50 protein-coding genes and 2 pseudogenes (2 of these 52 cut by a window edge) are annotated in these 56,888 nt (G+C 71.1%); 27 read left to right on the top strand and 25 right to left on the bottom strand.

The genetic code is table 11. From position 1 onward, the window contains the following. Positions 1–425, bottom strand: partial view of a hypothetical protein gene (locus ACWDUZ_RS16630; protein ID WP_451632526.1) — the start only. It extends 670 nt beyond the left edge of the window; the window shows 425 of its 1,095 coding nt (coding positions 1–425); it begins with the start codon at positions 423–425; its stop codon lies off the left edge, out of view. A 158-nt stretch (positions 426–583) separates the two neighbouring features. Between ACWDUZ_RS16630 and ACWDUZ_RS16625 the strand changes: the two genes are divergently transcribed. The 6 genes from ACWDUZ_RS16625 to ACWDUZ_RS16600 all read left to right on the top strand — a co-directional run bounded on the left by ACWDUZ_RS16625 (position 584) and on the right by ACWDUZ_RS16600 (position 7,174). Continuing rightward, positions 584–1,036, top strand: coding sequence for a hypothetical protein (locus ACWDUZ_RS16625; RefSeq protein WP_451632525.1), 453 nt, complete (start codon positions 584–586; stop codon positions 1,034–1,036). 166 nt (positions 1,037–1,202) lie between these two features. Beyond that, positions 1,203–2,177, top strand: a complete 975-nt coding sequence (locus ACWDUZ_RS16620) for a hypothetical protein (protein ID WP_451632524.1) — start codon at positions 1,203–1,205, stop codon at positions 2,175–2,177. Between the two features lie 42 nt (positions 2,178–2,219). After that, complete coding sequence (locus ACWDUZ_RS16615) at positions 2,220–3,236, top strand: endonuclease/exonuclease/phosphatase family protein (protein ID WP_451632523.1); 1,017 nt, start codon at positions 2,220–2,222, stop codon at positions 3,234–3,236. A gap of 116 nt (positions 3,237–3,352) precedes the next feature. Beyond that, a complete protein-coding gene (locus ACWDUZ_RS16610; RefSeq protein ID WP_451632522.1) occupies positions 3,353–4,759 on the top strand; it encodes a VWA domain-containing protein in 1,407 nt (468 codons plus the stop codon). A gap of 166 nt (positions 4,760–4,925) precedes the next feature. After that, positions 4,926–6,641 carry a methionine--tRNA ligase gene (gene metG / locus ACWDUZ_RS16605; protein WP_451632521.1) on the top strand — a complete coding sequence of 572 codons (1,716 nt, stop codon included), beginning with the start codon at positions 4,926–4,928 and terminating at the stop codon, positions 6,639–6,641. A 167-nt stretch (positions 6,642–6,808) separates the two neighbouring features. Next, on the top strand, positions 6,809–7,174 hold the full coding sequence (locus tag ACWDUZ_RS16600) for a PH domain-containing protein (protein ID WP_451632520.1): 366 nt from the start codon (positions 6,809–6,811) through the stop codon (positions 7,172–7,174). Between the two features lie 35 nt (positions 7,175–7,209). Here the strand turns inward: ACWDUZ_RS16600 and ACWDUZ_RS16595 are convergent, their stop codons facing one another. Further along, on the bottom strand, positions 7,210–7,422 hold the full coding sequence (locus tag ACWDUZ_RS16595; RefSeq protein WP_451632519.1) for a DUF397 domain-containing protein: 213 nt from the start codon (positions 7,420–7,422) through the stop codon (positions 7,210–7,212). Beyond that, a complete protein-coding gene (locus ACWDUZ_RS16590) occupies positions 7,419–8,294 on the bottom strand; it encodes a helix-turn-helix domain-containing protein (RefSeq protein WP_451632518.1) in 876 nt (291 codons plus the stop codon). Before ACWDUZ_RS16590 ends, ACWDUZ_RS16595 begins: the two co-directional genes overlap by 4 nt. Positions 8,295–8,450: 156 nt before the next feature. Between ACWDUZ_RS16590 and ACWDUZ_RS16585 the strand changes: the two genes are divergently transcribed. The 4 genes from ACWDUZ_RS16585 (at position 8,451) to ACWDUZ_RS16570 (ending at position 11,637) form a co-directional block, all read left to right on the top strand. Beyond that, entirely contained in the window at positions 8,451–8,996 is a 546-nt protein-coding gene (locus ACWDUZ_RS16585) for an ATP-binding protein (protein WP_451632517.1), read from the top strand. Positions 8,997–9,146: 150 nt separating this feature from the next. Beyond that, the gene (locus ACWDUZ_RS16580; protein WP_451632562.1) at positions 9,147–10,052 is read left to right on the top strand and encodes a helix-turn-helix domain-containing protein; all 906 of its coding nucleotides are present in this window, start codon (positions 9,147–9,149) and stop codon (positions 10,050–10,052) included. A gap of 71 nt (positions 10,053–10,123) precedes the next feature. Then, positions 10,124–10,708, top strand: coding sequence for a DUF6932 family protein (locus ACWDUZ_RS16575; RefSeq protein WP_451632516.1), 585 nt, complete (start codon positions 10,124–10,126; stop codon positions 10,706–10,708). Next, positions 10,705–11,637, top strand: a complete 933-nt coding sequence (locus ACWDUZ_RS16570; protein WP_451632515.1) for a hypothetical protein — start codon at positions 10,705–10,707, stop codon at positions 11,635–11,637. Before ACWDUZ_RS16575 ends, ACWDUZ_RS16570 begins: the two co-directional genes overlap by 4 nt. Positions 11,638–11,959: 322 nt before the next feature. On the opposite strand, the gene aspS is transcribed toward ACWDUZ_RS16570, so the two are convergent. Next, complete coding sequence (gene aspS / locus ACWDUZ_RS16565) at positions 11,960–13,723, bottom strand: aspartate--tRNA ligase (protein ID WP_451632514.1); 1,764 nt, start codon at positions 13,721–13,723, stop codon at positions 11,960–11,962. Between the two features lie 214 nt (positions 13,724–13,937). Here aspS and ACWDUZ_RS16560 point away from each other — a divergent pair, with 214 nt between their 5' ends. After that, the gene (locus ACWDUZ_RS16560) at positions 13,938–16,100 is read left to right on the top strand and encodes a SpoIIE family protein phosphatase (protein WP_451632513.1); all 2,163 of its coding nucleotides are present in this window, start codon (positions 13,938–13,940) and stop codon (positions 16,098–16,100) included. Between the two features lie 30 nt (positions 16,101–16,130). On the opposite strand, the gene ACWDUZ_RS16555 is transcribed toward ACWDUZ_RS16560, so the two are convergent. From ACWDUZ_RS16555 to ACWDUZ_RS16545, 3 genes are all read right to left on the bottom strand, one after another. Continuing rightward, the gene (locus ACWDUZ_RS16555) at positions 16,131–17,159 is read right to left on the bottom strand and encodes an AI-2E family transporter (RefSeq protein ID WP_451632512.1); all 1,029 of its coding nucleotides are present in this window, start codon (positions 17,157–17,159) and stop codon (positions 16,131–16,133) included. Positions 17,160–17,304: 145 nt separating this feature from the next. Further along, complete coding sequence (locus ACWDUZ_RS16550; protein WP_451632511.1) at positions 17,305–18,282, bottom strand: pirin family protein; 978 nt, start codon at positions 18,280–18,282, stop codon at positions 17,305–17,307. Positions 18,283–18,604: 322 nt separating this feature from the next. After that, positions 18,605–19,087 carry an SseB family protein gene (locus tag ACWDUZ_RS16545; RefSeq protein ID WP_451632510.1) on the bottom strand — a complete coding sequence of 161 codons (483 nt, stop codon included), beginning with the start codon at positions 19,085–19,087 and terminating at the stop codon, positions 18,605–18,607. Between the two features lie 219 nt (positions 19,088–19,306). Here ACWDUZ_RS16545 and ACWDUZ_RS16540 point away from each other — a divergent pair, with 219 nt between their 5' ends. From ACWDUZ_RS16540 to ACWDUZ_RS16495, 10 genes and pseudogenes are all read left to right on the top strand, one after another. Further along, positions 19,307–21,133: an acyl-CoA dehydrogenase gene (locus tag ACWDUZ_RS16540; RefSeq protein ID WP_451632509.1), complete on the top strand. Its 1,827-nt coding sequence runs from the start codon at positions 19,307–19,309 to the stop codon at positions 21,131–21,133. Positions 21,134–21,212: 79 nt separating this feature from the next. Next, positions 21,213–22,517 carry a M18 family aminopeptidase gene (locus ACWDUZ_RS16535; RefSeq protein ID WP_451632508.1) on the top strand — a complete coding sequence of 435 codons (1,305 nt, stop codon included), beginning with the start codon at positions 21,213–21,215 and terminating at the stop codon, positions 22,515–22,517. Positions 22,518–22,596: 79 nt separating this feature from the next. Then, positions 22,597–22,848 (top strand): DUF6458 family protein, encoded by a 252-nt coding sequence (locus tag ACWDUZ_RS16530; RefSeq protein WP_451632507.1) that lies wholly within the window; start codon positions 22,597–22,599, stop codon positions 22,846–22,848. Between the two features lie 368 nt (positions 22,849–23,216). Further along, positions 23,217–23,810 carry a SigE family RNA polymerase sigma factor gene (locus ACWDUZ_RS16525; protein ID WP_451632561.1) on the top strand — a complete coding sequence of 198 codons (594 nt, stop codon included), beginning with the start codon at positions 23,217–23,219 and terminating at the stop codon, positions 23,808–23,810. A gap of 2 nt (positions 23,811–23,812) precedes the next feature. Then, positions 23,813–24,583 (top strand): hypothetical protein, encoded by a 771-nt coding sequence (locus ACWDUZ_RS16520; protein ID WP_451632506.1) that lies wholly within the window; start codon positions 23,813–23,815, stop codon positions 24,581–24,583. Positions 24,584–24,688: 105 nt separating this feature from the next. After that, positions 24,689–25,639: a hypothetical protein gene (locus ACWDUZ_RS16515; RefSeq protein ID WP_451632505.1), complete on the top strand. Its 951-nt coding sequence runs from the start codon at positions 24,689–24,691 to the stop codon at positions 25,637–25,639. Then, positions 25,636–27,189, top strand: a complete 1,554-nt coding sequence (locus ACWDUZ_RS16510) for a peptidoglycan-binding protein (protein ID WP_451632504.1) — start codon at positions 25,636–25,638, stop codon at positions 27,187–27,189. The genes ACWDUZ_RS16515 and ACWDUZ_RS16510 overlap by 4 nt, the downstream gene beginning before the upstream one ends. A 101-nt stretch (positions 27,190–27,290) precedes the next feature. Continuing rightward, complete coding sequence (locus ACWDUZ_RS16505) at positions 27,291–28,004, top strand: ABC transporter ATP-binding protein (protein WP_451632560.1); 714 nt, start codon at positions 27,291–27,293, stop codon at positions 28,002–28,004. A 92-nt stretch (positions 28,005–28,096) separates the two neighbouring features. Next, positions 28,097–29,302 carry an ABC transporter permease gene (locus ACWDUZ_RS16500; RefSeq protein ID WP_451632503.1) on the top strand — a complete coding sequence of 402 codons (1,206 nt, stop codon included), beginning with the start codon at positions 28,097–28,099 and terminating at the stop codon, positions 29,300–29,302. Between the two features lie 140 nt (positions 29,303–29,442). Beyond that, positions 29,443–29,713: pseudogene (locus ACWDUZ_RS16495) on the top strand (LURP-one-related family protein); the annotation flags it as partial. Positions 29,714–30,030: 317 nt separating this feature from the next. On the opposite strand, the gene ACWDUZ_RS16490 reads toward ACWDUZ_RS16495, so the two are convergent. Next, positions 30,031–31,860, bottom strand: a complete 1,830-nt coding sequence (locus ACWDUZ_RS16490) for a thioredoxin-like domain-containing protein (RefSeq protein ID WP_451632502.1) — start codon at positions 31,858–31,860, stop codon at positions 30,031–30,033. Between the two features lie 107 nt (positions 31,861–31,967). Here ACWDUZ_RS16490 and ACWDUZ_RS16485 point away from each other — a divergent pair. Continuing rightward, a pseudogene (locus ACWDUZ_RS16485) lies at positions 31,968–32,481 on the top strand (LURP-one-related/scramblase family protein). A gap of 22 nt (positions 32,482–32,503) precedes the next feature. Here ACWDUZ_RS16485 and ACWDUZ_RS16480 read toward each other — a convergent pair. After that, positions 32,504–33,301: a carbon-nitrogen family hydrolase gene (locus ACWDUZ_RS16480; RefSeq protein WP_451632501.1), complete on the bottom strand. Its 798-nt coding sequence runs from the start codon at positions 33,299–33,301 to the stop codon at positions 32,504–32,506. 253 nt (positions 33,302–33,554) lie between these two features. Between ACWDUZ_RS16480 and ACWDUZ_RS16475 the strand changes: the two genes are divergently transcribed. Beyond that, entirely contained in the window at positions 33,555–34,379 is an 825-nt protein-coding gene (locus ACWDUZ_RS16475) for a maleylpyruvate isomerase family mycothiol-dependent enzyme (protein ID WP_451632500.1), read from the top strand. A 155-nt stretch (positions 34,380–34,534) separates the two neighbouring features. On the opposite strand, the gene ACWDUZ_RS16470 is transcribed toward ACWDUZ_RS16475, so the two are convergent. Together ACWDUZ_RS16470 and ACWDUZ_RS16465 are read right to left on the bottom strand one after the other, a co-directional pair. Beyond that, a complete protein-coding gene (locus ACWDUZ_RS16470; protein ID WP_451632499.1) occupies positions 34,535–35,920 on the bottom strand; it encodes an MFS transporter in 1,386 nt (461 codons plus the stop codon). Beyond that, entirely contained in the window at positions 35,917–36,567 is a 651-nt protein-coding gene (locus tag ACWDUZ_RS16465) for a GntR family transcriptional regulator (protein WP_451632498.1), read from the bottom strand. Before ACWDUZ_RS16465 ends, ACWDUZ_RS16470 begins: the two co-directional genes overlap by 4 nt. Before the next feature lie 208 nt (positions 36,568–36,775). Between ACWDUZ_RS16465 and ACWDUZ_RS16460 the strand changes: the two genes are divergently transcribed. Beyond that, positions 36,776–37,678 (top strand): D-alanyl-D-alanine carboxypeptidase family protein, encoded by a 903-nt coding sequence (locus tag ACWDUZ_RS16460; protein ID WP_451632497.1) that lies wholly within the window; start codon positions 36,776–36,778, stop codon positions 37,676–37,678. Positions 37,679–37,762: 84 nt separating this feature from the next. Here ACWDUZ_RS16460 and ACWDUZ_RS16455 read toward each other — a convergent pair whose 3' ends face one another. From ACWDUZ_RS16455 to pdhA (ACWDUZ_RS16445), 3 genes are read right to left on the bottom strand one after another with little or no spacing between them, the layout of a single operon-like run. Beyond that, entirely contained in the window at positions 37,763–39,181 is a 1,419-nt protein-coding gene (locus ACWDUZ_RS16455) for a dihydrolipoamide acetyltransferase family protein (protein ID WP_451632496.1), read from the bottom strand. Between the two features lie 11 nt (positions 39,182–39,192). Next, positions 39,193–40,173 carry an alpha-ketoacid dehydrogenase subunit beta gene (locus ACWDUZ_RS16450; RefSeq protein ID WP_451632495.1) on the bottom strand — a complete coding sequence of 327 codons (981 nt, stop codon included), beginning with the start codon at positions 40,171–40,173 and terminating at the stop codon, positions 39,193–39,195. 2 nt (positions 40,174–40,175) lie between these two features. Next, positions 40,176–41,363 carry a pyruvate dehydrogenase (acetyl-transferring) E1 component subunit alpha gene (gene pdhA, locus ACWDUZ_RS16445; RefSeq protein WP_451632494.1) on the bottom strand — a complete coding sequence of 396 codons (1,188 nt, stop codon included), beginning with the start codon at positions 41,361–41,363 and terminating at the stop codon, positions 40,176–40,178. Between the two features lie 502 nt (positions 41,364–41,865). On the opposite strand from pdhA (ACWDUZ_RS16445), the gene ACWDUZ_RS16440 reads away from it, so the two are divergent. Continuing rightward, positions 41,866–42,909 (top strand): phosphotransferase, encoded by a 1,044-nt coding sequence (locus ACWDUZ_RS16440; protein ID WP_451632493.1) that lies wholly within the window; start codon positions 41,866–41,868, stop codon positions 42,907–42,909. Positions 42,910–43,003: 94 nt separating this feature from the next. Here the strand turns inward: ACWDUZ_RS16440 and ACWDUZ_RS16435 are convergent, their stop codons facing one another. Next, entirely contained in the window at positions 43,004–44,656 is a 1,653-nt protein-coding gene (locus ACWDUZ_RS16435; protein ID WP_451632492.1) for a protein kinase domain-containing protein, read from the bottom strand. Between the two features lie 398 nt (positions 44,657–45,054). On the opposite strand from ACWDUZ_RS16435, the gene ACWDUZ_RS16430 reads away from it, so the two are divergent. After that, a complete protein-coding gene (locus ACWDUZ_RS16430; protein WP_451632491.1) occupies positions 45,055–46,713 on the top strand; it encodes a protein kinase domain-containing protein in 1,659 nt (552 codons plus the stop codon). A gap of 126 nt (positions 46,714–46,839) precedes the next feature. Here the strand turns inward: ACWDUZ_RS16430 and ACWDUZ_RS16425 are convergent, their stop codons facing one another. From ACWDUZ_RS16425 to ACWDUZ_RS16415, 3 genes are all read right to left on the bottom strand, one after another. Next, complete coding sequence (locus tag ACWDUZ_RS16425; protein ID WP_451632490.1) at positions 46,840–47,376, bottom strand: bacterial proteasome activator family protein; 537 nt, start codon at positions 47,374–47,376, stop codon at positions 46,840–46,842. A 28-nt stretch (positions 47,377–47,404) separates the two neighbouring features. After that, positions 47,405–48,019 (bottom strand): PadR family transcriptional regulator, encoded by a 615-nt coding sequence (locus tag ACWDUZ_RS16420; protein ID WP_451632489.1) that lies wholly within the window; start codon positions 48,017–48,019, stop codon positions 47,405–47,407. A 117-nt stretch (positions 48,020–48,136) separates the two neighbouring features. Further along, a complete protein-coding gene (locus ACWDUZ_RS16415) occupies positions 48,137–48,784 on the bottom strand; it encodes a hypothetical protein (RefSeq protein ID WP_451632488.1) in 648 nt (215 codons plus the stop codon). Between the two features lie 46 nt (positions 48,785–48,830). Between ACWDUZ_RS16415 and ACWDUZ_RS16410 the strand changes: the two genes are divergently transcribed. After that, complete coding sequence (locus ACWDUZ_RS16410; protein ID WP_451632487.1) at positions 48,831–49,046, top strand: hypothetical protein; 216 nt, start codon at positions 48,831–48,833, stop codon at positions 49,044–49,046. A gap of 31 nt (positions 49,047–49,077) precedes the next feature. Here ACWDUZ_RS16410 and ACWDUZ_RS16405 read toward each other — a convergent pair whose 3' ends face one another. The 7 genes from ACWDUZ_RS16405 to pdhA (ACWDUZ_RS16375) form a co-directional block, all read right to left on the bottom strand. Continuing rightward, positions 49,078–50,058, bottom strand: a complete 981-nt coding sequence (locus ACWDUZ_RS16405; RefSeq protein ID WP_451632486.1) for an NAD(P)H-quinone oxidoreductase — start codon at positions 50,056–50,058, stop codon at positions 49,078–49,080. Positions 50,059–50,084: 26 nt separating this feature from the next. Then, entirely contained in the window at positions 50,085–51,182 is a 1,098-nt protein-coding gene (locus tag ACWDUZ_RS16400) for a potassium channel family protein (RefSeq protein WP_451632485.1), read from the bottom strand. Continuing rightward, positions 51,179–52,612, bottom strand: coding sequence for a molybdopterin molybdotransferase MoeA (locus tag ACWDUZ_RS16395; RefSeq protein WP_451632484.1), 1,434 nt, complete (start codon positions 52,610–52,612; stop codon positions 51,179–51,181). The genes ACWDUZ_RS16400 and ACWDUZ_RS16395 overlap by 4 nt, the downstream gene beginning before the upstream one ends. Further along, positions 52,609–53,544 (bottom strand): NTP transferase domain-containing protein, encoded by a 936-nt coding sequence (locus ACWDUZ_RS16390; RefSeq protein ID WP_451632483.1) that lies wholly within the window; start codon positions 53,542–53,544, stop codon positions 52,609–52,611. The genes ACWDUZ_RS16395 and ACWDUZ_RS16390 overlap by 4 nt, the downstream gene beginning before the upstream one ends. Before the next feature lie 99 nt (positions 53,545–53,643). After that, positions 53,644–55,041, bottom strand: coding sequence for a dihydrolipoamide acetyltransferase family protein (locus ACWDUZ_RS16385; protein WP_451632482.1), 1,398 nt, complete (start codon positions 55,039–55,041; stop codon positions 53,644–53,646). Then, positions 55,041–56,045, bottom strand: a complete 1,005-nt coding sequence (locus tag ACWDUZ_RS16380; protein ID WP_451632481.1) for an alpha-ketoacid dehydrogenase subunit beta — start codon at positions 56,043–56,045, stop codon at positions 55,041–55,043. The genes ACWDUZ_RS16385 and ACWDUZ_RS16380 overlap by 1 nt, the downstream gene beginning before the upstream one ends. Then, positions 56,042–56,888, bottom strand: the 3' portion of a protein-coding gene (gene pdhA, locus ACWDUZ_RS16375) for a pyruvate dehydrogenase (acetyl-transferring) E1 component subunit alpha (RefSeq protein WP_451632480.1). Its footprint extends 287 nt past the window's final position; the window shows 847 of its 1,134 coding nt (coding positions 288–1,134); its start codon lies off the right edge, out of view; its stop codon occupies positions 56,042–56,044. The genes ACWDUZ_RS16380 and pdhA (ACWDUZ_RS16375) overlap by 4 nt, the downstream gene beginning before the upstream one ends.

Genomic DNA, 56,888 nt, shown 5'->3' with positions numbered 1-56,888 from the left:
AGCGGGCGCTGCCGCAGCTGCCGCCAGCTCTCCTCGTCCGCGTACAGATCCGCCACCAGCGTGGTCGTGCCGTCCGGGCGCAGCCGCAGCTCCTCGCGCAGCCAGTGCCAGGGAAGCGCGGTGTAGCGGACGGTCGCGGGCGTGGTGCGGGCCAGCGCCAGGTGCGGCAGGCGCTGGCGACGGTCGAGTTGCAGCTGTCCGGTGACGAAGACGGTCAAAGGGCCGGGGGACGCCGCGGCGGCGCGCAGCCGGGTGAGGACGGCCTGCGGCTCCACCGGGTCGGCGAGTTCGACCACGCTCGCGGTGCCGGTCCCGGCCAGCACGGCCGGCTCGACGGCCGCCAGCACCGGAAGCACGGACGCGGCGTCCACCAGACGCCCCCTGCCCACCGGCGAGGCCGCGAGCAGCAGCACCGTTCCAGGCATGGTCCCCCCGCGTCGTCGGTCGCGTACGGACAGCACCGTAACCGCAGGGACCGCTGCGCCGGCAAAGACGGGTGGGAATGTGCGTCCGCCGACTTGCCGGGGATCCGCCCCCGGTGTGCTCTGGTAGGCGGGGGCGACGAGGAGAGAGGAGCGCTCTCATGGCTCATCCGGCACCTGTTTCCGCCCGCACCACCAGCCCGGCCACCCGTCAGCCCCGTACGCCCGCCCTCTTCAGCCACCGGGCGCACACCGTCGGACGGTGGGCGGGGCCCTTCGCCATCGGCCTCGTCTACGGCTACTGGGCCGCGGCCAACCGGCGTTCCGGCGGACCGATCACGACCGGGAACCTGGTGTTCGGCTTCGTGACCGTGATCGTCTTCACGGTGCTGCTGGCGGGCGTGCTGTACGTGGCCCCGCGACTGCCCCGCGAGCTGCACGCCTTCGTGTGGTTCCTGTTCTCCGCCGCGGCCTTCGGCTTCCTGTACAACCAGTCCGGGGAGAGCGTCCTGCTGACCATCGGCCTGTCGATCGGGTTCGGCGCTCTCGTAGGGCTGTTCTGCTTCTACTGGTTCTACACGCACGAGGACGCACGGGGTCACCGCACCCGCTGACGCACCAGGCCCCGCTGGACGGCGCCCACCGGCAGAGACCGGGCGCGGCGGGCCTGTGCCGGGTTCCGCGCCAGGCCTGACCCACCGTCGCCGGACACTCACCCCACGTCACCCGAATGCCGCCTCTCCGGTGGCGGAGCCGATGCCGGCGGCCTTCGCTGAAAGGGTGTCCCGACCTCTGCGAAGCGGCCTGTCGGCCGTGCTGATCACGCTGTCGTGCCTGCTCGTGCCGTTCGGCGCGCTGTCGGCCTGGGCGGCGTACGGGCTCACGGACACGGGCCGCTACGTCACCACGATGGCCCCGCTCGCCGCCGACCCGGACGTGCGCGAGGCGGTCGCGGACACGGTCGGGGACGGGATCCTGGACGAGCTCGGCCGTCAGGTGGACGCCAAGGTGATGCGGGTGACGGTGGCGCCGTTCGTGCGCGACGCGCTCCAGTCGTTCACCCAGACCGCCGCCTTCCGCACCGCGTGGAACGAGGGCAACCGGGCCGCCCACGACGCCGTCCTGCGCGCCCTGCGGGACGACTCGCGTGGGGGTGACCGCCCGGTCACCGTCGACCTCGCCCCCGTCACCGCCCACGTCAAGGCCAGGCTCACCCAGGACCATGTGGCGCTCGCCGGCCGCATCCCCGTCGAACACGCCGAGGTCGCCCTGGTCCCGGCCCAGGAGCTGGGCCGCCTGCGGAAGGGATTCCACGTGCTCGAAGTCGCCGGCTTCTGGCTCCCCGTCGCGGCCGTGGTGTTCGCCGTCGCCGGGATCGCGCTGGCCGCCTGCCGCCGCCGCGCGCTCACCGCGACCGCTCTCGGCATCGCCCTCGGCGGCGGACTGCTCGCCCTCGCCCTCGCCGTGGGCCGCAGCCTGACCCTGGCCGACCTGCCCGACGAGGTCTCCCGGCCGGCCGCGGCCGCCGTCTACGACGCCCTGACGGCCACCCTGCGCACCGTCTCGTGGCTGCTGGTGGCCCTCGGCCTGACCGTGGCCGCCCTCACCTGGCTCACCCGCCGCCGCACGGTCCGGGCCGGACGGGGCGGCCGGCCCCGCCCACGCACGCGCCTGCGCCTCCTCCTGGGACGCCGCCGCGCCTCCGCAGCCGCCACGCAGACCCAGCCGCCGGAGCCGACACGCGTCGACGCCTGATCTCCTGGCGCGCGCGGGCCGTGCCTCGTAGGCTCCAGGGCCGTGGCCGCGACCCAGTACGAGACCGACCGAACCGTCCGGGAAGGGCTTCGGGGAGGGCGTGCGAGGGGCCGGGCGTGGTGCGCGGGGCTGCTGTTCGCCGGGGTGAGCGTGGTCGTCGGCTGCCGGCTCGCCGACAGCGACGGCGTGACACCCGTGCCGCAGCTGCTCGCCTTCCTCCCGTGGCTGCTCGTCCCCACCGGCCTGGGGCTGGCGCTCGCCCTGCTCGGCCGCTGGTGGTTCGGGACGGTGTGGGGCGTGGTGGTCCTGGGTCTGCTGGCGTGGTTCATCGAGCCGTACGGAAGGGTGGCGGAGCCGACCGGCGCCCCGGTCGCCCATCTCCGCGTCCTCACCTCGAACGTCGAGTTCGGCCGCGCCGCGCCGGCCCTCGTCCCGGTGATCGGCCGCGAGCGGCCCGACATCGTGTTCGTCGAGGAGTGCGACTACGCGTGCCAGGACCTGGTGCGGCAGGACGTCGGAGGCGACTACCCCTATCGCCGGGCCGTGGCGGCGGCCGGCTCCAAGGGCTCGATCATCCTCAGCAAGTACGCGCTCAAGGGCACGGACGGGGTACGCGGCGAACTGGGCATGCCGGGCGCGGTCGCCGACGTACGGGGGCATCCCGTGCGTCTCCAACTGGCGCACCCCAGACCGCCGCTGCCCGGCCAGGTCGCGCTCTGGCACCGGGAACTCGGCAGGCTGCGGGCCTTCGCGGCGGCCGACACCGCGACGCCCACCGTCCTGGCCGGCGACTTCAACGCCTCCCAGGACCACGCCGGCTTCCGCCGCATCCTCGACACCGGCCTGCGCGACGCGGCCCGTCTCGCCGGCTCCGACCGCACCCCCAGCTGGCCGGCCCGCACCACACCCGCCCTGGGCGCCCAGATCGACCACGTGCTGGTCTCGGACGAGTTCTCCGCGGACCACGCCCGCTTCCTGCGCCTGGCCGACACCGACCACCGGGCCCTCCTGGTCGACCTCACCCTGCACGTGCCCCGGACCGCCGCGACCCGGCCTTGACACGGCCCCGCCCCCGGTGTTCTCCCCTGCTCAAGATCGTCACCAGGGGCCGCTAACCTTACGTGTCCGTCCTGGCCAGGGATCGACGGGAACAACTCACGCGAAGGGTTGCGCACATGGGCATTCTCACTCGCCTGCGGAACGCGTTCGGCCGCTCACGCAAGGGGCGCACGGCCGAAGCAGAGGGTGTGGAACACGTTCCCACCCAGGAGGCGTCCCCCGCGGTCGCCCAGCACCCCGAGCCGAAGGCCCAGGTCCCGTCCCCGGGCCCGGAATCCGCCCCGGAGCCCTCGCCCTCGGTACCGGCCACGGCCCAGGTGCCCGACCCCCGCACCGCTCCTCGCGAGGAACGCGACGAGCACGGGGAGCACGAGCTGGTGGCAGCGGCCTTCGACAAGGTCACGGTCCCCGCACAGGCGAAGCCGGCGGACCCGACGGAGGAGACGCCGCCTCAGGCCCAGGACCCGGCGCCCGAGCCGGCGGCGGAGGCGGAGCCCGCGCCGGAGCTGGAACCGGAGGCAGAGACAGAGGCAGAGCCCGCGCCGGAGGCAAAGCCGGTGGCGGAGGCGGAGCCGGAGCTGGAACCGGAGCAGGAGCCCGAGCCGGCCGCGACTGCCGAGGCCGAGGAAGCGCCGGAGACGGCGGAGACAGCCGAGACGGCCGAGGCCGAGGAGACGGCGGACACGGCTGACACGGCGGAGAAGAACGCCCCGCGAGCCGCGGACGCGGAGGAAGCCCCACAGGGGACACCCGCACCCGGCGCCGAAAGCCGCACGGCCGATGATGCCGACGATGCCGATGGGGACGAGAGCCCGGCCGAAGGCGAAGCCGAGGCCGCACCGCAGGCAGCCGCCATGCCCGCCACCCCCCTCACCCGTCTGAAGTCCCGCGCCCCGGGCCTCGCCACCGCCTACAAGGCCGCCGGCGCCGCCCTGAAGAAGAACGACCTCACCGGCGCCCGCGCCAAGGTCTACCTCGTCCTGGACCGCTCGGCCTCCATGCGCCCGTACTACAAGGACGGCTCCGCCCAGGCCCTCGCCGAGCAGACCCTCGCGCTCGCCGCCCACCTCGACCCCGAGGTCACCGTCCACGTGACGTTCTTCTCCACCGAAGTGGACGGCACGGCCGACCTCACCCTCGCCGACCACGAGAACAGGATCGACGAGGTCCACGGCTCCCTGGGCCGGATGGGCCGTACGAGCTACCACGCGGCGGTCGAAGAGGTCCTCGCCCACCACGCGAAGTCCACGGACGGCGCGGCCACCCCCGCCCTGGTGATCTTCCAGACGGACGGTGCTCCCGACGCCAAGACCCCCGCCACCCAGTCCCTCACCCAGGCGGCGAAGGACCACCCCGCCGTCTTCTTCTCCTTCGTCGCCTTCGGCGAGCACGACAACAAGGCCTTCGACTACCTCCGCAAACTGAAGACCGAGAACACCTCCTTCTTCCACGCGGGCCCCGCCCCGCGTGAGCTCACCGACATGGAGCTCTACGAGGGAGTACTGGCCGCCTGGCGCCCGTGACCCACCGGAGCCACCAGCACACCCCGCGCCGCCCGCTTCCGCCCTGTAGAACGGGAAGCGGGCGGCGCACCCGTGTCGGCTACGATTTCAAGGTTCGTAGACGAATCGGACGGCCGCGCGGGCCGGCCGGTCGTCACCCCACGTAGCGACTTGGGAGCAGCCCCCGATGGCTCGACACCTCATCACCAGCGCCCTTCCGTACATCAACGGGATCAAGCACCTGGGCAACATGGTGGGGTCCATGCTCCCGGCGGACGTGTACGCCCGGTACCTGCGCCAGCGCGGCCACGAGGTCCTGTACATCTGTGCGACCGACGAGCACGGCACCCCGGCGGAGCTGGCGGCCAAGGAGCAGGGCCTCCCGGTCGACGTGTTCTGCGCCCAGGCGCACGATGCGCAGAAGGCCGTCTACGACGGCTTCCAGCTGGCCTTCGACTACTTCGGCCGCAGCTCCTCCCCGCAGAACCGCGACATCACCCAGGAGATCGCCCGCGAGCTCAAGGCGAACGGCTTCATCGAGGAGCGGTCCATCCGCCAGGTGTACTCCAACGCCGACGGCCGCTTCCTGCCGGACCGCTACATCATCGGCACCTGCCCGCACTGCGGCTACGACAAGGCCCGCGGCGACCAGTGCGAGAACTGCACGCGCGTCCTGGACCCGACCGACCTGATCGACCCGCGCTCGGCCATCAGCGGCAGCAGTGACCTGGAGGTTCGCGAGACCAAGCACCTGTTCCTCCTGCAGTCGGCCCTGGCCGGCGAGGTCGAGGCATGGGTCGACGAGCGCGCGGACGACTGGCCGCTGCTCGCCTCCTCCATCGCGCGCAAGTGGCTCACCGAGGGCCTGCACGACCGCGCGATCACCCGCGACCTGGACTGGGGCGTACCGGTCCCCGCCGACACCTGGCCGGACCTGGCCGCCGAGGGCAAGGTCTTCTACGTCTGGTTCGACGCCCCCATCGAGTACATCGGCGCGACGAAGGAGTGGGCGGACCAGGACCCGGAGCACCGGGACTGGCGTTCGTGGTGGTGGAAGTCGGACGCGGACGTCCACTACACGCAGTTCATGGGCAAGGACAACGTCCCCTTCCACAGCGTGATGTTCCCGGCCACCCTGCTGGGCACCCGCTCACCGTGGAAGAAGGTCGACGTCATCAAGGCCTTCAACTGGCTCAACTACTACGGCGGCAAGTTCTCCACCTCGCAGCAGCGCGGCGTCTTCACGCACGACGCGCTGGAGATCCTGCCCGCCGACTACTGGCGCTACTTCATGATGGCCAACGCCCCCGAGTCGGACGACGCGTCCTTCACCTGGGAGCACTTCACGGCCACGGTGAACAAGGACCTCGCCGACACCCTCGGCAACTTCGTCAACCGCGTCCTGTCCTTCTCCCGCAAGCGCTTCGGCGACGAGGTGCCGCAGGGCGGCGAGCCCGGCGAGGCGGAGACGCGGCTCGGTGCGGAGATCACGCGCCTCCTGGCCGAGTACGAGCAGCACATGGAGGCCATCCAGTTCCGCAAGGCGGCAGCGGCCCTGCGCGCCCTGTGGTCGGCCGGCAACTCCTACCTGGAGGAGAAGGCCCCCTGGCTGGAGATCAAGACGAACAAGGAGGGCGCGGCCCTGACCCTCCGTACGGCGATGAACCTGATCCGCCTCTACGCGGTGGTCTCGGAACCCTTCATCCCGACGACGGCCAAGGCGATGCGCGCCGCGTTCTCCCTGCCGGACGACACGGCGACCTGGGTGACTCCCGCCGAGGCGACATCCCTGACCGCCCTCCCCGCCGGCACGCCGTTCACGGTCCCCCCGGTTCTCTTCGCCAAGCTCACGGACGACGACCTGGCGGCGTACAAGGAGCGCTTCGGCGGCGAGGCGCAGTAACCGCAGCGAAGCGGACCACGTCTCCAGGAGAAGCCGGCCGCGTAACACGCTCGCTACAGCTCGGGGCCCGGGAGAAGGAAGGCCTTCTCCCGGGCCCCGGGCTTTGCGAAGATCGCCGACGGACGACGACCACCGCGGCCGCCGTCACTCGTGTGGGGGGACCTTCCATGGGACTGTTCGGCAACGCGCACAGCATCGACCCGGCCCAGGCACAGCAGGAGTACTCGCGTCTGCTGGGCCAGGGCGAGCAGGTGCACGCCGCCTTTCTGCTGATCCGCGACACCATCCTGTTCACCGACCGGCGCCTGATCCTGGTCGACAAGCAGGGCATCACCGGCAAGAAGACGGAGTACCACTCCGTCCCGTACCGGAGCATCACGCACTTCTCCGTCGAGACGGCCGGCCACTTCGATCTCGACGCCGAGCTGAAGATCTGGCTCTCGGGCTCCGCGGCCCCGATCGAGAAGACGTTCACCAAGGGCGTCGACATCTACGAGGTCCAGGCGATCCTCACCCAGTTCGTCGCCAGGTAGCCGGGCGCGGACTCGGCCGACGGCCCAGGGGGAGGTCAGCTTCCGGACGCGTACGCCACGAAGTCCGCCCACGCCTCCGGGGCAAGGGCGAGGCGGGGTCCGGCGTTCCGGTACTTGGAGTCGCGGACGTGGACGGTGCCGGGGGTGGTGGCGACCTCAAGGCAGGAGTCACCGTCGGGTCCGTCGCTGTAGCTGCTCTTGAACCACGCCAGTTCGGAGGCATCTCTGGCGGCGGGCTTGCGGATCATGTCTCTCCCAGCAGTTGCTCGATGAACGCCAGCGACTCCCCCGGCGGAAGAGCCTGGGCCCGGATGGTGCCATACCGCAGTTCGAGGACGCGAAGCTGCCTCGGATCGTGCGTCGGACGGCCGTTGCACGCGCCGTCGGAGCGTCCTACGGCCGTACCGTCCTCGAACTTCAGCACTTCGATCCTGCCGCTCATGCCGGGATGTGGATCGCTGTCCATCGGCATCACCTGGAGGGTGACGTTGTTCAATTGCCCCACCTCCAGCAAGCGTTCGAACTGCTGTCGCCGCACCATTGTGCCTCCAACCTTGCGGCGTAGCGTCGCCTCCTCCAGGACGAAGCTGAGGGAGGGTGCGGGACACCGGTCGTAAATGGCTCGGCGAGCCATGCGGGCGGCCACCCTTCGTTCCAGGTCCTCAGGGGTATAGGCGGGTTGCCACGACTCCAGCAGGGCACGGGCGTGCTCGGGAGTTTGCAAGAGACCAGGGATGCTGCTGCACACGTAGATCCCGATCTCGACCGCCCGCGCCTCCATCTGGGCCAGGTCCCGCACCTTCTTCGGATACCGGACCTTGGCCACGTCCTCCTTCATCGCCGAGAGCAGCCCACCCGCGCCCAACACCTCGTCCGCCCTGTCCAGAAACTCAGGCCGGGGAATCCGCTTGCCGCTCTCGATCTTGTAGACGAGGTCCTCGCCGTACCCCACGGCCTTGCCGAACTCGCCGGCCCGCATCCCCACCGCCTCGCGCCGCAGCTTCAACTGCCTCCCCACGGTGGCGACCACGGCCACGCCCCACTCGTCGTCGGGGTCCACCTCCCACCCCGGCTCGTCAGCCTCGGTCCTCAGCCGCCGAACCTCACCGTCCACCGACATGCGCGCCCCTCCGTCGTACCGCCGTGCACCAGCCACGCACTACCCGTTCGCACCGCCCCGACAAGCCCGGACACCACCGGACAAGGACCGGACAGTCACCGTACGCAACCGTGATGTCACGCCCCACGGTAGGCGCGTCCGGCCACGCTGAGTGACGTGAATCGGAAACTCCCCCAGTCCGGCAGCCCCATCCGCAACTTCAGCGTCCTGCTGTCTCCCACCCCCCGGGGCGCCCGCCTCGCCCGCCTGCTCGCGACCAAACAACTGCGTACCTGGGGAGTGCCGTTGGACCCGGCGCGGCTCATCGTGGCGGAGCTGGCCACGAACGCCGCCACGCACGGCCGCGTCGCGGGCCGGAACTTCCAACTCCTGCTCTACGTCGTCGGTCAGACCCTCCGCATCGAGGTCACGGACACGCGCGGTGACCGACTGCCCCGCCTCCGGCCGGCCGATCCCACCGAGGAGGCGGGACGCGGCCTGACCCTCGTAGCCGCCCTCGCCGACCGCTGGGGAGTCACCCACGGCCTCCCGCCCCGCAAGACGGTCTGGGCCGAACTCACCGTCACCGCTCCGCTGTCACCGGAACGTGGCCGCCCACTCCCCGGTCGGACCTGCGCTCCCTATGCACTACCCACTGACGAGAAAGGATCCCTCCAAGCCCCACCCCTCCCTCCCGCCGGGCAAACTCACCCCCGCGAGTGAATATGCCCAAGTGAGCTGGATCCGGGACCGGTTGCCTGCCCTACGCTCAGCGCCAGCAGCACACGAACAACCCCAGACATGGAACGGCCCTCGCCGGGACTGGCATCCCAGTGCGAGGGCCTGACCACCGAGGAAGATCGGACCTTCCCGATGGACACCGAAAACCCTAGCGCGCCCGCGCGCGCCCAGTCCCGTATCCGGGGCAAGAACCACCCCGGCGGGCAGCCCGTGGCCGGCGTCGCCCACGACCACGTCCGCCACACCGAGAACTTCACGGTGATCGGCAACGACCTGGCCCAGCACCCGGAGCTGTCCCTGCTCGCCATCGGACTGGCCTGCTACATCCAGTCGGTGCGGCAGGGCACCGCCGTCGACATCAAGACCCTCGCCGCCCGCTTTCCCGAGGGCCCCACCCGCATCGCCGCCGCCCTGCGGGAACTCGAAACGCACGGCTACCTGCGCCGCACCCGCGAGCGCACCCCCACCGGCCGGATCGTCACCCGCACGGTGTCCTGTAACCGGCCAGGTCACCGGGCTGCCCGGGAGCAGGCCGCCCGCAGGCCCTCGCGGCGGACGGCGCCCGACGAGCCCGCGTCCCGCAAGCGGCGGCTGCCCGCCGTGCCCCAGCCGTCGCGCCCCTGGCCCGCCCTGCTCCAGGCGGCCCTCGACGTCCTGGCCGGCCTGCGCCGCCACGACCCCCGGCTGCTCCTCTCCGCCACCGAGGCGGAACACCTCGCACCCGGCGTCGCCGCCTGGCTGGAACGCGACCTCACCCCCACCGCCGTACGCCACGCCCTGACCGCGAACCTGCCGAACGAGCCGCTGATCCGCCCGGCCGCCCTGCTCGCCCACCGCCTGACCGCTCAGCTCCCGCCCGCGCCACCACTCAGGCCCTCGGCCGCACTGGCCCCCGAGCCCCGACACCCCCTCCAGACCTGCGACGGCTGCGACCGCGCCTTCCGGGCGCCTCGGCCGGGCAGGTGCCGTGAGTGCAGAGAGGTGGACGACCAAGTGCCGCACATCTCTGACGGCGGTGAGATCCGCGCGGCAGGATGAGCCGTGGCCGCAGAACTCACCGGCGTACCCTGCACACTCACGGCGTCCATCCGTACCCGACAGGACTTCATGTGCTGCCTTCCTTCGCCGCGAACGGATTCCTTCCGCTGGGCCGCTACTCCGTCTCCTTCGACGAGGCCGAGGCCATGCTGGTCAGCGCACCGGAGTTCCAGGACTCCGAAACACGCCAGTCACTGTGGGGCGGACTGCATGGCTATCTCGATCGCTTCTTCACGCTGGAGGACGCCTACGCAGACGTCATGGACGGGCGTACGCTCATCCACAGGCTGTGGCTCGGCGGCAGCTTCGTGAGCACGAAGCCCGATCCTGGGAACATCGATGCGACTCTCCTGATCGACGTGCGTGCCGAGCGCGCCGTGCGCGGCAGACCCGGATCCAAATGGCTGACCACCGCTTTCCAGAGCCGGGACAACATGCTGCGCAAGTTCGGAGTCTCACCGGTCAGGGTCGGGTACCAGCCCGTCGGCCATGTCTTCCGGCCGGAGCGCTTCACCGCCGAGGAACGGACATACTTCATGGAACGGGGTGTGTGGGACGACTGGTGGCAGCGCTGCCGACTGCCCGGTCAGACGGACCGCTCTCCGTCGCCAGAGAGTGCCGCCCCGGCTCGCGGATACCTGGAGGTACGACTGTGACCACCGGCGACAGCTGGCGTGAGCGCAGGCGTGCGCTGCTCGGGGACGATCCGGCAGCAGCCGAGATCGCTGCGCGCCTCCTCGAGGAAATGGGCACCGAGGAACGGGACGACGAGGAGGTTGAGGCGGAGCACCGCGCCAGCCGCCTTGCGGCGGTACATGCCTACGAGCCCGACGCCCGCCTCGACGAGGAGCTGCGCCTGCGGCTGACCGGGCCGGACACTGAACGGGGCGCTCTGCGCTTCCAGTGGGGCGACGCTCTGCTGAACCCGGTGGAGAACGCCATTTCCGTCGCAGCGGGCACTCCGGTCCAGCTGGAGCTCACGGGCATCTCAGCTGGCAGCACTGTGGTCCATGCGCGTCCCGTGCCGTCCGTCGTTCTCTCCGAGCCTCCGGCCATGGACGCTCCCGCCACATCGGCCGCGAGTACCGGCATGCACATGCTCACCAGACTGCTCAATGCGCTCGAGGCCGAACAGGACGTCCGTGAGTGGTCGCGCCTCTTCGACGCGGTGGACGCCCTGGCCCGGGCTCTGGGCAAGTACGGTCTCGACCTGGGAATGACCTGGTACGGCGCCGACGGTGGCATGCGCAGGGCTCAGCTCACGGAGCGCGGCAGACGATATGTCGAGCGGCTTCGTGAGACGAGGCCCCGGGACCAGGAGATCATCATCTCGGGCCGCATCACGGAACTCCGCGAAAGCGGCTGGGTGAAGGTCAAGACGGGAACGGCCAGGAACGCCCAGGCCTACGACGTCCACTTCGAGGAACCGGAGGAACTGCTCCGCATGCGTCCGGGCCTCGGGGACAACGTGCATTTCCGGGTCCGCTTCCGTCAGCGCCTCGACGCGGTGGGTATCGCCCGGTCGACCGAGTACACGTATCTCGGCCCAGCGGCGGAACAGTCGTCTCTGCCGCTTGAACCCTGATCAGGGTGACCCATTGCGCGCTCAGACCTTGCCCGAGGACGAACACCGGCTGGTTCCCCGCCCCGAGCACACACCCGAAGCCCTGCGCGCGGCACTCGCCGTCGTGGCCCCGGGCCGCCTCGCGGAAATGCAGGCCACGAAGGACGAGGCGTTCGCCAGGGCGATCGAGTGGCAGTCCGTGAGCGCCGTACAGAGCTGGGGTGCTGACACCAGAGAACAACGTCATGCGCCGTGCGTGAACAACGGGGACGTAGGCCGGGCGAGCAGACGAAGGCGCCCGGGACCGGCATGGTCCCGGGCGCCTCAGCGATCCGTGTGCCGCCTACTTCGGCTGCGGCTTGCGCACCGACAGGTGCAGTTCCTTCAGGCGGGACTCGTCCAGCTCCGTCGGGGCGCCCATCATCAGGTCCTGGGCGTTGCCGTTGAGCGGGAAGGCAATGGTCTCGCGGATGTTGGGCTCGTCGGCCAGGAGCATGACGATCCGGTCGACGCCGGGGGCGATGCCGCCGTGCGGCGGGGCGCCGAAGCGGAACGCCCGCAGCATGCCGGCGAACTTCTCCTCGACGGTCTCACGGTCGTAGCCCGCGATCTCGAAGGCCTTGAGCATGATGTCCGGCTCGTGGTTCCGGATCGCGCCGGAGGACAGCTCGACGCCGTTGCAGACGATGTCGTACTGCCAGCCCAGGATGTCCAGCGGGTCCTGGGTCTCGAGGGCCTCCAGGCCGCCCTGCGGCATCGAGAAGGGGTTGTGGGAGAAGTCGATCCCGCCGGTCTCCTCGTCCTTCTCGTACATCGGGAAGTCGACGATCCAGCAGAAGCGGAACACGTCCTCCTCGAAGTGGCCCGCCCGGCGCGCGGCCTCCACCCGCACCGCGCCCATGATCTTCGAGACCTCGTCGAACTCGCCCGCCCCGAAGAAGACGGCGTGACCGGCCGACAGGGACAGGCGCTTGGTCAGCTCCGCGACGTTCTCCTCGGTGAGGAACTTCGCGATCGGGCCGGCCAGGGAGCCGTCCTCGCCGACCCGGACCCACGCCAGGCCCTTCGCGCCCTGCGCGACCGCGTAGTCCCCCAGCTGGTCGAAGAACTTCCGCGGCTGGTCCTGGACCGCCGGGACCGGCAGCGCGCGCACGTGCTTGCCCGCGAACGCCTTGAACTCCGAGCCCTCGAAGACGTCCGTGATGTCGACGAGCTCCAGCTTGGCGCGCAGGTCCGGCTTGTCGGAGCCGTACTTCAGCATCGCCTCGCGGAACGGGATGCGGGGGAAGGGCGAGGTGACATGGCGGCCATCCCCGAACTCCTCGAACAGCTCCGTCATCAGCTTCTCGACCGGCTGGAAGATGTCCTCCTGCTCGACGAAGGACATCTCGATGTCGAGCTGGTAGAACTCGCCCGGCGAGCGGTCCGCGCGGGCGTCCTCGTCACGGAAGCAGGGCGCGATCTGGAAGTAGCGGTCGAAGCCGGAGATCATCAGCAGCTGCTTGAACTGCTGCGGCGCCTGGGGGAGCGCGTAGAACTTGCCCGGGTGCACACGGGAGGGGACCACGTAGTCGCGGGCGCCCTCGGGAGAGGTGGCCGACAGGATGGGCGTCGCCATCTCGTTGAAGCCCATCGCGGCCATCTTCTGGCGCATGGCCGAGATCACGGCCGTGCGCAGCATGATGTTGCGGTGCATGCGCTCGCGGCGCAGGTCCAGGAAGCGGTGCTCCAGGCGCCGCTCCTCGTTGACCCCGTCCTCGGTGTTGATCGTGAAGGGCAGCGGGGCCGCGGCGCCGAGCACCTCGACCTCGCCGACCTCGATCTCGATCTCGCCGGTCGGCAGATCCGGGTTCACGTTCTCGGTTCCACGTGAAACAACGCTGCCGTCGATCCGGACGACCGTCTCCTTCGACAGCTTGTCCAGCGCCTCGTACGCGGGCGTGCCGGGGCGGGCGACCAGCTGCGTGATGCCGTAGTGGTCGCGCAGATCGATGAAGAGGATGCCGCCCAGGTCGCGCCGATTGTGCAGCCAGCCACTGAGCCGGACGCCGGTGCCGACGTCAGAGGCGCGGAGCTCGCCGCAGGTGTGGGACCTGTACCGATGCATCGTCGTTCATCCAGTCTTCGCGGATCGGGGATCGCCGGGCAGGGACACGGACCGGCCCGGACCTACCAAGGGTACCGGCCGCCCCACGCTCGGCTCTCCCCCATTCACGCGGGGCGTCGGTGCCATGCGCGCGAGGGGCCGGCGACGGTTCCCGGGCCGCGTGCCCGTACGCCTACGGTGGCAGTGTTCGAGAGCCTGTTCTTAGAGTGGGGCAATGCGCACTGGTGAGCACTCCCTTCCCGCCGTGGGGGACGTTCTCGCCTCCCTCGGGACCGGAGTGTGGCACTGGGACACCTCCACCGGTCTGGTCACCGCCGACGCCGAGGCGGCACGGCTGCTGGGGCTGCCCGCCGAGGAGGTCACCCTCACCGAGGCCCAGGTGCGCTCCCGTCTGCACCCCGTCGACTGGAACGAGATCACCGGTGTGGTGCAGCTGGCCGTCGCCGAAGGCACCCTCGCCGAGGTGCGCATCCGGATCATGGACGAGCGGGGCCGCATCATCCGGGTCGTCCGCAGCCGCTCCCGGCCGACGTACGACCGGCGCAAGAAGACCTACGAACTGATCGGCACTCTGCAAGAGGTCACCGAGCCGACACCGGGCTCCCCGGCCGGGGGCAGCACGGTCACCGGCGACTGGCGGCGCTCCCGGGAGGCGTTCCTGCTGGACGCCGGACGGGCGCTGGCCGAGGCGCGGTCCACGGCGGAGGTGCTGCGGGTGGCGGCCGGGCTGTCGATGCCGGGCTTCTCACCGGACGGCCTGGCCGTGTTCGGGGTGGAGGGCGACTGGCTGACGATCATCGGCCACCACGGGCAGCGGCCCGGTGACGAGGGCCCCTTCGTGCACATGTCGCTCGAGACGGACTACCCGGCCGCCGAAGTGGTGCGCACCGGCCGCGCCGTCTATCTCTCCTCCCCGGAGGAGTACCGGTCCCGCTACCCGCTCACCTGGCCGCTCGCCCAGCGCTTCAACCGCCGTTCCTGGGCGTTCCTGCCGCTGACCGCGTCCGGTCGCACGATGGGCGCCTGGATGGCCGCCTTCACCCACCCGGTCGCGTTCACGCCCGACGAGCGTTCGGTGCTGACGACGGTGGCCCGGATGCTGGCCCAGGCGCTCTCGCGGGCCGGGACCGCGGAGACCGAGCGCGAGCTGAGCGAGGGTCTCCAGCGCTCGATGATGCCCACGCTGGGTCCCGAGGTCCCCGGCATGGAACTGGCCGCCCGGTACGTCCCCACCGGCGGCGGCCTCCAGGTCGGCGGCGACTGGTACGACATGATCCCGCTGCCCGGCGGACCCGCCCGCAGCCGCACCCAGGCCGGATCGGGACGGTTCGCCCTGGTCATAGGCGACGTCCAGGGCCATGACGTGCGCGCCGCCGGCCTGATGGGCCAGCTGCGCATCGCCCTGCGCGCCTACGCCTCCGAGGGCCACCGCCCGGACGCGGTCCTCACCCGCGCCTCCCGGTTCCTGCACGGCATCGTGAGCAGCGCCGCCGAGGACGGCGAGCTCACCGACCTGCGCTTCGCGACCTGCCTGTACGCCGAGGTCGACCCCCGCACGGGAGTCCTGGACGTGGCCCGCGCCGGGCACCCGGAGCCGGTGATCCGCCTGACGGACGGCACGGTCCTGATGCGTCCGACGGCGGGCGGCCTGCCCCTGGGCGTCGACCCGGACGCCGACTACCCGACGACCCGGTTCACGCTGCAGCCCGGTGAGACCATGATGATCTGCACGGACGGGCTGATCGAGACCGGTGGCCACGACCTGGACACCGGCTGGCAGCGCGTCCGTACGATCCTGGAGCAGCACGAGGGCGACACCGAGGAGCTGGCCGACGCGCTCGTCCAGGGTGTGCACGGACCGTCCTCGCACTACACCACCGGACCGCTCGCCGACCGTCGCGAGGACGACATAGCCGTGCTGCTCCTGAACCGGCACCCCGAAGCCCCCGGTGGCGCGGTGGCGGTTCGGCCCGAGGTCCGGCGCACCCTCCTCACGGTCGCGCAGGCCGAGCCCGAGCGGGTCTCGGTCGCCCGGCAGCAGCTGCGGGAACTGCTGCACGACTGGTCGCCCACGGAGCAGGTGGACTCCGCGGTGCTGCTGCTGTCCGAGATGCTGACCAACGTCCTCGTGCACACCGACACCGACGCGCTGCTGCTCGCCGAGGTGAGCGGCGACAAGGGCGAGCGGCGGATGCGGGTGGAGGTCACCGACGCGGGCGAGGAGCTCCCGCACAAGCGCCGGCCCGGCGAGCTGGCCTCCTCCGGGCGCGGGCTGCTGCTGATCGAGCTGCTGGCGGACACGTGGGGCGTCGAGCCGCGGGGGGTGGGCAAGAGCATCTGGTTCGAGCTGTACGAGCCGCCGCGCGACAAGCTGTGAGCACCCGTCCCCGTGTGCGGCGCCCGGTCGCTACGCCGTGTAGCGCTCACGCAGTTCATGGGCGATCCCGAACGCCGCCGCCGTCAGCGGCACCGCCAGCAGCATGCCGACGATCCCGGCGACCGACGCCCCTGCCGTGATCGCCAGCAGCACCGCCGCCGGATGCAGCTGCACGGTCCGGCTCTGGATCATCGGCTGGAGCACGTGCCCCTCCAGCACCTGCACGGCGAGCACCACCCCGAGCGCCCACAGCGCGACGACGAACCCCCGGTCGGCGAACGCGACCAGCACCGACACCGCGCCCGAGATGAACGCGCCCAGGTAGGGGATGTAGGCGCCGACGAAGACCAGCGCGCCCAGCCCGAAGGCCCCCGGCACGTCCAGCAGGAACAGGCCGAGGGTGATGCAGAAGGCGTCGATGAACGCGATCAGCGTGGTGCCGCGCATGAAACCCTCGACGGCCGCGAAGGCGCGCCGCGCCATGGCCTCCGCCACCTCGGCGCTGTCCCCCGGGGAGAACGTGCGCAGGGCGCGCAGGGCCCGGTCGGAGTCGCGCAGGAAGAAGAACACCAGCAGCAGGGCCAGCACGGCCATGGCGAGGTACTCGGCGACCACGCTGACCCCGCTGATCACGTTGGAGACCGCCGTCCCGCCGAACTTCGCCAGCAGCTCCCGGCCATGGGAGGCGATGTCCTTCAGGGACGCCCCGGGCACCCCGAAACGGCTGGACAGCGACTTCGCCGCGTTCTCCAGCGAGGAGGCGATCTGCGGCCCGCTCTCGATCAGCGCGAGGACCACGACGTATCCCACGCCGCCCACGACGACCAGCACGGCGACGCAGGTGATCCCGGCCGCCGCCGACCGGTTGACCCTCGCCCGCACCAGCCGCTTGAACAGCGGCCGCAGCAGCGCGGAGCCCAGCAGCGCCAGCAGCACGGGCGTCACGGCCGTACGGAACGTCACGCACAGCCGCACCACGATCCACACCACGCCGGCGACCAGCAGCACGACGGCACACCAGGCCGCGAGGCGTCGGACGGGCTCGGGCAGCAGGCGCACCCCACCAGCGGACCACGCACCGCCCGAGCTGTCCTGCACGGAGGCCCGCCCGGGTGAGTGGGTGACGACGGGTCAGCCCCCGTCGGCCGCGACCGGCCCGGGGGCCGGGCACGGCCGGCCCCCGGAAGCCGTCTCTGTCACGGCGTCAGCCCTGCGGGCCGGTCTCCGTCATGCCGTGGACCGCCGGGATCGTGCCGAGACGGCCCTTCTGGAAGTCCTCGAAGGCCTGCATCAGTTCGTCCTTGGTGTTCATGACGAACGGCCCGTAGTGCGCCATGGGCTCACGGATGGGCTGCCCGCCCAGGAGGACGACCTCCAGGTCCGGCGTGTGGGAGTCCTGCTTCTCGTCCGCGCGGACGGTCAGCGAACCGCCGGCGCCGAAGACGGCGGTCTGGCCCACGTGGATCGGACGACGCTCAGCGCCGACCGAGCCCTTGCCCGCCAGCACGTACGCCAGCCCGTTGAAGTCCTCCCGCCACGGCAGCGTGACCTCCGCGCCCGGCGCCACCGTCGCGTGGATCATCGTGATCGGCGTGTGCGTGATGCCGGGACCGGCGTGCCCGTCCAGCTCACCGGCGATCACCCGCAGCAGCGCGCCGCCGTCGGGCGTGGTCAGCAGCTGGACGCTGCCGCCGCGGATGTCCTGGTAGCGCGGGGCCATCATCTTGTCCTTGGCCGGGAGGTTCACCCACAGCTGGAGGCCGTGGAAGAGACCGCCGGACATGACGAGGGACTCCGGCGGCGCCTCGATGTGCAGCAGGCCGCTGCCCGCGGTCATCCACTGGGTGTCGCCGTTGGTGATGGTGCCGCCACCGCCCTGGCTGTCCTGGTGGTCGAAGATCCCGTCGATGATGTAGGTCACGGTCTCGAAGCCGCGGTGGGGGTGCCAGGGAGTGCCCTTGGGCTCGCCCGGCGCGTAGTCCACCTCGCCCATCTGGTCCATCATGATGAACGGGTCGAGATGGCGGTAGTTGATCCCGGCGAACGCCCGGCGCACCGGGAATCCCTCACCCTCGAAGCCGCTCGGTGCGGTGGTGACGGTGAGCACGGGCCGTGCCACGGCGTCGGCCGGCGCGGCCACACGGGGGAGCGCCAGCGGATTCTCGACGGTCACTGCAGGCATGTCGGTACCTCCTTGTGCGACCACTCTAGTTGAGTGTTCAACTTTCTGCCACCCCCAACGGCGGAGGCTCGCGTGACATTCCCTGATTCCCGGCCCGATCGGCCTCTCGCCGACGAGGCATGCGTCACAGGGCCGGCGCCGCCACCGCGGACGCCGTGAGCACCCCGCCGCGGACGGCAACGCCCCCGAGGCCGTCCGGACAGCAGAACGCCGCCGAAGCCGTCCGGACAGCAGAACGCCGTCGGCCACGAAGGTCCGACGGCGGTGTGTCGATCGGGGTCGGGAGAGGACCCCGGGGGAGCCCCTCACCGAAGGGAGGCGTTCAGCCGTACATCCTGCGCATGGCGAAGTCGACCATCTGCTCCACGGCCTTGGCGTCGAACACCATGCGGTGCTCGCCCTCCATGTCCAGGACGAAGCCGTACCCGGTCGGCAGCAGGTCGATCACCTCGGCACCGGTGATCACGAAGTACTTGGACTCCTTGCCGGCGTACCGGCGCAGCTCCTTCAGCGAGGTGAACATCGGGATCACCGGCTGCTGGGTGTTGTGCAGCGCCAGGAAGCCCGGGGTGTCGCCGCGCGGGCAGTACACCTTGGACGTGGCGAAGACCTGCTGGAAGTCCTCCGCGGACATCTGTCCGGTGGTGAACGCACGGACCGCGTCCGCGAGCGAGGGCGGCGACGGCTCGGGGTACAGCGGCTGCTGCTGCCCGTAGCCCCCCGCCATGCCGCCCGGCATCTGCTCCTGCGGCGGCACGTACTGCTGCTGCGCGGCGCCGTCCATCGGCTGGCCGTATCCGTACATGCGGCCAGCCTACCGACGAGCCGGCCGCCGGACCTACCATGCGCCGGTGAGGACCGGAGCCGGTGAGCGCAACCGGGCCCGGCGCGGACGCGTCACAGACCACACCGTCAGGGGTTGCTTCTTATTACCGACGGGTAGCATCATCTGAGCTACTAGTTGGTAGGTCAACCAGACGCGAGGAGTCAGTGCCTCGCCGAGTCCACAACGGGAGCCGTGGCCATGGGGCACTACAAGTCCAATCTCCGCGACATCGAGTTCAACCTCTTCGAAGTCCTCGGACGCGACAAGCTGTACGGCACGGGACCGTTCGAGGAGATGGACACCGACACCGCCAAAAGCATCCTGGAGGAGCTGACCCGCCTCGCGGAGAACGAACTGGCGGAGTCCTTCACCGACGCCGACCGCAACCCGCCGGTCTTCGACCCCGAGACCAACACCGCCCCGATACCGGAGACCTTCAAGAAGAGCTACCGGGCCTTCATGGACTCCGAGTACTGGCGCCTCGGCCTGCCCGAGGAGATCGGCGGCACCACCGCTCCCCCGTCCCTGATCTGGGCCTACGCGGAGCTGATCCTCGGCTCGAACCCGGCGATCTGGATGTACTCCTCCGGCCCGGCGTTCGCCCGCATCCTCTTCGAGGAGGGCACCGAGCAGCAGAAGAAGCTCGCGAAGATCGCGGTCGAGAAGACCTGGGGCTCCACCATGGTGCTCACCGAGCCCGACGCGGGCTCCGACGTGGGCGCCGGCCGCACCAAGGCGGTCCAGCAGGAGGACGGCTCCTGGCACATCGAGGGCGTGAAGCGCTTCATCACCTCCGGCGAGCACGACATGGAGGAGAACATCCTCCACTACGTCCTCGCCCGCCCCGAGGGCGCCGGCCCCGGCACCAAGGGCCTGTCCCTCTTCCTCGTCCCGAAGTACCTGTTCGACTGGGAGACCGGCGAGCTGGGCGAGCGCAACGGCGTCTACGCCACCAACGTCGAGCACAAGATGGGCCTGAAGGCCTCCAACACCTGCGAGATGACCTTCGGCGACCGCCACCCGGCCAAGGGCTGGCTGATCGGCGACAAGCACGACGGCATCCGCCAGATGTTCCGCATCATCGAGTTCGCCCGCATGATGGTGGGCACGAAGGCGATCTCCACGCTGTCGACGGGCTACCTCAACGCGCTGGAGTACGCCAAGGAGCGCGTCCAGGGCCCGGACCTGGCCAACTTCATGGACAAGACCGCGCCCAAGGTCACCATCACCCACCACCCCGACGTGCGCCGCTCGCTGATGACGCAGAAGGCGTACGCGGAGGGCATGCGCGCCCTCGTCCTCTACACCGCCTCGGTCCAGGACGCGATCGCGGTCAAGGAGGCGAACGGCGAGGACGCGAAGACCGAGCACGCGCTCAACGACCTGCTCCTGCCGATCGTCAAGGGCTACGGCTCCGAGAAGGGCTACGAGCAGCTCGCCCAGTCCCTGCAGACCTTCGGCGGTTCGGGCTTCCTCCAGGAGTACCCGATCGAGCAGTACATCCGCGACGCCAAGATCGACACCCTGTACGAGGGCACCACCGCCATCCAGGGCCAGGACTACTTCTTCCGGAAGATCGTCCGCAACCAGGGCGCGGCCCTGAACTCCCTGGCCGAGGACATCAAGAAGTTCCTGGCGCTGGGCGAGGGCGGCGAGGAGCTGGCCGCCGCCCGCGAGCACCTCGCCAAGGCCGCCGTCGAGCTGGAGGCCGTCGTCGGCCTGATGCTGACCGACCTCGCGGCCACCGAGCAGGACGTCAAGAACATCTACAAGGTGGGGCTGAACACGACCCGCCTGCTGCTGGCCTCCGGTGACGTGGTCGTCGGCTACCTGCTGCTCAAGGGCGCGGCGGTCGCCGCCGAGAAGCTGGAGACGGCCTCCGCCAAGGACCGCGCGTTCTACACCGGCAAGATCGCGGCGGCGAAGTTCTTCGCGGCCAACGTCCTGCCCGGCGTCACCCTGGCCCGCAAGCTGTCGGAGAACGTCGACCTGGACCTGATGGAACTGGACGAGACCGCGTTCTGACCGCACCTCCACAGCGTTCTCACGAGGGTCCGCTCCCGGCACCGGGAGCGGACCCTCGTCCCGTCGTTAAGGTGAACCCATGAGTACAAGCCAGCGCTTCGACCGCGGCCACACCGACGACCTGATGTCCTTCCTCGCGGCGAGCCCGTCGCCGTACCACGCCGTCGCCAACGCGGCCGAACGGCTGGAGAAGGCCGGCTTCCGCCAGGTCGCCGAGACCGACGCGTGGGACGGCACGAGCGGCGGGAAGTACGTGCTGCGCGGCGGAGCGATCATCGCGTGGTACGTGCCCGAGGGTGCGGCGCCGCACACGCCCTACCGCATCGTGGGCGCGCACACCGACTCACCCAACCTGCGCGTCAAGCCGCTGCCCGACACCGGAGCGCACGGCTGGCGCCAGGTCGCCGTGGAGATCTACGGCGGCCCGCTGATGAACTCCTGGCTCGACCGCGACCTGGGTCTGGCCGGCCGGCTCACCCTCCGGGACGGCTCCAGCCGCCTGGTGAACATCGACCGCCCACTGCTGCGCGTCCCCCAGCTGGCCATCCACCTGGACCGCTCGGTCTCCACCGAGGGCCTCAAGCTCGACAAGCAGCGGCACCTCCAGCCGGTGTGGGGCCTCGGCGACGACGTCCGCGACGGCGACCTCATCGCCTTCCTGGAGCACGAGTCCGGCCTGCCGGCGGGCGAGGTCGCCGGCTGGGACCTGATGGTGCACTCCGTGGAGCCGCCCGCCTACCTGGGCCGCGACCGGGAACTCGTGGCCGGCCCCCGCATGGACAACCTGCTCTCGGTGCACGCCGGCACGGCGGCCCTGGCGGCCGTGGCGACCGGGCCGGACGCGCCCGAGCTGCCGTACATCCCCGTGCTGGCCGCCTTCGACCACGAGGAGAACGGCTCCCAGTCCGACACGGGCGCGGACGGCCCGCTGCTCGGCGGCGTGCTGGAGCGCTCGGTGTTCGCGCGCGGAGGGTCGTACGAGGACCGGGCGCGCGCCTTCGCCGGCACGGTCTGCCTGTCCTCCGACACCGGCCACGCCGTGCACCCCAACTACGCCGAGCGGCACGACCCGACGCACCACCCGCGCGCGGGCGGCGGCCCGATCCTCAAGGTCAACGTCAACAACCGCTACGCCACGGACGGTTCGGGCCGGGCGGTGTTCACCGCGGCCTGCGAGAAGGCCGGCGTGCCCTTCCAGTCGTTCGTCTCCAACAACTCCATGCCCTGCGGCACGACCATCGGCCCGATCACCGCGGCCCGGCACGGCATCCGCACGGTCGACATCGGCGTGGCCATCCTGTCCATGCACAGCGCCCGCGAACTGTGCGCCGCCGACGACCCGTTCCTGCTGGCCAACGCGCTGGTGGCGTTCCTGGAGGGGTAGTCAACTGCGCTGCGGCGCATGCCTCCTGCCCGGCCGGGTACCCGGAACGGATCCAACGACCGGACAGGAGGCGACACTCATGGGCCTCGGCGGGTGCATCATCCTCATCGCCGTGGGAGCCATCCTCACGTTCGCGACCGACTGGGACGTGCAGGGGGTCAATCTCGATGTGGTCGGCATCATCCTGATGATCGTCGGGCTGATCGGCGTCACGACGTTCAGCAGCATCTACCGGCGCCGCCGGGTCATGGTGCCGCCCACCACGGTGGTCGAGGACGAACGGCACCACAACCACCGCGACGGCTACATCGACGGCGGGTACGGCCCCTGAACCTGTCCCGGCTGAAGGGTTCCGTTGGGACAATGGGTGAACCGGCTCCGTCGGCTTGCCGAGGTCGGCATGAGTTCTGTTCCTCGGAGCGAGGGGGCTGGGGTGTCGCTGGACTCCCGGGACGACCGTGGGGTGCCGGAGTCGACTGCCCGGGTCGTGCGGGCGTCGTTCCCGAAGGGACGCCGGCTGTCCGAGTGCGCGTACCTGGCCCGCTCTTCGAGGACGCATCCTTGCCCAGGTGGGCGCAGTACCTCGGTCCAAAAAAATTAGCGAACCGGTGACAACCTACGGTGCTGCCCGGTACGTCAGTACGGTATGAACCACTTCTCACCGCGCACCGTTGCGGTGCCGGGCGGAGGCGGCCAGTGATCCGGACTCCAGAGGAACTGGACGTCTCCGGCGTCCGCGCAGTCGACAGCAGCTCCGACGAATTCGAGGAGTTCGCGCGCAGCCGTCAGGCGCTCCTGCGCCGTTCGGCGTATCTGCTGTGCGGTGACTGGCACTTGGCCGAGGACCTGACGCAGACGGCGCTGGCGAAGATGTACGCGGTGTGGCACCGGGTGCGGATGGATTCTGCCGACAGCTACGCCCGCAAGGTGCTGTTCCGCACGTTCGTGGACGAGACCCGGCGGCGGCGCTGGTGGGAGCGGCCGAGTGCGCACGAGTACGACGTGGCGGCCCCGGCGCAGGACCCCGATCTGCGGCTGACGCTGCTGGCGGCTCTGCGACAGGTGCCCGCGCGCAGCCGGGCGGTGCTGGTGCTGCGGTTCTGGGAGGACCAGAGCGTGGAGCAGACCGCGGAGGCGCTGGGGTGCAGCACCGGCGCGGTGAAGAGCCAGACCTTCCGGGGGCTGGCCACGCTGCGCCGCATCCTGGGCGACACACCACTCGCGGTGTCACTCGGGAACAGGGCAGACCCAGGCAAGGGCTCCGAAACCGGATATCCGAAGGCAGGGCGGTGAACATGACGGGAAAGCACATCGGCGACGAGTACGGGTTCGGCCTGGCCGAAGCCCTGGGCGAGCTGGACACCGGCCCGGAACCGCCGATGCCGGATCTGGTACCGGGCGCGATCACGCAGGGCACCCGGATCCGCCGTAGGCGCCGGATCGGTGTGGCGCTGAGCACCACGGCCATGGCTGCGGTCGTGGCGGTCGGCGGTTACGGGGTGCTCGCACCGGCGCCGCAGAGCAGCCGCACGCTGCCGGCCGCAAAAACACCAGTCCGGTATCCCTCGCTGACACTGCTGCGGTCGATGCTTCCGCCGGGGAAGGTCGGCATGTTCTCGCAGAAGCGGCCCGGGCCGTACTTCCGGCTGACCGATGTCAACGGTCTGGTGACCGACCTGTATGTGGCAATCACGCAATCCCCCACCGGCTCGTCCCTGCTCCCATCAGGACCTGTGGCGTGCCGGGACGGTTTCGGTCGCCGCCTCGCCACACCGTGGGGCGGTCAGCTGGTCAAGTGCTCGATCATCCCGACGGGTTCAGGAGACAGCCTGCTGCAGTACTACACCGCCAAGGAGTCGCTGCCCCCTCAGATGAGAGGCAACGGCGGTTCGCACGCGTGGGGCATCTCCTACCTGACCTCCGACGGATGGAAGGTGCAGGTGATCGCGAGCCCCCTCGACAAAGGCAGAGAGAACATGGACGGCACGGTGCCGAACCGGGCTGCGCTGATCAACCTGGCCACCGACCACCGGCTCCTGGACGCTGTCACGGAGACCGCCGGCTGAGCCCACGCCCGGACTGTCCCGGCCCGTAGCCCCACGCCAACCGGCAAATCGGCGACCGACCGCCGACAACCAACAACGATCCCTGAACAGAGATATGGCATGGACATGTCTAAAAACGCGATACGCAACTCCCTGGCCGCGGCACTGGCGGTCGCCATGCTGCCGCTGGTGACCGGATGCGGTGGTTCGAGCGACAAGGCAGGCTCGGATTCCCCTTCAGCGGCGGCGGACGGCAGTACGAAGGCGGCCGACGGGTCCGGGCAACTCGCCATCCCGGCCGGCTCGAGCGACGAAGTCAAGAAGATATACATCCTGGAGAACGCCATCGCCGCCTGCATGAAGAAGAAGGGCTTCACCTACACCCCGCACGTGGTGACGCCGAAGTCCGATGACTCTCTCGCCGGAATAGACGGGGAAGACTACGCCGTATCGAAGAAGTGGCGGCAGAAGTACGGGTTCGGCAATTATGCGGCTGCCGTCTACCCCGATGACCCGAATGCCCCCTTCAGCAACGCGGGCGGAAAGCAGGGGGGAAAGACCATCACCCCCCCGGACGACGATGAAAAGGGGTTCACCGCCGCCCAGAAGGAGGCCTACAACAACGCGCTGAACGGCGTCCCCCCCGAGACCACGGACAAGGAGATACTGGAAAAGCCCGGCGGATGCAGCGCCGAGGCACATGTCAAGGCGTATGGGCCGGACCAGAGCGTCGCCGACGCCAAGAAGCAGTGGTCTGCCAGGGAGGATGCGAACCGGGCGAACGGTCTCGCGCTCAACGGCGATGCCCAACTGGTGCAGCTCGCCCAGCAGTACGCGACCTGCCTCAAGGCGCAGGGCATCCCGGTCACCACCACCCAGCCCACCGGCATGGTCACTATGGTGCGCCGGGAACAAAACGTGCCGGAAAACCACTTCACCATGTCCAAGGAGGAGGCGCTGCCGCTGCTCACCAAGGAGATCGACATCTCCCTGAAGGACCTGGAGTGCGGCAAAAAGTTCCGGGCCGCCTACTTCCCCAAGGAGAAGGCCCACCCGTACTGGGGTGAGGGGGCGTGAGGCAGCTCAGTAGTCGCAGGAAGCTGGGTGCGGTGATCGGCACGGTGGTTCTGGTCGGCGCGGGTGGCTGGTTCGCCGGTACGCAGGTGCAGTCCCCCGCCGACGCGGCCGCCGCGCACAGCGCGCCCCCGGCCGGTCCGGTGACCGTGGCGGTCAAACGGCAGTCGCTCACCGCGACCGTGGTGGCGAGCGGGTCCGTCGACTTCGCCTCGCCCGAGCCGCTCTCCCTGGCCGGCGCGGTGGGCACCGGGACCTCCGGCAGCGGCGCGGCCGGCGGGGAGGGGGGTGGCGAGCAGCGGGTCACCAAGGCACCGGTCGCCGGTGCCAAGATCAAGGAGGGTGATGTGCTGATGACGGTCAACGGACGTCCGGTACTCGCGCTGCAGGGAAAGGTGCCGATGTACCGCACCCTGGGTCCCGGCACATCCGGCGATGATGTGAAGCAGCTCCAGAAAGCGTTGCGACGTCTCGGTTTCGACCCCGGAGCGATCAGCGGCACCTTCAAACACGGCACCGCCACAGCGGTCACTCATCTGTACCAGCACAAGGGGTATGCGGCGCAGCAGCCCAGCCCGGACGAACAGCAGCAGCTGGGCCAACTGCAGCAGGCGGTCTCCTCCGCCCAGGAGGCACTCCTCACCACGACTGCCGGCGGCAGCGGCAGTGACGGCGGTCACAGCGGCAGCCCCAGCGGTGACGGCAGCACCGGCAGCGACAGCGCCGATGCGGGTTCCCATGGCGGCACGAGTTCGCCCAACCCGCAGTCGAGCACCGCTGCAGAGCTGCACCGGATACAGGTGAAGTCCGCACAGAAGTCGCTGAACATGGCGAATGCCGCGCTCAGTACGTTCCAGGCGTCCTACGGGACGAAGGTCCCGGCCGGTGAGGTGGTCTTCTTCCCGAAGCTGCCCGTACGGCTGGACAAGGTGAGCGTGAAGGCCGGGGACACCCCCTCCGGCCAGATCGGTACCGTGACCAGTTCCGACCTGGTCGTGCAGGCAGTCGTTCCCGGCTCGGACGCCGAACTGCTCCACAAGGGCATGGCCGTCGACCTGACGACCACCGATGGCAAGAAGGCTCACGGCACCATCGCCGCACTCGGCGCCGACGCCACCCCCACCGCCGGCACCTCGCCGACGCACGGCGGTGCAGGAGGCGGTGACACCTCCGGCGGGGCAACGTCGCAGGACACCGGATCAGCGGCCGGCGGCGGTGACGGCGCCGCCGCGGCGGACCCGGCAGCCGGTGGTGCCGGATCGGCACCGGTCCAGCTGCGGATCTCGGTGACCGATCCCGGCCCGCTGGCCGGGGAGGCCGGCGCGGCGGTGAAGGTGACCATCAAGATCGGTGCCTCGGACGGCAAGGTCCTGACCGTGCCACTCGCCGCGATCCACACCTCGTCCGACGGGAAACCCCGCATCCAGATCCAGCACGGCAGCACCGTGTCCGACGTCGACGTCACCGTCGGGCTCTCCGCAGCAGGCCTCGTCGAGGTCAAGCCGGCCGGCGGCACCCTGAAACAGGGCGACATGGTGGTGGTGGGCAAGTGACCAGCCCGGACACCGCCACCGACCCGCCCACCCTCGCCATCCCGGCCGTCCCGCCCACCGCCGGCATCCCGGCCGTCCCGGCAGCCCGGGAGAGCACACCCCTGAACGAGAACGGCGGCAACGACCCGGACATCGTCATCGAACTCACCGACGTGACCCGGACCTTTGCCACCGAACCACCCGTCCACGCACTGCGCGGCGTGAACCTGACCGTACGACGCGGCGAACACCTCTCCATCGTCGGCCCCTCCGGCTCGGGAAAATCAACACTCCTCAACACCCTCGGCCTCCTGGACCGCCCCACCACCGGCACCTACCGACTCGACGGCGTGGAAACCACCGGACTCGGCGACCTCGAACGCACCGCCCTGCGCGGCAGCCGCATCGGATTCGTCTTCCAGGCCTTCCACCTCCTGCCCTACCGAACCGTCGACGAAAACGTCATGCTCGCCGAGGCCTACCGCAGACCCCGCCCCGGACGCGGACGCCCCACCCGCCTCCAACGCGCCCACCACGCACTGGAACGAGTAGGACTCGCACACCGCTCAGGCTTCAAACCCGACCGCCTCTCCGGCGGCGAACGCCAACGCGTCGCCATCGCCCGCGCACTCATCAGCGACCCCGCACTCCTGCTCTGCGACGAACCCACCGGCAACCTCGACAGCGAGAACACCCTCTCCGTCCTCGAACTCTTCGACGACCTCTGCACCCAGGGCATGACCCTCGTCATGATCACCCACGACGAAACAGTCAGCCGACGGGCCGGCCAGCGCGTCCGCATCACCGACGGCCGCCTCACCCAGGAGACCCAGTGAACCGCGCCCGACACACAGCGAGCGCGCAACCCGCCCCGACGACTGCGGCGACGGCGACAGCACCGGCCCCAGCACGCATCGAACGCCCCTGGATGGACCCCCGCGACCTGTGGACCGAAGCCCTCGCCGGTGTCCTGGCCCGCCCCGTCCGCTCCGCACTCACCACCCTCGGCACCATCCTGGGCATCACCACCCTCGTCATCACCATCGGCGTCGCCTCCACCGCCGGCAACCAGATAGTCGGCCGCTTCGACGCCCTCGCCGCAACCTCCATCAGCGTCAAAGTCCCACCCCCGCTCCCCGGCGACGACGACACCGGACCACTCGTCGACTGGACAGCAACCCAAGCCGTCCAACGACTCGCCGGAGTCACCTCCGTCGCCGCCCTCGCCGACTCCCCAGGCACCAACAGCGTCCAAGTACGCTCCAACGACATCAACACACCCGGCGACACCCCCGGCCAGACCCTCGCCGTCGTCGCCGCCTCACCCACCCTGCCCACCGCCGTACACGCCACCATGACCGCAGGCCGCTTCTACGACACCGGCGACCTCACCCGCCACAGCCAAGTCGCCGTCCTCGGCGACCAAGCCGCCCGACTCCTCGGCATCCACACCATCCAGAACGCCCCGGCCATCTTCCTCAAAGGCCAGGCCTACACCGTCATCGGCATCCTCAGCGGCATCAAACGCGAACAACGCCTCTCCACCGCCGTGATCCTCCCCCCCACCACCGCCGCCGACCGCCTCGGCCTCAAAAACGTCAACACCGTCCTCATCAACACCGCACTCGGCGCAGCCCGACAAGTAGCCCGCCAAGCACCCATCGCCCTCGCCCCCGGACACCAGGACGCCCTCACCGTCACCGCACCCCCCGACCTCACCAAAGCCCGCGACGGCGTCCAGAACGACGTCAACAGCCTCTTCCTCGTCCTGGGCCTCGTCTCCCTCATCGTCGGCGCCATCGGCATCGCCAACGTCACCCTCGTCACCGTCATGGAACGCGTCGGAGAAATCGGACTCCGCCGCGCCCTCGGCGCATCACGACGCCAGATCGCCGCCCAATTCCTCCTCGAATCCACCACCATCGGTCTCCTCGGCGGCATCATCGGCACAGCCCTCGGCATCGCCACCGTCGTCACCGTCGCCGTCGCCAAACAATGGACCCCCGTCCTCGACCTGCGCCTCGCCCTCGGCGCCCCACTCGCCGGAGCCCTCGTCGGCCTCCTCGCCGGCCTCTACCCCTCCCTCCGCGCCGCCCACATGGAACCCGTCGACGCACTCCGCGCGCCCTCATAGGGTCCGGCCGTTCTGCCCTGCTCCGCAGGAGTCCGATGCATCCCCCGGCTGGGGCCGGGGGGCGTCCACGGAGGCTTCGGGTGAGCCTGTCGGGCTACCGGCCGCGTCATGGGCCCGCCGCCGGGGAAGCGGGTGCGGGCATGAGATTCCTCGTACGCGACCGGATCCTCGGCATCGGTGACGACTACTGGATCGAGGACGACCACGGCGACAAGGGCTTCCTCGTCGACGGCAAGGCCCACGCGGCTGCGGGACACCTTCGAGCTGAACGACACCCAGGGCCGGGTCCTGATCGGCATCCACCAGAAGATGTTCTCCCTGCGGGAGATCATGGTGATCGAGCGGGGCGGGGAGCCATTAGCGAAGATCCGGCGCATACGGCTCTCCCTGCTGCGCAACCAGTCGAGGATCTTGCCGCTGACGTCGAGCTCCGTCCCGTCCACCAGGGACACTCGGTAGTGAGTCCCAGCCCCAGTTGTGGCTGCCACCGAGCGAGCACCCCGGCGGGATCCGGACGACCGAACTCTGACGTCAAGAGCACCGGCCAGCGACACGCCAGCACCGTGGCGAGGCGATACTGGAGCAAGATCATACGAGCGGCGAACGCGGCGTCGACCCGCTCAGCCTCTGAGCCGCGCAGGCGGGCCCGCAGGCGCTCAGGACGTCAGCGCCGGGATGCGTCGCAGCCAATCCCCAAGCCGGCACGCTCGACGGTCTGGCAGCTCCCATCAGGCGTCCATGCCGGCCAGGACCAGCGGCAGCCGGTCCGTCGCACCCTCGGCGAGGCGGACCGGAACGCCCCAGTCCTGCTGGTGGACATGGCAGGCCGGGTATTCGTTGGCCGGGTCGTCGTCGCAGCTCGCCGCCATCGCGGAGACGTGCAGGACACCCTCGGGGACCTCCGGGTTCAGCTCCAGGGTGCGGGACAGGTCCGTGTCCGCGCCCTCGCCCTCCAGCAGCAGCTCGGGCGGGGTGGACGACACCAGCAGCCGGGTGGACGGGCCGTAGCGCGTGTCCAGCTTCTGGCCCGCCGGAGCCTGGAAGATCACGTCCAGCCGCAGTCGCCCGGGGGCGACCTCCGTGGCCGCGCGCCCGGTGCGGTGGGCGACCGCCTCGACCCGTACGGCCTCCTCCGGCAGGCGCAGCCGGGTCAGCCGGTGCCGGGCCGACTCCACCACCACGATGTCGTCACCGTCGAGCACCGCGCCGCTGGGCTCTCGCAGATCGGTGGCGAGCGTGGTGACCTCGCCGGTCGACGGGTCGTAGCGGCGCAGGGCGTGGTTGTAGGTGTCGCTGACGGCGACCGAGCCGTCCGGGAGCGCGGTCACGCCCAACGGATGCTGGAGCAGCGCCTGCCCGGCGGCGCCGTCCCGGTGGCCGAAGTCGAACAGTCCGGTGCCGACGGCGGTGTGGACCTCGCCCTCGAGGTCCACCCAGCGCAGCGCGGAGGTCTCGGAGTCGGCGAGCCAGAGCCGCTCGGGCGTGGCCGCGAGCCCGGAGGGCTGCGCGAACCAGGCCTCGGCGCCCGGGCCGTCGACGAGCCCCTCGTTGGTCGTCCCGGCGGTGACCGAGACGGTGCCGTCGGCCGGGTCGTACGCCCACAGCTGGTGCACGCCCGCCATGGCGATCCACACCCTGCCGTTCCACCAGGCGACGTCCCACGGGGAGGACAGCTTCACCTCCCGGCCGGGACCGGAGGTGGCCTCGCCCTGCATCCACTGCTCCCCGGTGCCCGCGAGAGTCGTGGTCCGTCCCGTCTCCGGGTCGAAGCGGCGCAGAGCGTGGTTGACCGTGTCCGCGACCACGACGGTGCCGTCCGGCAGCAGCGCCAGGCCCTGCGGCTCCTGGAAGCGCGCCCGGTCCGCGGGACCGTCGGTCAGCCCCCGGCCACCCTGACCGATCCGCCGTACGACCGTCTCCCCGTCCGCCTCCAGCTCCACCAGCTGATGCCGGGTGGTGTCGCTGACCAGCAGGTTTCCGGACGGCAGCAGCAGGGCCTTGCCCGGGAAGCGCAGGGTCGAGGGCTCCGGCTCCGGCGGCACGTACGGGCCGTCCCCGCGCCGCAGGGTGCCCTTGGCCGCGTGCTCGGTCTCCAGCTCCTCCACCAGCCGCTCGATGGCGTGCGCATGCCCCTCGCCGGCGTGCTGCGCGACGATGTACCCCTCCGGGTCGATCACGACCAGGGTGGGCCAGGCTCGCACCGCGTACTGCTTCCAGGTGGCGAGCTCGGGGTCGTCCAGCACCGGATGCTCCACCCCGTACCGCTCCACGGCGTCGACGACCGCCTGGTGCTCCGCCTCGTGCACGAACTTCGGGGAGTGCACACCGATGATCACCACCGTGTCCCGGTGCTTCTCCTCGAGCTCTCTGAGCTCGTCCAGGACGTGCAGGCAGTTGATGCAGCAGAAGGTCCAGAAGTCCAGCAGGACGATGCGGCCGCGCAGGTCGGCGAGGGTGTACTGCTTGCCTCCCGTGTTCAGCCAGCCGCCCTTGCCGGTCAGCTCGGGGGCACGGACGCGGGCGCGGCGGCGGGTCGGGGCCGGGGACGATTCGCTCATGGATCAAGGGTGCCACTCGCCACCGACAACCGGACCGGCGCCCGCGCGCTCCGCCCGTCGGGCTACCGGCGGGGTTCCCGGCCGGTCGGCGGGGAAGCGGTGAGGGCATGAGATTCCTCGTACGCGACCGGATCCTCGGCATCGGTGACGACTACTGGATCGAGGACGACCACGGCTCCAAGGTCTTCCTCGTCGACGGCAAGGCCCACGCGGCTGCGCGACACCTTCGAGCTGAACGACACCCAGGGCCGGGTCCTGATCGACATCCACCAGAAGATGTTCTCGCTGCGGGACACGATGGTGATCGAGCGGGGCGGGGAGGCGCTGGCGAAGATCCGCCGCAAGCGGCTGTCGCTGCTGCGCAACCACTACCGCGTGTCCCTGGTGGACGGCACCGAGCTCGACGTCAGCGGCAAGATCCTCGACCGGGAGTTCGCCGTCGAGTACGACGGCGAACTGCTGGCGGTGATCTCCCGGCGGTGGCTGAGCGTCGTGGACACCTACGGCATCGACGTCGTACGGGAGGACGCCGACCCCACGCTGCTGATCGCGGTGGCGGTGTGCGTGATCCACCTGGCGGAGAAGGAACGGGAGGAGCGGCACGCGGAAGCCGGCGGGTAGCCGGTGCGCGGACCGGGCCCGCTCAGTGGCGCGGCGGCTCCAGACCCAGCACCCGGTCCTTCAGCGCCGGGAACTGCTCCCGGGTCGTCGCGACCTTCGCCGGGTCGAAGTCGACGGTGAGGATCTCCTCGCCGTGGCCGGCCTCGGCCAGCACCTCGCCCCAGGGGTCGACCACGATCGAGTGACCCGCCTGGGGAACCCCGGCGTGCGTCCCGGCCGTTCCACAGGCGAGCACGAACGCCTGGTCCTCCACCGCCCGCGCCCGGGCCAGCAGCGTCCAGTGCGCGCGCCGGCGCTCGGGCCAGCCCGCCGGGACCACCAGGGTCTCGGCCCCGGCGTCGACCAGGCCGCGGAACAGTTCGGGGAAACGGAGGTCGTAGCAGGTCGCCAGGCCCAGGGTGGTGTCCGGCAGGCGGACCGTCACCAGGTCCCGGCCCGCGCCCATCAGCACGGCCTCGCCCTTGTCGAAGCCGAAGCGGTGGACCTTGCGGTAGGCGGCAGCCAGGTCGCCGGCCGGAGTGAACACCAGGGAGGTGTTGTAGAGGGGGCCGTCGGGATCGCGCTCGGGGATCGAGCCCGCGTGCAGCCACACGCCCGCGTCGCTCGCCGCCTTGGCCATCGCCTCGTACGTCGGCCCTTCCAGCGGCTCGGCCTCGCGCCCGAACTCCTCGAAGGCGAAGGCTCCGGTGGTCCACAGCTCGGGCAGCACGACGAGGTCGGCGGCTGCGGCCTGACTCCTCACGAGCGAGGCCGCCCGTTCCCGTCGCGATTCGACCGATTCACCCTCATCCACGGCGATCTGGATCAGCGAGGCGCGCACACTACCACCGTCCTGGCATTCGAGTTGTCCACACGGGCCTACGATCGTCACACGAAAGCACTGCCGGGGTGCCCCACAGCAGCGTAACTTGGGGGTCCCCCGCTCGAAGCGGAGCGAGAGTCCGGGGGGTGCAAGCCGCCCGCCGACCGCCGCCGCATCCCACCGGCCATGCCGCCTGGGGGTACCTCCCAGGCGTCAAGCGCTGGGGGAGCCACAACTTGCCCGTGTACCGACCGCCGAGGGGTCCCGTTCCGTGAGTCTGCATCCCACCCTCCAGCCCTACGCCGACGCCTGGACCCACTCCGTCGAGGCGATATCCGAGCTGGTGCAGCCCCTCGTGGAGGGCGAGTGGAACCAGCGGACCCCCTGCCCGGGCTGGTCGATCCGCGACATGGTCTCGCACGTCATCGGCATGGACTGCGAGGCGCTCGGCGATCCGCGTCCCATCCACTCGCTGCCGCGCGACCTGTTCCACGTCACCAACGAGCACCAGCGCTACATGGAGATGCAGGTCGACGTCCGGCGCCACCACACGGCACCGGAGATGACCTCCGAACTTGAGTACACGATCATCCGCCGCAACCGCCAGCTGCGGAACGAGTCCCGCGACCCGGGCACCAAGGTGCGCGGCCCGCTCGGCACCGAGTTCACCCTCGAAGAGTCCATGCGCTACCGGGCGTTCGACATCTGGGTGCACGAACAGGACCTGCGCGCCGCCCTCGGGCGTCCCGGCAACCTGGACTCGCCCGGCGCGCTCATCGCCCGGGACTACCTGCTCGACGCCCTCCCCGACGTGGTCGCCCGGAAGGCCGACGCCCCGCGCAGCTCGGCGATCGTCCTCGACGTCCACGGGCCCGTGGAGTTCCTCCGCACGATCCGCGTCGACATCCAGGGCCGCGGCACCCTCGAGACGGCCCCCGCCCTGGGCCCGGCCGCGACCCTCACCCTGGACTGGGAGACCTACGTCCGTCTGGCCTGCGGCCGGGTGACCCCGGAGGCGGTGGCGGACCGTGTGAAGGCGGAGGGAGACGCAGACCTGGCGGAGGCGATCCTGCGCAACTTCACCGTGACGCAGTAGCACCAGGAGCACGTGGCTGCGGTCGGTCGCCTGCCGGCACGGCCGCGGGCAGTCGCGCCTCCCCAGTGCGTGCCGCCTGGGAGCATCCCCGGGCGGCACGGGCGGAGGCAGCGGCACCGGCGGGTCGCCCCGCCCGGCGGCGGCACACCGCACCGTCACGCGGGGACGTGCACCGCCTCCACACGACTGGCCACCAACCGCTCCCGTTCCCGCCGGGCCGCCTGCTTCCGCAACCGCAGGATCTGGCTCACGCCCACCGCCTGCAGCACGAACACGGCGGAGAAGGCGACCTCGTAGTCCTCCCCCGTCGCATCCAGCAGCACCCCGATCGCGAACAGCGTCGTCATCGAGGCCATGAAACCGCCCATGTTGGTGATCCCCGAGGCCGTCCCCTGACGTTCCGCCGGATTCGCCGGCCGCGCGAAGTCGAACCCGAGCATGGAGGCCGGCCCGCACGCGCCCAGCACCAGGCACAGCACCACCAGCAGCCACATCGGTGCGCGCACGCCGGGATACACCAGCGTGGCCGCCCACAGGGTCGCCGTCGCCGCCACCGTGCCGAGGGCCAGCGGGAGCCGTGCCGCGTGATGCCGGGCGACGATCTGGCCGTAGACGAGGCCGATGCCCATGTTCGACAGCACGACGAGGGTGAGCAGTTCCCCGGCCGTCGCCCGTGACAGCCCTTCGGCCTGCACCAGGAACGGCAGCCCCCACAGCAGCAGGAACACCATCGCCGGGAACTGGGTGGTGAAGTGCACCCACATGCCCAGCCGGGTGCCGGGCTCCCGCCACGCCGCGGCGATCTGCCGGCGCACATACGCGACACCCTGGTGCGGCAGCGGCTCGGGTTCGTGGCCCTCGGGGTGGTCCCTGAGGAAGAGGACCAGCAGCACCAGCACCAGGACGCCGGCCAGCGCGCTGCCCGCGAAGGCGGGGGTCCAGCCGAACCCGCGCAGCAGCCGGGTCAGCGCCAGCGTGGACACCAGGTTGCCCGCCATGCCGACCAGCCCGGCGAGCTGGGCGACCAGCGGCCCGCGGCGGACCGGGAACCACCGCGAGCCCAGCCGCAGCACGCTGATGAACGTCATCGCGTCGCCGCAGCCGAGCAGCGCACGGGAGGCGAGCGCGGTGCCGTACGACGCCGAGAACGCGAACCCCAGCTGGCCCGCCGTGAAGAGCACCACCCCCATGCCGAGCACCTTCTTGGTGCCGAGCCGGTCGACCAGCAGGCCGACCGGGATCTGCATGCCCGCGTAGACGAGCAGTTGGAGGATGGAGAAGGTGGACAGCGCGGAGGCGCTCACGTGGAAGCGTTCGGCGGCGTCGAGGCCGGCGACGCCCAGCGACGTACGGAAGATGACGGCGACGAAGTAGACGGTGACGCCGATGCCCCAGACGGCGACGGCACGCCGCCCGCCGGGCGGATCGCCGGGCAGTCCGACGACGCCGCGTGAACCCGCCGACGAACCGGACGAACCGGACGAGGAGTCGGGCGAGGAACCGGAAGGCGATCCGGACGAGGAACCGGGCCCGGAACTCATCGCACCTCCCCCCGCGCCAGGTGGGAGAACCAGCTGACGTGCCGGTGGACGAGACCGACGGCCGCCTCCGCGTCGCGGGCACGCAGCGCGTTCAGGATCTCCTCGTGCTCGGCGAGTGTCTTGGCGATGCGGTCGGGGTGGGAGTGCATGACGGCGACGCCCATGCGCAGTTGCCGGTCGCGCAGTTGGTCGTAGAGGCGGGAGAGGATCTCGTTGCCCCCGCTGCGGACGATCTCGGCGTGGAAGCAGCGGTCGGTGACGGCCGCGGCGGCGAAGTCCCCGGCGGCGGCCTGCTGCTTCTGCTTCGCCAGCAGTTCCTCCAGGCGCTCGATGAGTCCGGGCGGCGCGGGTACGGCCTTCCGGGCGGCGTGCTCCTCGACCAGTTGCCGGGTCTCGACGACGTCGGCGATCTCCTGCGCCGAGACCGGCAGGACGAGCGCCCCCTTCTTCGGGTAGAGCTTGAGCAGCCCCTCGACCTCCAGGCGCAGCAGCGCCTCGCGCACCGGAGTGCGGGAGACGCCGACGGCCTCGGCCAGCTCACCCTCGGTCAGCAGGGTTCCGCCTTCGTAGCGGCGCTCCAGGACGGCTTTCTTGACGTGTGTGTACACACGGTCGGCGGCGGGAGGCTGCTTCACGGCGAGGGTCATGCCCACAGCATAGATACAAGACGTACGCATGACCCGGCTCGTCCATCATGCGGACCGCCCACAAGTCCCCGGTAGGCCATGGGAAATTCACCCCGCCGACGGCGCAACCATCCACGTGTGCCGGAAGTCACACAGGTGCGGCCCCACTCTGTTGGGAACTCAACTCGACCGCACCCTCGGGGCATTCAACGTAATCGGGGTATCTCACTTGAAAACCGGCACTCAGGCCAGCCGCCTCCGCAGAGCCACCGCCGTCGCCTTGACCACCGGCGCGGTGCTCGTCACCGGAGCTCTCGCCGCGGCACCCGCACAGGCCGTCAGCGCGCCGTCGATCGTCGCCAAGGGCGGCTACGCGATGAACAACGCCAACGGCTCGACGCTGTTCACGAAGAAGGCGGACACACGGCTGTCCACCGGCTCCACCACCAAGATCATGACCGCGAAGGTCGTGCTCGCACAGCCGCACCTGAACCTCGACGCCAAGGTCACCATCCAGAAGGCGTACAGCGACTACGTCGTGAGGAACAACGCCTCCCAGGCGCACCTGATCGTGGGTGACAAGGTGACCGTCCGTCAGCTGCTGTACGGTCTGATGCTGCCGTCCGGCTGCGACGCCGCGTACGCGCTGGCCGACAAGTTCGGCTCCGGCTCGACGCGGGACGCGCGCGTGAAGAGCTTCATCGGCAAGATGAACGCCGCCGCGAAGAGCCTGAAGCTGAAGAACACCCACTTCGACTCCTTCGACGGCATCGGCAAGGGCAGCAACTACTCGACGCCGCGCGATCTGACGAAGATCGCGAGCAGTGCGATGAAGAACTCCACGTTCCGCACCATCGTGAAGACGAAGTCGTACACGGCCAAGACCGTCACCAGGACGGGCAGCACCCGCACGATGGCGAAGTGGACGAACACGAACACCCTGCTGGGCAGCTACAAGGGCGCCATCGGGGTGAAGACCGGCTCGGGCCCGCAGGCCAAGTACTGCCTGGTCTTCGCCGCGACGCGGGGCAGCAGGACCGTCGTCGGCACGGTCCTCGCCTCGTCCTCGGTCAACCAGCGCGCCACCGACGCCACGAAGATCCTCAACTACGGCTTCGCCCGCCTGGGCTGAGGCCGTCGTACGGCACGACCGAGCCGTGCACCCCGGGTGGGGTGCACGGCTCGTCGTCGTACGAGGCCCGGACGATCTCCCGGCTCAGGCCCAGGTGATCAACCGCTTGGGCTGCTCCAGGACGGCGGCCACGTCCGCCAGGACCTTGGAGCCGAGTTCTCCGTCGACCAGGCGGTGGTCGAAGCTCAGGGCCAGGGTGGTGACCTGGCGGGGCTTGACCTTGCCCTTGTGGACCCACGGCTGGAGCTTGATGGCCCCGACCGCGAGGATCGCCGACTCGCCCGGGTTGAGGATCGGCGTGCCCGTGTCGACGCCGAAGACGCCGACGTTGGTGATCGTCACCGTGCCGCCCTGCATGGCCGCCGGGGACGTCTTGCCCTCGCGCGCCGTCGAGACCAGCTCACCGAGTGCCTCGGCGAGCTGCGGGAGCGTCTTGGTGTGGGCGTCCTTGATGTTGGGGACGATCAGGCCACGCGGGGTGGCCGCGGCGATGCCCAGGTTCACGTAGTGCTTGAGCACGATCTCCTGGTTGGCCTCGTCCCAGGACGCGTTGATCTCCGGGTTGCGCTTGATGGCGACCAGCAGGGCCTTGGCGATCAGCAGGAGCGGGTTGACCCGCAGCCCCTGCATGTCCTTGTCCTGCTTGAGCTCCTCCACCAGCCTCATCGTGCGGGTCACGTCGACCGTCACGAACTCCGTGACGTGCGGCGCCGTGAACGCGGAGCCGACCATCGCGGCCGCCGTGGCCTTGCGGACGCCCTTGACCGGGACGCGGGTCTCGCGCGCGCCGTCGTAGGTCACCGCGGGGGCGGGAGCCGGGGCCGGAGCCGCCGGGGCGGGAGCCGTCACCGGTTCCGGCGCCTGCGGGGCGACCGTGGCCGCCACCGCCGCGTGGACGTCCTCGCGCGTGATGATGCCGTCCGGACCGGACGGGACCACCGTCGCCAGGTCCACGCCCAGGTCCTTCGCCAGCTTGCGCACCGGCGGCTTCGCCAGCGGGCGGTCCGCCCCCGCCGCGGGGGCCGGGGCGGTCGCGGCCGACGCGCTGTGGCCGTTCAGCTCCGACTGGAGTGCCGCCGTGGCCTGGGACACCGCCGGCTCCTGGCCCTTGCGGGGGCGGCGCTTGGTGGCCGACGTCGAGACGCCGTAGCCCACCAGGACCGGCTGGCGGCCCTGCGGCTCCGCCTCCTCCTGCGCCGGCTCGGCCGCGGGGGCCTGTGCGGGGACCTCGGCCGGGGCCGCGCCCGCCACCTCCACCGCGATGATGGACGTGCCCACGTCCACGGTGCTGCCCTCGGGGAAGTGCAGTTCACGCACCACGCCGTCGTAGGGGATCGGCAGTTCGACGGCCGCCTTGGCGGTCTCGACCTCGCAGACCACCTGGCCGTCGGTGACCGTGTCCCCCGGCTGGACGTACCACTTGAGGATCTCGGCCTCGGTCAGACCCTCGCCGACATCCGGCATCTTGAACTCGCGCACGGACGCTTCGGTCATCGTCGTCACGAACCTCTCCCTCAGTACGCCAGCGAGCGGTCGACGGCGTCGAGCACGCGATCCAGGTCCGGCAGATACGCCTCTTCCAGCCGCGCCGGCGGATACGGCGCGTGGTAGCCGCCGACCCGCAGGACGGGCGCCTCCAGGTGGTAGAAGCAGCGCTCGGTGATCCGGGCGGCGATCTCCGCGCCGGAGCCGAAGAAGACCGGGGCCTCGTGGACCACGACCAGGCGGCGGGTCTTCTCCACCGAGGCCTGGATGGAGTCGAAGTCGATCGGGGACACCGAGCGCAGGTCCAGGACCTCCAGCGACCTGCCCTCCTCGGCGGCCGCGGCGGCGACCTCGTGGCAGAGCTTGACCATCGGACCGTAGGCGGCCAGGGTCAGGTCCGTGCCCTCGCGGACGACCTGCGCCTTGTGCAGCGGGGCGGGAATCGCCTCGAGGTCGACCTCGCCCTTGTCCCAGTAGCGCCGCTTGGGCTCGAAGTAGATCACCGGGTCGTCGCTCTGGATGGCCTGCTGCATCATCCAGTACGCGTCCGACGCGTTGGAGGGGCTGACGATCTTCAGGCCCGCGACGTGGGCGAACAGCGCCTCGGGGGACTCCGAGTGGTGCTCCACCGCGCCGATGCCGCCGCCGTAGGGGATGCGGATCACGACCGGGAGCTTGACCTTGCCCAGGGAGCGGGCGTGCATCTTCGCCAACTGCGTCACGATCTGGTCGTACGCCGGGAAGACGAAGCCGTCGAACTGGATCTCGACCACGGGGCGGTAGCCGCGCAGGGCGAGGCCGATCGCCGTGCCGACGATGCCGGACTCGGCGAGCGGGGTGTCGATGACGCGGCTCTCGCCGAAGTCCTTCTGCAGGCCGTCCGTCACCCGGAACACGCCGCCCAGCTTGCCGACGTCCTCACCCATGATCACGACCTTGGGGTCGGCGTCCAGGGCGCGGCGCAGCGACTCGTTGATCGCCTTGGCCAGGGCCATCTTCTCCGCAGCCATGCTCAGACCCCCTCTACGTCCGCGAACGACGCCTGGTAGGCGGCGAACTGGGCGCGTTCCTCGTCGACGAGCGCATGCCCGTCCGCGTACACGTTCTCGAAGATGGCGAAGTGGTCCGGGTCCGGCATGGCGCGGACCGCTTCGCGTACTCGTCTGCCCAACGCCTCGCTCTCGGCCTCGAGTTCCGCGAAGAATCCCTCGTCCGCGTGGTTTGCGGACTCCAGGAAGCGGCGAAGGCGCAGGATCGGGTCCTTGGCCTCCCAGGCCAGGCGCTCCTCGTCGCCCCGGTAGCGGGTGGGGTCGTCGGAGGTGGTGTGGGCGCCCATGCGGTACGTGAACGCCTCGACCAGGGTCGGGCCCTCGCCGGCGCGGGCGCGCTCCAGCGCCCACTTGGTGACCGCGAGGCAGGCCAGTACGTCGTTGCCGTCGACGCGCACGCCCGGGAAGCCGAAGCCCTGCGCGCGCTGGTAGAGCGGCACGCGGGTCTGCTTCTCGGTGGGCTCGGAGATCGCCCACTGGTTGTTCTGGCAGAAGAACACGACCGGGGCGTTGTAGACCGCGGAGAAGGTGAAGGACTCCGCCACGTCGCCCTGGCTGGAGGCGCCGTCGCCGAAGTAGGCGATGACGGCGGAGTCCGCGCCGTCCTTGGCCACGCCCATCGCGTAGCCGGTGGCGTGCAGCGTCTGGGAGCCGATGACGATCGTGTACAGGTGGAAGTTGTTGCTGTTCGGATCCCAGCCGCCGTTGTTCACGCCGCGGAACATGCCGAGCAGGTTGGTGGGGTCGACCCCGCGGCACCAGGCGACGCCGTGCTCGCGGTAGGTCGGGAAGACGTAGTCGTCGTCGTTCAGGGCCCGGCCCGAGCCGATCTGGGCGGCCTCCTGGCCGAGCAGCGACGCCCACAGTCCCAGCTCGCCCTGGCGCTGCAGGGCGGTGGCCTCGGCGTCGAAGCGGCGGGTGAGCACCATGTCGCGGTACAGCCCGCGGAGCTCTTCGGAAGTGATGCCGGCGACGTACTTGTCGTACTCGGCGTTCTTGACGCGCTTCCCCTCGGGGGTCAGCAACTGAACGAGTTCGGGTCCGGCGTTCCGTTTCGCGTTCGCACCGGTGCTCTTTTTGGCGCCGGTGGCGCCGGCCTTGCTTCCGGCGCTGCGTCGCGGTGTGCGCGCGGCAGTGCTCTCCACGGTCACGTGTGCTCCTCCGTCGGTCCGGCCCCCGGGGTTGCCGGTAGGCCAGTGCGGCTCACCTGTAACCGACCACCGAGGCACGGGGTGGGTGCCACTCGGCCGGGAACAGGCGTGACAGGTGCCCCGGCGAGCGCCCTGCAACAGCCACGTTACCCAGTGCTCCACAATTCTGGGAAACCCCTCCTGACCTGCGTGTTTCATTGGATTTCCAAGTATTTTCGCTTGGACGTCCAAGTACTGGCGCGCGTCTCGGGGCAGCCGCTGGTCACAGCCGTGCAGGGGGCCGGAACACCGGCACGGTATCCCGGCCACCCCCACGTCGGGAAGGGCTGAAGAGTGGCCGGAACTGCTCTTGATGGATGACCCGTACCGGGGGCAGGCGAGCCGAATGCCGCACGCCGGAAGTGCTCACCACGGTGACCTCAAGTGACCGAAAGCGACTTTCGAAGACTGTCTGTGACAACGCCCAGCTCACAGCCTCGGCCGTTGCCCTAGCATCTGGCGCGTGCCGCGCCCATGTGTACCACCCTCTGCACCCCATGCGCCCCCTCTGAGCGCCCTACTGCGCCAGTACGCCGCCGGTTCCGCCCTCACCTGCGAACCCGTCGACCAGGGTCTGCTGAACCGCGGGTACCGGCTGTGCACCACCCGCGGCCGCTACTTCCTCAAGCACCACTTCGACCCCGACACCGCCGATCCGGCGGCGATCGCCCGGCAGCATCGCGCCACCCGGCGCCTGGCCGACCTGGGCGTCCCGGTGGCGCCCGCGCTGGCCGGCCGCGACGGACGCACGGTCGCCGTGATCGGCGGCCACGCCTACGCCCTGCACCCCTGGATCGACGGCCGGCACCGGCACGGCGGCCAGCTCACCACCGACCAGTGCACACGCCTCGGCACGCTCCTGGGTGCCGTGCACGCCTGTCTGGAGCGCGTGATGCCGCCCAAGGGGCGCACCCGCCCCGCCACGCACCCGCACCCCGTGGAGAGCGCCGACCCCGACGACACCCTCGCCCTGATCGACGACCTGCTCGGCCACGTCCGCCGCCACCGCCCCGCGGACGCCTTCGACGAACTGGCCCGGCACCGCCTCCTGGAGCGCCGCGCCCTGCTGGAGCGGCACGCCGATCGGCGCCCCCCGCCCGGCGGACCCGTCGGCTGGGTGCACGGCGACTTCCACCCTTTCAACGTGCTCTACAAGGGGCACGCCCCGGCCGCGATCGTCGACTGGGACCGGCTCGGTGTGCAGCCGCGCGCCGAGGAGGCCGTCCGCGCCGCAGCGATCTTCTTCGTCCGGCCGACCGGCACCCTGGACCTGCCGAAGATCAGGGCGTACGCGCGCGCCTACCGGCACACCGCCGGCGCCACGCCCTCGGAGCTCGTGGCGGCCGTGCACCGCGTGTGGTGGGAACGCCTGAACGACTTCTGGATGCTGCGCTGGCACTACGAGCGCGGCGACACCCGCGCCGACCCCCAGTTCCCGGCCGCTTCGGCACTCGCGGTGTGGTGGACCGAGGAGTACGACGCGGTGTGCGGGGCGTTCGCGGAGTGAACGGCACGGGCGGCACCACGAGTGGGGGCGGTCCGTACGGCACGCGCGCGTGGAGCCTCGACGGGGCTGCACGCGCGCGAGGGGTGCTGGGTGGTCAGCCGCCGGTGACCCCGGTGTTCGCCGCTCCGGCGGCCGTACCGCCGGCGTCGCCGCCCTCCGTGCCCCCGTTGTCGCTGCCGCTGCTGTCGCCACCGTCCGCACCGCCGTCGGCGTTGCCCCCGCTGGTGTCCGTAGGACTCGAAGGACCCGACGGGGTCGTCTGCGGGTTGGAGCTCGGCGTGTTCGACGGCTCGTCGGACGACTCGTCCGACGGCGTCGGCGACGGCGAGTGCTGCGGCTCCTGCGACGGCGTGAAGTCCCAGCCGGCGCCGCCGCCGGAGCTGTTGCCGCTGTCCGTCGAGTCGTCCGACGGACGGCCCTGCGACGACTCGCTCGGAGTGGAGCTGGGCCGGTCGTCCTCGGAGGACTGCGAGTTCGACGGCGACTTGGTGGTACCGGTGCCGCCACCGCCGCCGTCATCACCGGTCTTGTGCAGCGCCAGCGCCACGCCCACCGCGATGGCGATCACCGCGAGCACGGCCAGGATCCACAGCTTGCCGCGGCCGCTGCCTTGGTTGCCGTGGCCCTCGAACCCGCCGTCGTCGCCGTTGCCGTACCCGGCGGGCAGGATCGGCTGCGGGATCTGCGTGGTGCCGGGGCCGGTCTCGCCCGGGTGCGGCATCACCGTCGTACCGGCGAAGCCCGACGCCGGGGTGTGCCGGCCCTCGTGCAGCTCCACCGGGCCGGTGTTCCAGGTGCCGGTGTGGCCGCCCTGGTCGTACAGCATCTGCAGCGCGTACTGGACCAGTCCGCGCATCTCCTCGGCCGTCTGGAAGCGGTCGTCGGGCTCCTTGGCGAGCGAGCGCATGACCAGGCCGTCGAGTTCCGGCGGGCAGCCGGCCTCGGAGACCTGGGACGGCGCCACCGGCGCGTCCTGGACGTGCTGGTAGACCACGGATAGCGGGGTCTCGCCCATGAAGGGGGGCCGCAGGGCGAGCAGTTCGTACAGCAGGCAGCCCGTCGCGTACAGGTCGGAGCGGTGGTCGACGGCCTTGCCGAGGGCCTGCTCCGGGGAGAGGTACTGCGGGGTGCCCATGACCATGCCGGTCTGCGTCATCGTCGTGGACGCCCCGTGCAGCGCGCGGGCGATGCCGAAGTCCATCACCTTCACGGCGCCGTTGTCCGTGATGATCACGTTGGCGGGCTTGATGTCGCGGTGCACGATGCCGTGCTGGTGCGAATACGCCAGCGCCTCCAGAACCCCGGAGACGATGATCAGAGCCTGCTCGGGGCCCGGCGCCTCGGCGTTGAGCAGCAGGTCCCGGATGGTGCGGCCCTCGACCAGCTCCATCACGATGTACGGCACGGACTGGCCGCCCACCATGTCCTCGCCGGAGTCGTACACGGCGACGATCGCATGGTGGTTGAGGCCGGCCACGGACTGGGCCTCGCGCGTGAAACGGGCCTTGGAGACGGGGTCCTCGGCGAGGTCGGCGCGGAGCAGCTTGACCGCGACGGTACGGCCCAGGCGCACGTCCTCGGCGGCGAACACCTCGGCCATGCCGCCCCGGCCGAGCCTGCGGGTCAGCCGGTACCGGCCGTCGCCGACCAGGCCGCCGTTGCCCCATGTGTCAGGCGCGTCCGACATGCCGCCGCCGCCAGTCGCCTCGGGGTCGGACGGGCCCTGGGCGCGCTGCGTCTGTGCCATCAGTCCTCGCCGTCGTTTCTGCCCGCGGTGTGCGGTGTTGTCACGGGTCTCCGTCGGTCACGCTACAGGTTCGGCGCAAGCCGCCGGTCCAGGTTCGCGGTGCGGACCGGCCCGAGACCGGACCGGCCATGAAACCCCGTGCGCCCGCCGTCGTGCAAATTCCGTGTACCGGTCGTACATCCGCTGTAACGCTTCCGCGACGCTTCTTTCGCGTACGGTCACGGAACGGGCACCGAGCTTGACGTGTCAGTGCCCTCGGGCAGACTTGGCCGGGAATAACACATTCGATCAACGAGATCCGGACGAGGTCAGGTCCGGTCCCGGGACGGGTCGACGGACAGCCGATCGCGCGAGCACAGCAGCCGCTGCCCCGCGCGCGCCTATGGGGGACGCAGAAAATGAGCCAGGACGGCGCACAGGGCCGGTTCGCGGGGCGGGCACTGGCAGGCGGCCGCTACCAGCTGCGTGACTTGCTCGGTGAGGGCGGCATGGCCTCGGTGCACCTCGCCTACGACTCCGTGCTCGACCGGCAGGTCGCCATCAAGACGCTGCACACCGAACTCGGCCGGGAAGCGGCCTTCCGCGAGCGGTTCCGCCGCGAGGCCCAGGCAGTGGCGAAGCTCACCCACACGAACATCGTCTCGGTCTTCGACACCGGCGAGGACGACCTGGACGGCATGACGACGCCCTACATCGTCATGGAGTACGTCGAGGGCCGGCCGCTGGGCTCGGTGCTCGACCAGGACATCCGGCAGCAGGGCGCGATGCCCGCCGACAAGGCGCTGAAGGTCACCGCGGACGTACTGGCCGCCCTGGAGATCAGCCACGAGATGGGCCTGGTCCACCGGGACATCAAGCCGGGCAACGTGATGGTGACCAAGCGTGGCGTGGTCAAGGTGATGGACTTCGGCATCGCCCGCGCGATGCAGTCCGGTGTCACCTCCATGACCCAGACCGGCATGGTCGTCGGCACCCCGCAGTACCTCTCGCCGGAGCAGGCCCTGGGCCGGGGCGTGGACGCCCGCTCGGACCTGTACTCGGTCGGCATCATGCTGTTCCAGCTGGTCACCGGGCGGCTGCCGTTCGACGCGGACTCGCCGCTGGCCATCGCGTACGCGCATGTGCAGGAGGAGCCGGTGGCTCCTTCGTCGATCAACCGCTCCCTGCCGCCCGCGGTGGACGCGCTGGTCGCCCGCGCGCTGAAGAAGAACCCGAACGAGCGCTTCCCCAGTGCCGTGTCGATGCGCGACGAGTGCCTGCGCGTGGCGGCCTCCTTCCAGGCGGCCCCGCCCAGCATCGTGCCGAACGCCCGGACGTCGAGCGGCGCGGGCGTGGGCTCCGCGGTGTTCCCGCCGATCGACACGGCCCCACCGTCCGTGGGCGGCGTGCAGACGCCGTACCAGCCCGCTCCGGCCACGCCGAACCCGTACGGCACGCCGCCGCCCTCGATGCCCTCGCCCTCCTACGGCTACCCGCAGCAGGCCGCCCAGCCGGTGACCGGCTACCCCGCCCCCGGAGCCCCCTCGCCGTACGCCGTCCCGCAGCAGGCGGCGACACCGCCGCCGTACAGCATCTCGCCCCAGTCCCCGGGCACCAGCCCGGCGGGCGGTGGCAAGGGCAACAAGCCGGTGATCATGGGGTCGGTGGCCGTGGCGCTCATCGCTGTCGTGGGTCTGATCGCCACCCTGCTCATCAACAACGGCGACGACGACCCCAAGGGCGGCGGCGGCAGCGCCAGTGCGTCGGTGTCGAGCCATCCCTCGGGCTACCGCGGGCCGGACACCTCGAAGACGATCGAGAAGACCGAGTGCACCGAGCCGCAGGAGTCGTACAACGACGAGAAGAAGGTGAAGATGCCCAACTTCACCTTCAAGAACTGGGACTCGGTCCTCGTCTGCCTCCAGGCCGCCGGGTGGAACTACAAGAAGCGGCCGGTGGACGAGAACACGTACGGCGAGGACACCGTCATGCGGCAGTCGCCCGAGGCGGGTACGGACTTCGATCCGAACGACCCGCCGGACATCCAGTTCGACATCTCCACCGGAAATCCCGCCTGAGGCCGGGGCACCGATCGGTCCGCCGGCCGGCTGCGGCGGGCCGCCCGGCCGGACGGAAGATCGAAGGGCGTGGGTCGCGCGTGACGCGCTTCCCACGCCCTTGTGTCGTTCCGCCGTACGGCCGGACTACAGGTAGGGGCCGCCCGAACGGGTGCCCAGGTGGCCGTCCTCACCCTCGCGGCCGACCCCCGGCGGCAGGGCGCGGCGCATCTGCTCCAGCTGGGCACGGGCGGCCATCTGCTGGGCGAACAGCGTCGTCTGGATCCCGTGGAAGAGGCCTTCCAGCCAGCCCACCAACTGTGCCTGGGCGATCCGCAGCTCCGCGTCGCTGGGGGTCCCCTCGTCGGTGAACGGCAGGGAGAGCCGCTCCAGCTCCTCGACGAGCTCCGGAGCCAGGCCGTCCTCGAGCTCCTTCACCGAACTGGCGTGGATCTCCTTGAGCCGGGCCCGGCTGGCCTCGTCGAGAGGAGCGGCGCGCACCTCTTCCAGCAGCTGCTTGATCATGCTGCCGATCCGCATGACCTTCGCGGGCTGCTCCACCTGCTCCGTCACCGGGATCTCGCGGGCGTCTTCGTCACCGCCGCCGCCGAGCGCCATGCCGTCCTGGCCCACGACCAGGATCTGCGGATTCTCCGGCGACCGTTCGTTCCTCGGCATCTCCATGCCGCCCATTCTCTCGCACCCGTATGCCTCACCTGTTTGGTGCCCCCTGCGGAAGGTGATCCACCGTGTGCGCGTTGTCCGCCTTCCGCACGGGGTGGGGCGGTTTCTGCGGCGGGTGCAGGCGGAGCAGGCGGGCCGCGCAGTGCTCCAGCCAGCGGGACTCGGCCTCGGCATGGCAGATCAGCCGCTCCAGGACCAGCAGCCGAGCCACCTCTGCGGGGCGCTCGGGCCCGCGGGCCAGCAGCTCGGCCCGCTGCCGCACATGGTCCAGCAGCGCCTCGGAGACATGCCGGCGCTGCACGTCGACGATCTCGCGCACCTCGGTCTCGGGCGCCGCGTCCGCCAGGACCAGCTTGAGGACCAGTTCCTCGCGGAGTGGCCCCGCGAGGTCCACGGGACGCTCGTACCAGGACCGCAGCTCGCCGCGGCCCGCCCCGGTCAGCGCGTACGTCACCCGTCCGGCCCCGTCCACGCCGTCCCGGGCGACCAGACCCTCCCGCTCCAGAGAACCGAGGGCGGCGCGGATCCGGCCGAGGCTCGGGGGCCGAACGGCCCCCGTGTGCTCCACGAGGACGGCACGCAGCTGGGAACCGTGGCGAGGGCCGGTCTCCAGGAGCGCCAGCAGCCCGTGACGTAGCGACATATCCGGATGGTGCAGTCATTGCCGCACTTTCGACCTGGTGGGCCAATCCGGAGTGCCGGGTTGATCGATCGATGTGAGTGTTGTTCCACCGCATCACTGAGATCAGGTGAGGGGGTCCTACGTGACTCCATGGCTGTGCGCCGCGACGATACGCGCGACAGGACTCTTCATAGGGTTGGGGGCGGCCGTCCTGCCCGGCGGCCACGCCTCGGCGTGCGGCCCGCTGTCACCCTGGTCCAGGCCGTCCACCGCCCCCTCCGCCTCGGCTTTCGTGCCGGTCTCGGCCTCCGCCTCCACCCACGGCACCGCCTCCGCGCCTTCGGGGACCGCGTCGCCCCCGCACCACGGCGCCCCTTCCCGTCCGGCGGCCGGGCACCCGGCCCGGACCTCCCGGCCAGCGCATCGGCCCTCCGGCCCCTCCGTGCCGTCCCGGACGCCCCTCTCGCCGACCTCGGCCTTACCGACCTCGGCCTCCGCGTCTTCGGGCGCCGCGCCTTCGGGCGCCGCGCCTTCGGGCGCCGCGCCTTCGGGCGCCGCGTCCCCCGTGTCCTCGGTGTCCTCGGTGTCCTTCGTCGCCCTGCCCACCGTGTCCGGGCCCTCGGCCTCCTCTTCCTCCTCGCCCTCCGACGGACCGTCGCGGGCCGGAAGCCCGGCGGGTGCGGGCCGGGAGCGACCGGGCCGTCCGCGTCCGCCCGAGACGGAGGCGGAGGGTGATGACCCGACCGGGCCGGAGACGGCCGAGTCCGACTCACACGGTTCGGACACGGACGGCACGGACCCGGACGGCAGCGGGAGCCGGGACGCCGGCGGCATGAGCGGCATACCGACGACGGCCGCCCCCGCATCGTCCGAGGCGGCCGCTCAGCCGCCGTCCGGGTCCCCCGACGCGCCCGCCGCCCCGGCCGTCGCGGAGTCCGAGCCCGCGACCGCACCGGCACGGCGGCTCCTGCCCCTGGGCAGCGGGCTGGTGCTCATAGGCCTCGGCCTGGGGACGGCGTTCATCGCCCTTCGCCTGCCCAGGACCTAGAATTCGGTCCTTCCCGGCCGGACACCCCGGATCAGGGCGTCACCAGCAGCACCTTGCCGATGTGGCCGCTCTCCTCGACCACCCTGTGGGCCGCCGCGGCGTCGCTCATCGGCAGCTCCCGGTCGACGACCGGACGGACGTTGCCGTCGGCGAACAGCGGCCAGACATGTTCGCGTACGGCCGCGACGATCGCCGCCTTCTCTTCGAGCGGACGGGCGCGCAGCGAGGTCGCGGTGATCGCGGCCCGCTTGCTCATCAGGGAGCCGAGGTTCAGTTCCCCTTTGACGCCGCCCTGCATGCCGATGATCGCGAGCCGCCCGTTGACGGCCAGGGCCCGAACGTTTCGGTCCAGGTACTTGGCGCCCATGTTGTCCAGGACGACGTCGGCGCCCGCCCCGTCCGTGGCCCGTTCGATCTCCTCGACGAAGTCCTGCTCGCGGTAGTTGATGAGGATGTCGGCGCCCAGATCGGCGCAGTAGCCGAGCTTCTCCTTGGTGCCCGCCGTGACGGCAACCTTCGCTCCGACGGCCTTGGCGAGCTGGATCGCCATGGTGCCGATGCCGCTGGACCCGCCGTGCACGAGGAAGGTCTCGCCGGGACGGAGGTGGGCGATCATGAAGACGTTGGACCAGATGGTGCAGGTCACCTCCGGCAGCGCCGCGGCCTGCCTGAGGTCGACGCCCGCGGGCACGGGCAGCAACTGGCCGGCCGGGACGGCGACCTTCTCGGCATAGCCGCCGCCCGAGAGCAGCGCACACACCTGATCGCCGACCGCCCAGCCGGACACTCCCGGTCCGAGCGCGGCGATCCGGCCCGAGCACTCCAGGCCGGGGTAGCGGGAGGCACCGGGCGGCGGGTCGTAGTGCCCCTGCCGTTGCAGGAGGTCGGCGCGGTTGACGGCGCTGGCCACCACATCGACCAGCACCTCCCCCTCGCCGGGCACCGGATCCGGTACCTCGTCCCACACCAACGCCTCGGGTCCGCCGGGTTCGGGAATCGTGATCGCATGCATGGAGGCGACGCTACTCCGCCCCGGCCTCAGTCCTGCGGCAGCGGCTTGATGTCCGGTGTGATCCGAGTGGCCGGAGTGGCCCGGACGATGGTGATCAGACGGTCCGTCAACTGGAGCGTGCCGACGGAAGGGTCGTCGTAGCCCAGGACACGATGCCCACGTACGACGCTCACCACCAGGTCGTCGATCTCACGGGGATTCCTGCCCGCCTCGGCGCGTATGACGGGCCGTTCGACGATGTCCAAGCCGCTGCCCTGCTGGATGAGGTCCTCCATGACCATGCCGGCGGCCGGGCTGAGCACGGACAGCCCGAGCAGCCTGCCCGCGGCGCTCGCGCTGGTGATCACGGAATCGGCGCCCGACTGGCGCAGCAGCGGCGCGTTCTCCTCCTCGCGGACCGCGGCGACGATCTTCGCCCCCCGGTTGAGCTGCCGAGCCGTCAGCGCCACCAGCACGGCCGTGTCGTCCCGCTGGGTGGCGATGATGATCTGCCGTGCCCGCTGCACCTCCGCCCGCTTCAGCACCTCGCTGCGGGTCGCGTCCCCGACCACTCCCACGTAGCCGTCCGCCGTGGCCGCGTCGATCGCCTTGGCGCTGGGATCGACCACGACGACCTGCTGCTTCTTCAGACCCGTCGCACAGACGGTCTGGATCGCTGACCTGCCCTTCGTGCCGAAGCCGATGATGACGGTGTGATCGCGCAAGGCGGACCTCCAGCGACTGAGGCGCCACTCCTCACGGGTGCGTTCGGTGAGGACTTCGAGCGTGGTGCCGACGAGAATGATCAGGAACAGCACGCGGAGGGGCGTGATGACGAAGATGTTGGTGAGCCGGGCCCCGTCGCTGACCGGGGTGATGTCGCCGTACCCGGTGGTGGAGAGCGTCACCGTGGCGTAGTACGCCGCGTCGAGGAGGTCGAGGGACCCATCGGAGGTGTCGTTGTAACCGTCACGATCGGCATAGACGATGACGACCGTCACGACCAGCACCAGCAAGGCCATGGCGAGCCGCTTGCCCACCTGGCGGATCGGGCGTTCCACCTCTTTCTTCGGAAGTTCCACCCGATGGGTCACAAGATGTTCGTCTGCTTGGCGGGCGATCGCGTCATGGCCCGGAAGTTTCACGTGAAACACACCCCGATTCCGGCGGCGGCCCAGGGCAGATCGAGCAGTTCTGCCTCCTGGCCCGCACGGGTGCCACCCGGCGGCACGACGGCCAGCGCGTCGGCCGCCGCGACCCCGCGCAGCATCGCCGGGCCGTTGTAGTGCAGCGGGACCGCGTGGTCGCCGCGCAGCACGACGGGCACGAGCCGGGTGTCGTGGGGGTGCCCGTGCACCGGGTCCTTCAGCGGCAGCGTGTACGGCTCGAGGGCCGGACGTGCGGCCAGCGTGCGCAGCAGCGGCTCGGCGAGGGTGAGCAGGCCGGAGACGGCGGCGAGGGGGTTGCCGGGCAGGCCGACGAGGTGCTGGTTCTCCCGGGTGCGGGCCAGCAGCATCGGATGGCCGGGGCGAACCTGCACGCCGTCCACCAGCAGCTCGGCGCCGAGCCGGCTCAGCGTGGGGTGGACGTGGTCGACGGGGCCGGAGGCGGTTCCGCCGGTGGTGACGATCAGGTCGGCCTCGGATCCGCCGATCGCCTTGTGCAGCGCCTTGGCATCGTCGCCGATGCGGCGCACGGTGGCCGTCTCCGCGCCGAGGGCCCGTAGCCAGGGGGGCAGCATCGGGCCTAGGGCGTCCCGGATCCGGCCGTCGTGCGGCAGACCCGTGGTGAGCAGTTCGTCGCCGAGTACGAGTACGTCGACGCGGGGACGGGGGACGGCGGTGAGGGTGTCGTATCCGGCGGCCGCGGCGAGGCCCAGCACGGCGGGGGTGACCAGGGTCCCGACGGGCAGCAACTGGTCTCCGCTACGGCACTCCTGTGCACGTGGACGGATGTCCTGGCCATGGCTCATTTCGCGGGTGGCGTGCAGCCTGCCCTTGGCGTCCGTGCGGCCGTGCTCGCTGCGCAGCACGGCGGTGGTGTCCTGCGGGATGCGGGCACCGGTCGCGATCCGTACGGCCTCGCCGTCGGTCAGCGGCTCGGGCCGTGCGTGTCCGGCCAGGGCGCCTTCTTCGCGCACGTCCCAGGGGCCGGGGCCGGCGACCGCCCATCCGTCCATCGCGGAGGTGTCGAAGGAGGGCAGGTCGGTGAGGGCGGCCAGGGGCTCGGCCAGGACCAGGCCCAGGGCGGCGTCCAGGGGGACCGAGACGGGGCTGCGACGGGCCCCGCCACGGACGGCACGGGCCGCGGCTTCACGGGCCTGGGGCCACGGGGTGGCGCGGTGGTGGGCATCCGGGGAGTGCCCCGGTCTCAGGGACTGTCCGAGGCCGGGGGAGTGCGTGGTGCCGTGGCCGGGCGGAAACGATCCGTGGCCGGTGCCGTAGCCCTGGGGGGAGGTGGGCAGGCCGCCGTGGGCCGAGCCGATGCCGTTGCCTGGTTCCTTCACGAGAGCGAGGGCCTCCTCGACATCGAGTTCCTCGGCGTCCTCGCCGGCCCGCACGCCGCGCGCGGTCATCCCGCGTCCGGACGGGTGTCGGGGGTGGCGTCGGGGGCGACGTCGGGCCTGGCCCCGGCGGTGTCCTCGTCGACCCAGCGCAGGGCGAGTGCGGCGGCCTTGCGGGCGGCCTCCTCGACCGCTTCGGGCCCGCCCCTGCCCTGTGCCGCGGCGTAGCCGACGAGGAAGGTGGTCAGGGGTGCCGCGGGCCGGGCGACGCCATGAGCGGCGTCGCGGGCGAGATCGAGCAGCACGCCGGTGTCGACGTCCAGCTCGATGCCCAGTTCGTCCTTGACTGCGGAGATCCATTCATCCAACACGTGCCCATGCTCCCTGATGCGTGCCCTGGCGGTGGCGATGTCGTCCCAGGTGTCGCAGTCGAAGGACGCGACATGGTCGGGGACGCGGGTGAGGTCGAGTGCGGTGGTGAGCCGGCGCAGCGGCAGCCCGGTGAGAGTGCCGTGTTCCCGCGTGAGCGCCGCCAGTTCGCGGCGCAGCGCGTGAGCACGGTAGGCGGCCACGAGCGGCTGGTCGCGGCCGTCGGCATCGGTGAGCAGCGCGCCGTCCGCGCGGCAAGCGCGCAGGGCGTCCAGGAGCCGCCGCACGGTGGCCGGTGCGAGGAACGGCAGATCGGCGGAGAGGACGACGACGTGGTCCGCCGTGGTGTGGCACAGCCCGGCGTCGAGCGCGGCCAGCGGTCCCGCGCCCGGGGGTTCCTCGAGCGTCCACCGCACGGGCCGTGCGGTGGGTCGGGGGTCGGCGACGACCACGGTCGTGCGCGCCTCGGCGCAGGCGGCGAGAACGCGGTCGAGCAGGGACCGGCCTCCGACCCGAACGCCGGGCTTGTCCGCGCCGCCCAGCCGCCGGGCGGCCCCTCCGGCGAGCACGACGGCGTCGTGGGCGGCGGGCTCGTGAGCGAGGAGCTCGTGGGCGGGGCGCTCGAAGGCGGTCACCCCCTGAGTATGCGTCCCGCCCGCGATCACAGGGAACGCGGGCGGGGCTCGATTCTGTCCGGGGCTGGTCAGGACCCGTCCGGCGGACGGACCCCGGCCTCAGAGCGTGCGCAGCAGCACCGCCGGCTGCTCCACGCAGTCCGCCACGTAGCGCAGGAACCCGCCGGCCGTGCCGCCGTCGCACACCCGGTGGTCGAAGGTGAGCGAGAGCTGGACGACCTGCCGCACCGCCAGCTCGCCCTCGTGCACCCAGGGCTTGGGAACGATGCGGCCGACACCGAGCATGGCGGCCTCGGGATGGTTGATGATCGGTGTGGAGCCGTCGACGCCGAACACTCCGTAGTTGTTCAACGTGAAGGTGCCGCCGGTGAGTTCTCCGGGGGTGAGCGTGCCCGCGCGGGCCGCCTCGGTCAGCCGGGCGAACTCGGCGGTGAGCGACTCGACGTCGCGCGCGTGGGCGTCCCGGACGACCGGCACGACCAGACCCCGGTCGGTCTGCGCGGCGAACCCGAGGTGCACCCGGTCGAGCCGGACGACCTCGCGGGCCTCGACGTCGACGGAGGAGTTGAGCTCGGGGAAGCGGGCGAGCGCGGCCGTGCAGATGCGGGCGAGCAGCGCGAGGAGGGAGATCTTCGGTCCTCCGGCCGCGTTCATCGCGGACCGCGCGCGCATCAGTTCCGTCGCGTCGGCGTCGACCCAGCAGGTCGCGTCGGGGATCTCCCGGCGGCTCCGGGAGAGCTTGTCGGCGACGGCGCCGCGGACCCCCTTGAGGGGGATCCGGGTGCCGGCGGCGGCCGGGGTCTGTGCCGCGGACGGCGCGGACGCCGACACGGCGGGCGCCGTGAACGTGGCCGCCGGACCTGTCGGGACCGTCGGGGTCTTCGCCGTGGCGCCCGGTGCGGTCCCGGCCCTGAACGCGCCCTCGACGTCCGCGCGCAGGATCAGCCCGTCGGGCCCGGAGCCCGACAGCCGTCGCAGGTCCACGCCGTACTCCCGGGCCAGCCGGCGCACCAGCGGGGAGATCACGGGGACGGGGCCGTCGGCGGGCCGCTCGGCACGCTCGGCCACCGCCGGTCCGGCCACGGAGTGCGAGGCCGGGCCGGGGGACGGGGAGACCGTCGCCCCGTCCGGGCGCCGTGCGCTCGATCCGGGCCGGATCCTGCGGCGGCGCGCCGGCGGCGCCCCCGTGCCGTAGCCGACCAGGACGTTGCCGGAGCCACCGGTCTCGCCCTCGGCCGCCGGGTCGGACGCCTCCCCGACCGCGACCGTCAGCAGCGGGGCTCCCACGGGCAGTTCGGTGCCCTCCTCCCCGAAGCGGGCCGTGACCACGCCGCCGTAGGGGCAGGGCACCTCGACCATCGCCTTGGCCGTCTCGACCTCGACGACCGGCTGGTCGACGGCCACGATGTCGCCCACCTCGACCAGCCAGCGGACGATCTCGGCCTCGGTGAGCCCCTCCCCGAGGTCGGGGAGCTTGAACTCCAGCACCTGTGCCATCAGCTCTCGGCCTCCCACTGCAGACGCGCCACGGCGTCCAGGATCCGGTCGACGCCGGGCAGATGGTGCCGCTCCAGCATCGGCGGCGGGTAGGGGATGTCGAACCCGGCCACGCGCAGCACCGGCGCCTCCAGGTAGTGGAAGCAGCGCTCCGTGACCCGGGCGGCGATCTCCCCGCCCGGGCCGCCGAATCCGCCCGACTCGTGCACGACGACGGCGCGACCGGTGCGCCGTACCGACGCGCACACCGTCTCGTCGTCGAACGGCGTCAGCGAGCGCAGGTCGACGACCTCCAGCTCCCAGCCCTCGCCCCGGGCCGCCTCGGCGGCTTCGAGGCAGACGGGCACGGACGGGCCGTAGGTGATGAGCGTGGCGCTCCTGCCGGTGCGCCGCACCACCGCGCGGCCCATCGGCTCGACGGTCTGCGGCTCGTCCGGGTTCCAGGTGTCCTTCGACCAGTACAGCCGCTTGGGTTCGAGGAAGACGACGGGGTCGTCGGAGGCGATGGCCGCGCGCAGCAGCCCGTAGGCGTCGGCGACGGTCGCGGGCGTGACGACGTGCAGCCCCGGGGTCGCCATGTAGTACGCCTCGGAGGCGTCGCTGTGGTGCTCGACCCCGCCGATGCCGCCGCCGTACGGGATGCGGATCGTCAGGGGCAGGGGCATCTTGCCGCGCGTACGGTTGCGCATCTTCGCGACATGGCTGACCAGCTGTTCGAACGCCGGGTAGGCGAAGGCGTCGAACTGCATCTCGACGACCGGGCGCAGGCCGTACATCGCCATGCCGACGGCGGTGCCGAGGATGCCGGCCTCGGCCAGCGGGGTGTCGGTGCAGCGGTCCTCGCCGAACTCCTCGGCGAGTCCGTCGGTGACCCGGAAGACGCCGCCGAGGGTGCCGACGTCCTCGCCCATGACGTGCACGGCGGGGTCGGCGGCCATCGCGTCGCGCAACGCGCGCGTGAGGGCCTGGGCCATGGTGGCCGGCTTGAGGGCGACGGTGCTCATCGGGCGGTGTCCTCCTCGGCCTCCAGCTCGGCCCGCAACAGGGCCTGCTGCTCGCGCAGTTGCGGGGTCGGCTCGGCATAGACGTGGGCGAACAGGTCCATCGGGTCGAGCACCGGGTCCTGGTTCATGCGTTCGCGCAGCCCCGCGGCCATCGTCTCGGCCTCCTCGCGGACGGCCGCCTTCGCGTCCTCGTCGATCAGGCCGCGGCCGGTCAGCTCCCGCTCCAGCAGCTGGACCGGGTCGTGGCCGCGCCAGGCCTCGACCTCGGCGTCGCCGCGATAACGGGTGGCGTCATCGGCGTTGGTGTGGGCGTCGATGCGGTACGTCACGGCCTCCACCAGGGTGGGACCACCTCCCGCGCGCGCGTGCCGTACGGCTTCGGTGAGCACCTCGTGGACGGCTGCGGCGTCGTTGCCGTCGACCAGGCGGCCCGGCATGCCGTACCCGACGGCCTTGTGGGCCAGGGAGGGCGCCGCGGTCTGCTTGGCGAGCGGGACGGAGATGGCGAAGCCGTTGTTCTGCACCAGGAAGACGACCGGGGCCTGCCAGACGGCGGCGAAGTTCAGCGCCTCGTGGAAGTCGCCCTCGCTGGTGCCGCCGTCACCGACCATCGCCAGCGCCACCACGTCGTCGCCCTTGAGGCGGGCGGCGTGGGCGAGGCCGACGGCGTGCGGCAACTGGGTGGCGAGCGGCGTGGACAGCGGCGCGACGCGGTGCTCATAGGGGTCGTAGCCGGTGTGCCAGTCGCCGCGCAGCAGCGTGAGCGCCTCGACGGGGTCCACACCGCGTGCGACGACGGCGAGCGTGTCGCGGTAGCTGGGGAAGAGCCAGTCCTGCTCCTCG

This window comes from Streptomyces sp. NPDC003393, from assembly GCF_053589015.1.
Note: the sequence above shows the minus strand (reverse complement) of the source record. Positions and strands in the feature narration are given on the sequence as shown.

What these genes read in the sequence shown, in the direction of transcription:
- ACWDUZ_RS16625 (WP_451632525.1), top strand. Translation starts at nt 584, where the DNA reads ATGGCTCATCCGGCACCTGTTTCCGCCCGCACCACCAGCCCGGCCACC.
- ACWDUZ_RS16610 (WP_451632522.1), top strand. Translation starts at nt 3,353, where the DNA reads ATGGGCATTCTCACTCGCCTGCGGAACGCGTTCGGCCGCTCACGCAAG.
- metG (WP_451632521.1), top strand. Translation starts at nt 4,926, where the DNA reads ATGGCTCGACACCTCATCACCAGCGCCCTTCCGTACATCAACGGGATC.
- ACWDUZ_RS16600 (WP_451632520.1), top strand. Translation starts at nt 6,809, where the DNA reads ATGGGACTGTTCGGCAACGCGCACAGCATCGACCCGGCCCAGGCACAG.
- ACWDUZ_RS16595 (WP_451632519.1), bottom strand. Translation starts at nt 7,422, where the DNA reads ATGATCCGCAAGCCCGCCGCCAGAGATGCCTCCGAACTGGCGTGGTTC.
- ACWDUZ_RS16590 (WP_451632518.1), bottom strand. Translation starts at nt 8,294, where the DNA reads ATGTCGGTGGACGGTGAGGTTCGGCGGCTGAGGACCGAGGCTGACGAG.
- ACWDUZ_RS16580 (WP_451632562.1), top strand. Translation starts at nt 9,147, where the DNA reads ATGGACACCGAAAACCCTAGCGCGCCCGCGCGCGCCCAGTCCCGTATC.
- aspS (WP_451632514.1), bottom strand. Translation starts at nt 13,723, where the DNA reads ATGCATCGGTACAGGTCCCACACCTGCGGCGAGCTCCGCGCCTCTGAC.
- ACWDUZ_RS16560 (WP_451632513.1), top strand. Translation starts at nt 13,938, where the DNA reads ATGCGCACTGGTGAGCACTCCCTTCCCGCCGTGGGGGACGTTCTCGCC.
- ACWDUZ_RS16550 (WP_451632511.1), bottom strand. Translation starts at nt 18,282, where the DNA reads ATGCCTGCAGTGACCGTCGAGAATCCGCTGGCGCTCCCCCGTGTGGCC.
- ACWDUZ_RS16545 (WP_451632510.1), bottom strand. Translation starts at nt 19,087, where the DNA reads ATGTACGGATACGGCCAGCCGATGGACGGCGCCGCGCAGCAGCAGTAC.
- ACWDUZ_RS16540 (WP_451632509.1), top strand. Translation starts at nt 19,307, where the DNA reads ATGGGGCACTACAAGTCCAATCTCCGCGACATCGAGTTCAACCTCTTC.
- ACWDUZ_RS16535 (WP_451632508.1), top strand. Translation starts at nt 21,213, where the DNA reads ATGAGTACAAGCCAGCGCTTCGACCGCGGCCACACCGACGACCTGATG.
- ACWDUZ_RS16530 (WP_451632507.1), top strand. Translation starts at nt 22,597, where the DNA reads ATGGGCCTCGGCGGGTGCATCATCCTCATCGCCGTGGGAGCCATCCTC.
- ACWDUZ_RS16520 (WP_451632506.1), top strand. Translation starts at nt 23,813, where the DNA reads ATGACGGGAAAGCACATCGGCGACGAGTACGGGTTCGGCCTGGCCGAA.
- ACWDUZ_RS16515 (WP_451632505.1), top strand. Translation starts at nt 24,689, where the DNA reads ATGTCTAAAAACGCGATACGCAACTCCCTGGCCGCGGCACTGGCGGTC.
- ACWDUZ_RS16500 (WP_451632503.1), top strand. Translation starts at nt 28,097, where the DNA reads ATGGACCCCCGCGACCTGTGGACCGAAGCCCTCGCCGGTGTCCTGGCC.
- ACWDUZ_RS16490 (WP_451632502.1), bottom strand. Translation starts at nt 31,860, where the DNA reads ATGAGCGAATCGTCCCCGGCCCCGACCCGCCGCCGCGCCCGCGTCCGT.
- ACWDUZ_RS16470 (WP_451632499.1), bottom strand. Translation starts at nt 35,920, where the DNA reads ATGAGTTCCGGGCCCGGTTCCTCGTCCGGATCGCCTTCCGGTTCCTCG.
- ACWDUZ_RS16465 (WP_451632498.1), bottom strand. Translation starts at nt 36,567, where the DNA reads ATGACCCTCGCCGTGAAGCAGCCTCCCGCCGCCGACCGTGTGTACACA.
- ACWDUZ_RS16450 (WP_451632495.1), bottom strand. Translation starts at nt 40,173, where the DNA reads ATGGCTGCGGAGAAGATGGCCCTGGCCAAGGCGATCAACGAGTCGCTG.
- ACWDUZ_RS16435 (WP_451632492.1), bottom strand. Translation starts at nt 44,656, where the DNA reads ATGGCACAGACGCAGCGCGCCCAGGGCCCGTCCGACCCCGAGGCGACT.
- ACWDUZ_RS16430 (WP_451632491.1), top strand. Translation starts at nt 45,055, where the DNA reads ATGAGCCAGGACGGCGCACAGGGCCGGTTCGCGGGGCGGGCACTGGCA.
- ACWDUZ_RS16425 (WP_451632490.1), bottom strand. Translation starts at nt 47,376, where the DNA reads ATGGAGATGCCGAGGAACGAACGGTCGCCGGAGAATCCGCAGATCCTG.
- ACWDUZ_RS16420 (WP_451632489.1), bottom strand. Translation starts at nt 48,019, where the DNA reads ATGTCGCTACGTCACGGGCTGCTGGCGCTCCTGGAGACCGGCCCTCGC.
- ACWDUZ_RS16410 (WP_451632487.1), top strand. Translation starts at nt 48,831, where the DNA reads ATGAGCGGCATACCGACGACGGCCGCCCCCGCATCGTCCGAGGCGGCC.
- ACWDUZ_RS16405 (WP_451632486.1), bottom strand. Translation starts at nt 50,058, where the DNA reads ATGCATGCGATCACGATTCCCGAACCCGGCGGACCCGAGGCGTTGGTG.
- ACWDUZ_RS16395 (WP_451632484.1), bottom strand. Translation starts at nt 52,612, where the DNA reads ATGACCGCGCGCGGCGTGCGGGCCGGCGAGGACGCCGAGGAACTCGAT.
- ACWDUZ_RS16385 (WP_451632482.1), bottom strand. Translation starts at nt 55,041, where the DNA reads ATGGCACAGGTGCTGGAGTTCAAGCTCCCCGACCTCGGGGAGGGGCTC.
- ACWDUZ_RS16380 (WP_451632481.1), bottom strand. Translation starts at nt 56,045, where the DNA reads ATGAGCACCGTCGCCCTCAAGCCGGCCACCATGGCCCAGGCCCTCACG.